The 43,767-nt window shown below is 73.8% G+C and carries 31 protein-coding genes; 22 read left to right on the forward strand and 9 right to left on the reverse strand.

The window, feature by feature from the left end; translation table 11 throughout:
- Nucleotides 1-151 precede the first annotated feature (151 nt).
- Nucleotides 152-733, forward strand: a complete 582-nt coding sequence (locus tag ACH4TG_RS38605) for a hypothetical protein (RefSeq protein ID WP_398247582.1) — start codon at nt 152-154, stop codon at nt 731-733.
- 46 nt (nt 734-779) lie between these two features.
- Here the strand turns inward: ACH4TG_RS38605 and ACH4TG_RS38610 are convergent, their stop codons facing one another.
- Complete coding sequence (locus ACH4TG_RS38610) at nt 780-1,085, reverse strand: ferredoxin (protein WP_398247584.1); 306 nt, start codon at nt 1,083-1,085, stop codon at nt 780-782.
- Between the two features lie 251 nt (nt 1,086-1,336).
- Here ACH4TG_RS38610 and arc point away from each other — a divergent pair, with 251 nt between their 5' ends.
- From arc to prcA, 5 genes are all read left to right on the forward strand, one after another.
- Nucleotides 1,337-3,103, forward strand: coding sequence for a proteasome ATPase (gene arc / locus ACH4TG_RS38615; RefSeq protein ID WP_398247586.1), 1,767 nt, complete (start codon nt 1,337-1,339; stop codon nt 3,101-3,103).
- 95 nt (nt 3,104-3,198) lie between these two features.
- The gene (dop, locus tag ACH4TG_RS38620) at nt 3,199-4,710 is read left to right on the forward strand and encodes a depupylase/deamidase Dop (protein WP_398247588.1); all 1,512 of its coding nucleotides are present in this window, start codon (nt 3,199-3,201) and stop codon (nt 4,708-4,710) included.
- 177 nt (nt 4,711-4,887) lie between these two features.
- Nucleotides 4,888-5,106, forward strand: coding sequence for a ubiquitin-like protein Pup (locus tag ACH4TG_RS38625; RefSeq protein ID WP_398247590.1), 219 nt, complete (start codon nt 4,888-4,890; stop codon nt 5,104-5,106).
- A gap of 108 nt (nt 5,107-5,214) precedes the next feature.
- The gene (gene prcB, locus ACH4TG_RS38630) at nt 5,215-6,063 is read left to right on the forward strand and encodes a proteasome subunit beta (protein WP_398247592.1); all 849 of its coding nucleotides are present in this window, start codon (nt 5,215-5,217) and stop codon (nt 6,061-6,063) included.
- Nucleotides 6,064-6,149: 86 nt separating this feature from the next.
- Entirely contained in the window at nt 6,150-6,950 is an 801-nt protein-coding gene (prcA, locus tag ACH4TG_RS38635) for a proteasome subunit alpha (protein ID WP_398247594.1), read from the forward strand.
- Between the two features lie 56 nt (nt 6,951-7,006).
- On the opposite strand, the gene ACH4TG_RS38640 is transcribed toward prcA, so the two are convergent.
- A complete protein-coding gene (locus tag ACH4TG_RS38640; protein ID WP_398247596.1) occupies nt 7,007-8,038 on the reverse strand; it encodes a LacI family DNA-binding transcriptional regulator in 1,032 nt (343 codons plus the stop codon).
- A gap of 299 nt (nt 8,039-8,337) precedes the next feature.
- Here ACH4TG_RS38640 and ACH4TG_RS38645 point away from each other — a divergent pair, with 299 nt between their 5' ends.
- The 12 genes from ACH4TG_RS38645 to ACH4TG_RS38700 all read left to right on the forward strand — a co-directional run bounded on the left by ACH4TG_RS38645 (nt 8,338) and on the right by ACH4TG_RS38700 (nt 20,627).
- Nucleotides 8,338-9,585 carry an MFS transporter gene (locus ACH4TG_RS38645; RefSeq protein ID WP_398247598.1) on the forward strand — a complete coding sequence of 416 codons (1,248 nt, stop codon included), beginning with the start codon at nt 8,338-8,340 and terminating at the stop codon, nt 9,583-9,585.
- A 9-nt stretch (nt 9,586-9,594) separates the two neighbouring features.
- On the forward strand, nt 9,595-10,956 hold the full coding sequence (pafA, locus tag ACH4TG_RS38650) for a Pup--protein ligase (protein WP_398247600.1): 1,362 nt from the start codon (nt 9,595-9,597) through the stop codon (nt 10,954-10,956).
- Between the two features lie 90 nt (nt 10,957-11,046).
- Complete coding sequence (locus ACH4TG_RS38655) at nt 11,047-12,039, forward strand: FKBP-type peptidyl-prolyl cis-trans isomerase (protein ID WP_398247602.1); 993 nt, start codon at nt 11,047-11,049, stop codon at nt 12,037-12,039.
- 39 nt (nt 12,040-12,078) lie between these two features.
- Nucleotides 12,079-12,450, forward strand: coding sequence for an FKBP-type peptidyl-prolyl cis-trans isomerase (locus tag ACH4TG_RS38660; protein WP_398247603.1), 372 nt, complete (start codon nt 12,079-12,081; stop codon nt 12,448-12,450).
- 115 nt (nt 12,451-12,565) lie between these two features.
- Complete coding sequence (locus ACH4TG_RS38665; protein ID WP_398247605.1) at nt 12,566-13,507, forward strand: helix-turn-helix transcriptional regulator; 942 nt, start codon at nt 12,566-12,568, stop codon at nt 13,505-13,507.
- 29 nt (nt 13,508-13,536) lie between these two features.
- Nucleotides 13,537-14,493 (forward strand): helix-turn-helix transcriptional regulator, encoded by a 957-nt coding sequence (locus tag ACH4TG_RS38670; protein WP_398247607.1) that lies wholly within the window; start codon nt 13,537-13,539, stop codon nt 14,491-14,493.
- 10 nt (nt 14,494-14,503) lie between these two features.
- On the forward strand, nt 14,504-14,755 hold the full coding sequence (locus tag ACH4TG_RS38675) for a hypothetical protein (RefSeq protein WP_398247609.1): 252 nt from the start codon (nt 14,504-14,506) through the stop codon (nt 14,753-14,755).
- 205 nt (nt 14,756-14,960) lie between these two features.
- Nucleotides 14,961-15,164, forward strand: a complete 204-nt coding sequence (locus tag ACH4TG_RS38680) for a hypothetical protein (protein ID WP_398247611.1) — start codon at nt 14,961-14,963, stop codon at nt 15,162-15,164.
- A gap of 272 nt (nt 15,165-15,436) precedes the next feature.
- Nucleotides 15,437-15,715 carry a Sec-independent protein translocase subunit TatA gene (tatA, locus tag ACH4TG_RS38685; RefSeq protein WP_398247613.1) on the forward strand — a complete coding sequence of 93 codons (279 nt, stop codon included), beginning with the start codon at nt 15,437-15,439 and terminating at the stop codon, nt 15,713-15,715.
- Nucleotides 15,716-15,818: 103 nt separating this feature from the next.
- Entirely contained in the window at nt 15,819-16,760 is a 942-nt protein-coding gene (gene tatC / locus ACH4TG_RS38690; protein WP_398247615.1) for a twin-arginine translocase subunit TatC, read from the forward strand.
- Nucleotides 16,761-16,861: 101 nt separating this feature from the next.
- Nucleotides 16,862-17,749 carry a diacylglycerol kinase gene (locus ACH4TG_RS38695; protein ID WP_398247617.1) on the forward strand — a complete coding sequence of 296 codons (888 nt, stop codon included), beginning with the start codon at nt 16,862-16,864 and terminating at the stop codon, nt 17,747-17,749.
- A gap of 52 nt (nt 17,750-17,801) precedes the next feature.
- Complete coding sequence (locus ACH4TG_RS38700) at nt 17,802-20,627, forward strand: DEAD/DEAH box helicase (protein ID WP_398247619.1); 2,826 nt, start codon at nt 17,802-17,804, stop codon at nt 20,625-20,627.
- A 95-nt stretch (nt 20,628-20,722) separates the two neighbouring features.
- On the opposite strand, the gene ACH4TG_RS38705 is transcribed toward ACH4TG_RS38700, so the two are convergent.
- Both ACH4TG_RS38705 and ACH4TG_RS38710 read right to left on the reverse strand, forming a co-directional pair.
- Nucleotides 20,723-21,253: a hypothetical protein gene (locus ACH4TG_RS38705; RefSeq protein ID WP_398247621.1), complete on the reverse strand. Its 531-nt coding sequence runs from the start codon at nt 21,251-21,253 to the stop codon at nt 20,723-20,725.
- 146 nt (nt 21,254-21,399) lie between these two features.
- On the reverse strand, nt 21,400-22,251 hold the full coding sequence (locus ACH4TG_RS38710; protein WP_398247623.1) for an isocitrate lyase/phosphoenolpyruvate mutase family protein: 852 nt from the start codon (nt 22,249-22,251) through the stop codon (nt 21,400-21,402).
- A 933-nt stretch (nt 22,252-23,184) separates the two neighbouring features.
- On the opposite strand from ACH4TG_RS38710, the gene ACH4TG_RS38715 reads away from it, so the two are divergent.
- The 4 genes from ACH4TG_RS38715 to ACH4TG_RS38730 all read left to right on the forward strand — a co-directional run bounded on the left by ACH4TG_RS38715 (nt 23,185) and on the right by ACH4TG_RS38730 (nt 26,492).
- Nucleotides 23,185-23,547: a hypothetical protein gene (locus ACH4TG_RS38715; RefSeq protein WP_398247625.1), complete on the forward strand. Its 363-nt coding sequence runs from the start codon at nt 23,185-23,187 to the stop codon at nt 23,545-23,547.
- 149 nt (nt 23,548-23,696) lie between these two features.
- On the forward strand, nt 23,697-24,479 hold the full coding sequence (locus ACH4TG_RS38720) for a PadR family transcriptional regulator (protein WP_398247627.1): 783 nt from the start codon (nt 23,697-23,699) through the stop codon (nt 24,477-24,479).
- Between the two features lie 202 nt (nt 24,480-24,681).
- Entirely contained in the window at nt 24,682-25,719 is a 1,038-nt protein-coding gene (locus ACH4TG_RS38725; protein WP_398247629.1) for an ATP-binding cassette domain-containing protein, read from the forward strand.
- A complete protein-coding gene (locus ACH4TG_RS38730) occupies nt 25,716-26,492 on the forward strand; it encodes an ABC transporter permease (protein ID WP_398247631.1) in 777 nt (258 codons plus the stop codon). The genes ACH4TG_RS38725 and ACH4TG_RS38730 overlap by 4 nt, the downstream gene beginning before the upstream one ends.
- Before the next feature lie 98 nt (nt 26,493-26,590).
- Here ACH4TG_RS38730 and ACH4TG_RS38735 read toward each other — a convergent pair whose 3' ends face one another.
- The 5 genes from ACH4TG_RS38735 to ACH4TG_RS38755 form a co-directional block, all read right to left on the reverse strand.
- Nucleotides 26,591-27,148 (reverse strand): Clp protease N-terminal domain-containing protein, encoded by a 558-nt coding sequence (locus tag ACH4TG_RS38735; RefSeq protein WP_398247633.1) that lies wholly within the window; start codon nt 27,146-27,148, stop codon nt 26,591-26,593.
- On the reverse strand, nt 27,148-27,357 hold the full coding sequence (locus ACH4TG_RS38740; protein WP_398247635.1) for a helix-turn-helix domain-containing protein: 210 nt from the start codon (nt 27,355-27,357) through the stop codon (nt 27,148-27,150). The genes ACH4TG_RS38735 and ACH4TG_RS38740 overlap by 1 nt, the downstream gene beginning before the upstream one ends.
- Nucleotides 27,358-27,400: 43 nt before the next feature.
- Nucleotides 27,401-28,894: an FAD-dependent monooxygenase gene (locus tag ACH4TG_RS38745; RefSeq protein ID WP_398247637.1), complete on the reverse strand. Its 1,494-nt coding sequence runs from the start codon at nt 28,892-28,894 to the stop codon at nt 27,401-27,403.
- 13 nt (nt 28,895-28,907) lie between these two features.
- Complete coding sequence (locus ACH4TG_RS38750; RefSeq protein WP_398247638.1) at nt 28,908-34,046, reverse strand: type I polyketide synthase; 5,139 nt, start codon at nt 34,044-34,046, stop codon at nt 28,908-28,910.
- Between the two features lie 49 nt (nt 34,047-34,095).
- Nucleotides 34,096-43,767 (reverse strand): SDR family NAD(P)-dependent oxidoreductase (locus tag ACH4TG_RS38755; RefSeq protein WP_398247640.1); only part of this gene is annotated, 9,672 nt, incomplete at its 5' end.

A 43,767-nucleotide genomic window follows, 5' to 3' on the forward strand; every position in this document is an offset into this window, starting at 1 on the left:
GGGGCGGCGCGGGGGGCGGGGGGGGGCCGGGGGGGCCGCGGGGGGGGGGCCCCGGCCCCCCCCCCCCCCCCCCCCCCGCCGTTCCGGCCCGGTGTGATGTATGGCACCATGCTGGCCACCCCCGCAGATCGACTCCTCAGGAGACAGGCGCGTGCAGCCCTCCGCAGGCCCGGCCCTCCCGCACACCCGCAGCCGCACCGTGCACTGGCTGACCACCGCCGCCGGCCTCGGGGCCGTCGTGGCCGCGGTGGCCCTGGTCCAGCCGGCCGACGCCTCGGTCACCGGCGCGACCGGCTCCGGCAAGGCGCCCGCGCACCCCGTCGCCGCCCCTGATCCGAAGGCCGCCGCCTATCCGCTCGACTGCCCGCCCGGCGCGGGCGTGGACGTGATAGCGCACGTCTCCGGGGACCTGGACGGGGACGGCCGTCCGGAGACGGTGGCCGTGGTCCGCTGCCACGCCGACACCGGCACCCCGCCGAGCGGCGTCTACATCCTGTCCGCGCCGGCCGCCGCCGGTGCGGCGCCCAAGATCGCGCAGATGCTGGTCAATCCGGCCGACGACCGCGAGATCAGCGACTTCCGGCTGGAGGGGCGCACCGTCAGGGCGACCGTCCTCGGCTTCTCCGGTCCCACCGTCCCGCGGTGCTGCCCCGACCTGAAGCGCACCTACTCCTGGGAGTGGCGGGGCGGCCGCTACGTGGCACTGCCCGGGCCGCTGGCCAACAGCATCTGACCGGCCCGCCGCGGGCGCCGCGGGGGCGCCGCCGGGCGCGGTCCGGCTACTCCGCGTCGGGGCCGTACACCTCGACGTGGTCGGCCGCCCGCCGCACGTGGATGCAGTCGCCGGGGCACTCCTTGGCGGAGTCCACCACATCCCGCAGCAGGGCGACCGGTACGGGTACCGTTGCACCAGGGGTCTGCAGGAGTTCGGCCTCCTCGCCCTCGGGCGCGGGCCCCTTCACATAGGCGAGCCCGTCGATGTCCAGCTCGAAGACCTCGGGCGCGTACTGGACACAGATCCCGTCGCCGGTGCACAGGTCCTGGTCGATCCAGACTTCGAGCGCCTCGGCCGTCTCGTTGCTCACGGAACCCCATCCCTGCTGTTCGTCGTTCGGGAAGTATCGGGAAGCAACAGCCCCCGACGGCTGTTGACGCAAACGACGATACAACCGGCGGCTTTCGGATGGAGATCGGCGGGTATCTCAGTGGCGGAGGGACGTGCGCAAGGGTGAAGATCGGACACACCGCGATCGTCTTTGTGATCTAGGGGTTTCAACCCCCACCGGCCCAGGTAGGGTCTGGAAACGTCCAGCTCCCCTTGGAGGAGGTGAGGACCGTGGCGGCCCACGACGACGACATCAACCGTGGCGGCCGACCCGCTCGTGGATCGGACGATCCCATGAGCCAGGTCGCCTTTCTTGAGCAGGAGATCGCCGTCCTGCGACGCAAGCTCGCCGACTCTCCGCGGCACACGAGGATTCTCGAGGAGCGGATCGTCGAGCTGCAGACCAATCTGGCAGGCGTGTCCACGCAGAACGAACGGCTGGCGAACACGCTCCGCGAGGCCCGCGACCAGATCGTGGCCCTCAAGGAGGAGGTCGACCGGCTCGCCCAGCCGCCCGCCGGCTTCGGCGTGTTCCTGCAGGCCAACGAGGACGGGACGGCGGACATCTTCACCGGCGGGCGCAAGCTCCGGGTGAACGTCAGCCCGTCCGTCGAGCTCGACGAGCTGCGGCGCGGCCAGGAGCTGATGCTCAACGAAGCGCTCAACGTGGTCGAGGCCATGGAGTTCGAGCTCGTCGGCGACATCGTCACCCTCAAGGAGATCCTGGAGGACGGCGAGCGCGCCCTGGTGATCGGGCACACCGACGAGGAGCGGGTGGTCCGGCTCGCCGAGCCGCTGCACAGCATCCCGCTGCGCGCCGGTGACGCCCTGCTGCTCGAACCCCGCTCGGGCTACGTGTACGAGCGGGTGCCCAAGAGCGAGGTCGAGGAGCTCGTCCTCGAAGAGGTGCCGGACATCGACTACCGGCAGATCGGCGGCCTGGGCAACCAGATCGAGCAGATCCGGGACGCGGTGGAACTCCCGTACCTGCACGCCGATCTCTTCCGGGAGTACGAACTGCGGCCGCCCAAGGGCGTGCTGCTGTACGGCCCGCCCGGATGCGGCAAGACGCTCATCGCCAAGGCGGTCGCCAACTCCCTGGCCAAGAAGGTCGCGGAGGTCACCGGGCAGCCCCAGGGCAAGAGCTACTTCCTCAACATCAAGGGCCCGGAGCTGCTGAACAAGTACGTCGGCGAGACCGAGCGCCAGATCCGCCTGGTGTTCCAGCGGGCCCGTGAGAAGGCCAGCGAGGGCACCCCGGTCATCGTCTTCTTCGACGAGATGGAGTCGCTGTTCCGCACCCGCGGCAGCGGTGTCAGCTCGGACGTGGAGAACACCATCGTCCCGCAGCTGCTCGCCGAGATCGACGGCGTCGAGGGCCTGGAGAACGTCATCGTCATCGGCGCCTCCAACCGCGAGGACATGATCGACCCCGCGATCCTGCGGCCCGGCCGCCTGGACGTGAAGATCAAGATCGAGCGGCCGGACGCCGAGGCGGCCAAGGACATCTTCTCGAAGTACCTGGTCGAGAGCCTTCCGCTGCACGGCGAGGACCTCGCCGAGCACGGCGGGTCGGAGGCGGCCACCGTGGACGCCATGATCCAGTCCGTGGTCGAGCGGATGTACTCCGAGACCGAGGAGAACCGCTTCCTGGAGGTCACCTATGCCAACGGTGACAAGGAGGTCCTGTACTTCAAGGACTTCAACTCCGGAGCGATGATCCAGAACATCGTGGACCGGGCCAAGAAGATGGCGATCAAGGCCTTCCTCGACCACGGACAGCGCGGTATGCGCGTCTCCCACCTGCTCGCGGCATGCGTCGACGAGTTCAAGGAGAACGAGGACCTGCCGAACACGACCAACCCCGACGACTGGGCGCGGATCTCCGGGAAGAAGGGCGAGCGGATCGTGTTCATCCGCACCCTGGTGACCGGAAAGCAGGGGGCGGACACGGGGCGCTCCATCGACACCGTGGCGAACACCGGACAGTATCTGTAAGCACTACCCTCCGGCTGCGGGGCCCCGACAGACGGGTACCCGCAGCCGGTGTGTTTTCCGGCCCGATCGGGCCGGAGCCGGGCAAGGAGGGCCGCATGACCGTACGGCGAGTAATGGGCATCGAGACGGAGTACGGGATCTCCGTCCCCGGCCACCCCAACGCCAATGCCATGCTCACCTCGTCCCAGATCGTCAACGCCTACGCCGCGGCGATGCACCGGGCCCGCAGGGCCCGCTGGGACTTCGAGGAGGAGAACCCGCTGCGGGACGCCCGCGGCTTCGACCTGGCCCGGGAGGCGGCGGACTCCACCCAGCTCACCGACGAGGACATCGGCCTGGCCAACGTGATCCTCACCAACGGCGCCCGGCTCTACGTGGACCACGCCCACCCCGAGTACTCCTCGCCGGAGATCACCAATCCGCGCGACGCGGTGCTCTGGGACAAGGCCGGCGAGCGGATCATGGCCGAGGCGGCGCTGCGGGCCGCCCAGCTGCCCGGCGCCCAGCCCATCCACCTGTACAAGAACAACACCGACAACAAGGGCGCGTCCTACGGCACGCACGAGAACTACCTGATGAAGCGGGAGACCCCGTTCTCGGACATCGTGCGGCACCTGACGCCGTTCTTCGTGTCCCGGCAGGTGGTGACCGGCGCCGGCCGGGTCGGCATCGGCCAGGACGGCCGCGAGGACGGCTTCCAGCTCAGCCAGCGGGCGGACTACTTCGAGGTCGAGGTGGGCCTGGAGACCACCCTCAAGCGCCCCATCATCAACACCCGCGACGAGCCCCACTCGGACGCCGAGAAGTACCGCAGGCTGCATGTGATCATCGGGGACGCCAACCTCTCCGAGATCTCCACGTACCTCAAGCTCGGCACGACCGCGCTGGTGCTTTCCATGATCGAGGACGGCTTCATCAAGGTCGACCTGGCCGTCGACCAGCCGGTCCGCACCCTGCACGAGGTCTCCCACGACCCCACGCTGCAACAGCTCATCACGCTGCGCAACGGCCGCACCCTGACCGCGGTGCAGCTCCAGATGGAGTACTTCGAGCTGGCCCGCAAGTACACCGAGGAGCGGTACGGCGCGGACGCCGACCCGCAGACCAGGGACGTGCTGGCCCGCTGGGAGGACGTGCTCAACCGGCTGGAGAACGACCCGATGAGCCTGTCCGGCGAGCTGGACTGGGTCGCCAAGCGGGAGGTGCTGGAGGGCTACCGCCGGCGGGACGGCCTGGGCTGGGACGCGGCGCGGCTGCACCTGGTGGACCTGCAGTACGCCGACGTGCGGCCCGACAAGGGCCTCTACAACCGCCTGGTGGCCCGCGGGCGCATCCAGCGCCTGCTGGACGAGGAGGACGTCCTGCGGGCCGCCCAGCAGCCACCGGAGGACACCAGGGCCTACTTCCGCGGCCGCTGCCTGGAGCAGTACGCGGACGACGTGGCCGCCGCCTCCTGGGACTCGGTCATCTTCGACCTGCCCGGCCGTGACTCGCTGCAGCGGGTCCCCACCCTGGAGCCGCTGCGGGGCACCCGCAACCACGTCAAGGAGCTGCTCGACCGCTGCCGCACCGCCGAGGAGCTGGTCCGGATCCTGTCCGGGGGCTGACCGGCGGCTGAAACGGTCCCGAATCGGGAAACAACCCAGTGGCAGTCGTACGTTGAGGTAATCGAGCGCCGATGTCGGACGGTGCTTGTAGGGTCTGATCTTGTACCGCGGACACACCGAGGACATGACTCATGTACGGCAGGTAACCGAGCGCACGAGACGAGCGGGGTGAGGGACATGGCCACGAAGGACACCGACGGCGGACAGCAGAAGGCGACGCGTTCCACCGATGAGGTAGACGAGGTCGAGCAGGACGCCCAGGCGGCCGGCGACCTCAAGGAACGCCACGAGAAGCTCTCGGACGACGTGGACTCCGTCCTCGACGAGATCGACGACGTCCTCGAGGAGAACGCCGAGGACTTCGTGCGGTCGTTCGTCCAGAAGGGCGGCGAGTAGCCGCTCACCCCTCCATCCGCCCCGCGCCTCACGGACCGCGGGGCGGATGGATTTCCGGGCCGCGGGTAGGGTCCGTACCGACTCCCAAGATCGTGTGGAAGGAATCGCGTGGAAGCCAACCCTCGCAGCACCACCGGGCGTCTGCCGGCCGCCTTCCTGACGCCCGGCTCGTCCTCGTTCCTCGACTTCCTGGGCGATCACGCGCCCGAGCTGCTGCCGGGGAACCGCACACTGCCGCCCCTGAAGGGCGCGGTGGAACTCCCGCACGGCACGACCATCGTCGCCGCCACCTTCGCGGGCGGCGTCATCCTCGCCGGTGACCGCCGCGCCACGATGGGCAACATCATCGCCCAGCGCGACATCGAGAAGGTCTTCCCGGCCGACGAGTACTCCGCCGTGGGCATCGCCGGCACCGCCGGCCTCGCGGTGGAGATGGTCAAGCTGTTCCAGCTGGAGCTGGAGCACTACGAGAAGATCGAAGGGGCCGTGCTCTCCCTGGAGGGCAAGGCCAACCGGCTGTCCACGATGATCCGCGGCAACCTCGGCATGGCCCTGCAGGGCCTGGCCGTCGTGCCGCTGTTCGCCGGCTTCGACACCGAGCGCGGCAAGGGCCGGATCTTCTCCTACGACGTGACCGGCGGCCGGACCGAGGAGTCCGGTTTCGCGGCCACCGGCTCGGGCTCCGTCTACGCGCGCGGCGCCCTGAAGAAGCTCTACCGGCACGACCTCGCCGAGGGCGAGATGGTCACCGCCGTGGTCCAGGCGCTCTACGACGCCGCGGACGACGACTCGGCCACCGGCGGCCCCGACCTGACCCGGAAGATCTTCCCGATCGTCACGGTGATCACCGAGGACGGCTTCCGCAGGCTCAGCGGGACCGAGGTCGCCGACATCGCCCGCGCGGTGCTCGACGAGCGCATGCAGCGGCCCGACGGCCCCCAGGCGCAGGTGCTGTGACGTCCCGCCAGTCGTCAGCCCGCAGCGGCCACGGACCGCACCTCCCGTCTCCCTCAGCGCCGACAGCAGAAAGGCACGGTTAGCCGGTGTCCACGCCCTTTTACGTTTCGCCTCAGCAGGCCATGGCCGACCGTGCCGAGTACGCCCGCAAGGGCATCGCGCGCGGCCGCAGCGTCGTCGTCCTGCAGTACGCGGACGGCATCGTCTTCGTCGCCGAGAACCCCTCCCGTGCGCTCCACAAGGTCAGCGAGATCTACGACCGGATCGCGTTCGCCGCGGTCGGCAAGTACAACGAGTTCGAGAACCTGCGGATCGGTGGTGTCCGCTACGCCGACCTGCGCGGCTTCACCTACGACCGCGAGGACGTCACCGCGCGCGGCCTGGCCAACGTCTACGCCCAGACCCTCGGCACCATCTTCTCCAGCGTCGGCGAGAAGCCGTACGAGGTGGAGCTGATCGTCGCCGAGGTGGGGGCCGCCCCCGAGGACGACCAGATCTACCGGCTGCCGCACGACGGCTCCATCGTCGACGAGCACGGCGCGGTCGCCGTCGGCGGCAACTCCGACCAGATCGGCAGCTACCTGGACCAGCGCCACCGGGACGGCATGACGCTGGCCGAGGCGCTGGCGCTGGCCGTCGAGTCCCTGGCCCGCGACAGCAACGGCAACAGCGACCGGCAGCTGACCGCCGAGCAGCTCGAGGTCGCGGTCCTGGACCGGACCCGGCCGCAGCAGCGGAAGTTCAAGCGCATCCTGGGCCGCCAGCTGGCCCGCCTGCTGGAGTCGGACGCGGACGCCGCCGCCACGACGGCGACGGACGACACCGACGTCCTGGACGACGTGGACGACGTGCTGGACTCGACGGAGGACGGGGACGAGGACGAGTAGTCCCTCCGGCTTCCGTTCCGCGCCCCTGAAGGGGCTGCTCCGGCGAGCAGCCTCCTTCAGGGGCGCGGGCGTACCGGGGGAGCGGTGCTGCCGCGGACGACCAGCTCCACGGGCAGCTCGGAGGCGCTCGGCGTCCCGCCGTCCAGCAGGGTCAGCAGCGCCCGCATGCCCTCCGCGCCGACCTCCTCGGCGGGCAGCCGCACCGAGGTGAGCTCCGGGTCCACCGCGACGGCCAGCGACAGGTCGTCGAAGCCGGTCACCGACAGGTCGTCCGGGACGCGCAGTCCCAGGCCGCGCGCCGCCTTGCAGGCGCCGGCCGCGAGCACGTCGCCGTCGCACAGCAGCGCGGTGGGCCGCGGGCCCGGGCCGCCCAGCGCCCGCTCGGCCGCCGCCCGGGCCGCGCCGATGTCCAGCGCGCAGCGCTCGGTGGCCAGCGTCGCCCCGGGCACGCCCGCCAGCTCCGCGGCCACCGCCTCGCCCCTGACCCGGAAGGTCCAGGTGTCGATGTCCGCGGCCAGGTGCGTGATCCGCCGGTGGCCCAGTGCGAGCAGGTGCCGGGTCACCTGGCGGAAGCCGTCCGCGACCGCCAGGTTGACGGTGGGCGGCTCGCCGGGCGCCGACGGGTCGCTGTCGAGCATCACCAGGGGCAGGCCGCCGTCCCGCCCGCCGTCGCCGATGCCGGCCAGCGCGTCCGCGGCCATGGACGAGGCGATCACACCGTCGATCGCGGCGCGCGCCGAGCCGAACGGGTCGCGGGCCGGCCCGATGCCCTCGGGCGAGGGGTAGAGCACCACCCCGAAGCCGCGTTCCGCCGCCACCCGGGCGGTGCCGGCGTAGACCCGGGCGAAGTACTCGTGAGTGAGCGCCGGGACCACCAGCAGCGCGGTCCTGGTCCGGCCCAGGCGCAGGCTGCGCGCCGCGAGGTTGGGCCGGTAGCCCAGCTCGTCCGCGGTGGCCCGCACGGTCCGCGCGGTGGGCTCCGAGACGCGCCCGCGCCACTTGCCGCCGAGGACCAGCGACACGGTCGCCTGGGACACCCCGGCCGCCCGCGCCACGTCGCGCGAGGTGGGCCGCGCCGCGCCGCTCACGCCGCCTCCGAGGCGGCCCCGACGGCACCCCGCTCGTGCACGCTCTCCGCCTCCCGCTCCACGCCCTGCGCCGCCTGCCGGACGGCCCGCTGCAGGCGACCGGCACGGCTGCCGTGCGCCCGCGCCCGTACCCGCACCGTCCGCCCCGCCCTGTCCCGGCCCCACGGGGCTCCCGGCCCTCTGCCGGAAGCCGCCCGCAGGTGGACCCGCGGGCTGCCGCCATGGTACGTATGACGCCACGACGTTATACGTAACACGCCCGGCTCGGCGAACACCGGGCGGCGAACAGCGGAGGGGACATGGCGAGCGGGTACGGGGATCTGCTGCGCGCGCCGTACGCGGCGCGGCTGCTCGGCGGCACCCTGCTGGGCCGGCTGCCCAACGCGATGGCCGCGCTGGCCATCGTGCTCTTCCTGCGCTCCCAGCACGCCGGCTACGGCCTGGCCGGCACCCTGTCGGCGCTGTACGGCCTGGCCGTCGCCGTGGGCCAGCCGCTGCTGGGCCGGGCCGTCGACAGACGCGGGCAGCCGCGCGTGATGACCGCCGCCGCCCTGCTGTCCGCCGCCGGCTTCGCCCTGCTGGCCGTCACCGGCCCCTCACCGCTGCCGCTGGCCGTCCTCGCGGTCGTCCTGGCCGGAGTGGCCACCCCGCCCCTGGAAGGCGGTCTGCGGGCGCTGTGGCCGGCCGTGCTGGGGGAGGGCGACCGGGTGCAGAAGGCGTACGCCCTGGACGCCGCCGCCCAGGAGGTGATGTTCTCGCTGGGCCCGCTGCTGGTGACCGTCGTGATCGCGGCCGTCTCGCAGGCCGCCGCGGTCGTGCTGACCGGCGTGCTGGGCGTGGCCGGAACCCTGGTGGTGGTCACCGCCCGGCCGTCACGCGAATGGCGGGCCGAGGAGCGCGAGCCGCACTGGCTCGGCGCGCTGCGGTCCCGCGGCCTGGGGGTGCTGCTCGGCGCCTGCTTCTTCGTCGGCATCGCGCTGGGCGCCGTGTCGCTGGCCGCCGTCGCCTACGGCGACGCGCACGGCGGCGGGCCGGTCGCCGCCTACGTGCTGGCCGCCAACGGGGCCGGCGCGCTGGCCGGCGGCCTCGGCTACGGCGCCCGCACGTGGTCCGGAGTCCCCGAACGGCGGCTGCGCCTCCTGTCGATCGGCCTGGCCCTGTGCTACCCGCCGCTGGTGCTGGTGCCAGGACCGGCCGCGATGCTGCCGCTGGCGGCCCTGTCCGGCGTGTTCCTGGCGCCGGCCCTCGCCTGCGCGTTCCTGGTGGTGGACCGGCACGCCCCGGCCGGCACGGTCACCGAGGCGTTCTCCTGGGTGGTGACCGCCATCGGCGTGGGCGCGTCGCTCGGCACCGCGGCCGCCGGGGTGGCCGCCCAGCACGCGGGAGATGCCGCGGCCTTCGGCGTGGCGGCGGGCGGGGGCGCCGTCGCCATGCTGGTACTGCTGTGCACCGGGCGAATCCTGACGGACCCAAACCTGGGATCCGGTAGGGAAAAAGATCGAAACCGTGTGGTCGAACCCCGTTTCAGTACCACGCATCAGGCGTAATGTTCAGACATGGACCGCCGCATTTTCGGGCTGGAGAACGAGTACGGCGTCACATGCACGTTCAGGGGACAGCGGCGTCTGTCCCCTGACGAGGTGGCGCGGTACCTCTTCCGCCGTGTCGTGTCATGGGGCCGCAGCAGCAACGTGTTCCTGCGCAATGGGGCCCGCCTCTACCTCGACGTGGGCTCGCACCCGGAGTACGCCACTCCCGAGTGCGACAACGTCACCGAACTCGTCACGCACGACAAGGCCGGGGAACGCATCCTCGAAGGCCTTCTGGTGGACGCCGAACGGCGGCTGCACGAAGAAGGCATCGCCGGCGACGTCTACCTGTTCAAGAACAACACCGACTCCGCGGGCAACTCGTACGGATGCCACGAGAATTACCTCGTGGCCCGGCACGGGGAATTCTCCCGGCTGGCCGACATCCTCATTCCCTTCCTCGTCACCCGGCAACTGCTGTGCGGTGCGGGCAAGGTCCTGCAGACCCCGCGCGGCGCCGTCTACTGCGTGAGCCAGCGGGCCGAGCACATCTGGGAGGGCGTCAGCTCCGCCACCACCCGGTCCCGGCCGATCATCAACACCCGCGACGAGCCGCACGCCGACGCCGAGCGCTACCGCCGGCTGCACGTCATCGTCGGCGACTCCAACATGTCCGAGACCACCATGCTGCTCAAGGTCGGCGCCACCGACCTGGTGCTGCGGATGATCGAGGCCGGCACCGTGATGCGCGACCTCACCCTGGAGAACCCGATCCGGGCCATCCGCGAGGTCAGCCACGACATCACCGGACGGCGCAAGGTCCGGCTGGCCTCCGGCCGCGAGGCGTCCGCCCTGGAGATCCAGGAGGAGTACTACTCCAAGGCCGTGGAGTTCTGCGAGCGCCGCGGCATCCGCAACGGGGTCGTCGAGCAGGTGCTGGAGCTGTGGGGCCGCACCCTGGAGGCCATCGGCAGCGGCGACCTGTCGAAGATCGGCACCGAGATCGACTGGGTGATGAAGTACCAGCTCATCGAGCGCTACCGCAGCCGCGACAACATCACCATGTCGCACCCGCGGGTCGCCCAGATCGACCTCGCCTACCACGACATCCACCGCCGCCGCGGGCTGTACTACCTGCTGGAGCGCAAGGGCCAGGCCAAGCGGGTCTGCAGCGACCTGAAGATCTTCGAGGCCAAGTCCGTGCCGCCGCAGACCACCCGCGCTCGGCTGCGCGGCGACTTCATCCGGCGCGCCCAGGAGCAGCGCCGCGACTTCACCGTCGACTGGGTGCACCTCAAGCTCAACGACCAGGCGCAGCGCACGGTGCTGTGCAAGGACCCGTTCCGTTCGGTGGACGACCGGGTGGAGAAGCTGATCGCCGGGATGTGACGGCCCGGAGGACGGCACACCGTAGGGTGTGGGGCGGCATCGCAGACCCGACCGCCAGCCCCACACCCGACGACCCCATCGAGGAACCCCGTGCGCCGACGCTCCGTACTGCTCGCCGTGCCCGCGCTCATGCTCACCGCCGCAGGCTGCGGCAGTGACGACAAGAAGAGCGACTCGGCCTCGTCATCCTCCCCGTCAGCCTCGGCCACCCCGTCCGCCACGCCCAAGCCCAGCATCGTCAGCGGGCCGGTCCCGGACATCACCGCGGGCACCGCGTTCGGCGAGAAGCCCACCGTGGCCAAGGGCACCGTCACTCCTTCGAAGGATCTCGCCGTCAAGACGGTCATCCAGGGTGACGGCCCGGTCATCGCGGCCGGCGACTACATCGAGGTGAACTACCTCGGCCAGATCTGGGACACCGCCAAGGTCTTCGACACCTCCTGGGGCCGCGGCCCGTACACCAACGTCATCGGCCAGGGGAAGGTCATCCCCGGCTGGGACCAGGGCCTGGTCGGCCAGAAGGTGAAGAGCCGGGTCGAGCTGGCCATCCCGCCGTCCCTCGGCTACGGCACGTCCGGCAACGCGCAGGCCGGCATCAAGGGCACCGACACCCTGGTGTTCGTGGTGGACGTGCTGAACCGCTACAACATCAAGAGCTCCGCGAACGGCAAGGCCGTCCCGCAGACCGACGCCAACCTGCCCAAGGTCGGCACCAACACCGACGGCGCCGCGCCCTCGGTCGCCGTGCCCAAGGCCAAGGCCCCCACCAAGCTCGTCTCCAGCTACGTGCTGGAGGGCGACGGCGCCGCGGTCAAGGCCACCGACACCCTGCTGCTGCAGTACAAGGGCGTCCTGTGGGACGGCGGCAAGGAGTTCGACTCCACCTACAAGAACGGCCAGCTCGCCGCGTTCCCGCTCGCGCAGCTGATCAAGGGCTGGCAGCAGGGCCTGGCCGGCAAGAAGGTCGGCAGCCGCGTGATGCTGGTGACCCCGCCCGACCTCGCCTACGGCAGCCAGGCCCAGGGCGGTATCCCCGCCAACTCCACGCTGGTGTTCACCTTGGACATCCTCGCGATTCTGTAAGACTGTGCAGGTTGCCCGCACCAGCACAAGGAGCATCACGTGAGCATCGAGAAGCCCGAGATCGACTTCCCGGGCGGCGAGCCGCCGGCCGACCTGGAGATCAAGGACCTCTGGGAGGGTGACGGCCCGGTCGCCAAGGCCGGGGACACCGTCTCCGTGCACTACGTCGGCGTGGCCTTCTCCACCGGCGAGGAGTTCGACGCGAGCTGGAACCGCGGCGCCCCGCTGCAGTTCCAGCTGGGTGTCGGCCAGGTCATCGCCGGCTGGGACCGGGGCGTGCAGGGCATGAAGGTCGGCGGCCGCCGCCAGCTGACCATCCCCGCGCACCTCGCCTACGGCGACCGCGGCGCCGGGAACGCGATCAAGCCCGGCGAGACGCTGATCTTCGTCTGCGACCTGGTCGCCGTCTGAGGTTCATCCGTCCTTGCACTCCAGGGGCCCCGGCCGCAAGGCCGGGGCCCTCGGGTTTTGGGTCCGGCGCCGGGAGCGGTACGGTCTGCGAGCGAGGGCGGAAGAAGGGTGCGGGATGGCGATCGCCAAGGCCGAGCGGCTGATGAACCTGGCCCTGTGCCTGATGAACACCCGGCGTCCGGTCAGCAAGCGCGAGCTGCGCGCCTCGATCGAGGCCTACCACGAGGTCACCTCGGACGACGCGTTCAACCGGATGTTCGAGCGCGACAAGGACGACCTGCGCGAACTCGGACTGGTCATCGACACGGTGGAGAGCCTCGACGGCGAGTTCGGCTACCTCGCGCGCAGCGACCGCAACCGGCTGCCCGACATCGCGCTGGACCCCGAGGAGGCCGCCGCGCTGAGCCTGGCCGCCAAGGTCTGGCAGCAGGCCAGGCTGGCCGAGGCGGCCAGCGGCGCGCTGCAGAAGCTCCGGGCGGCCGGCGTGCCGTACGAGGACGCCAGCAGCGCGCTGGAACCGCGCATCCCCGCGCCGGAACCGGCCTTCGAGGCGCTGATGGTCGCCACCCGCGAGCGCCGGACGGTCGCCTTCGACTACCGCAAGGCCAACGCCGTGCGGCCGGAGCCCCGGCTGGTCGAGCCGTGGGCCCTGGAGTGCTGGCGCGGCCACTGGTACCTCGCCGGCTACGACCGCGACCGCTCCGACGTGCGGGTCTTCCGGCTGTCGCGGATCAGCGGCAAGGTCCGCTCCCGCGGCGCCGCCACCGCCGAGGTCCCCGACCACGTCGACGTCCGCGACGCGGTCGCCCGCTGGGCCGGCGAGGGCGCCACCGCGGCGACCGCCCGCATCCGGCTGCGCCGCGACAGCGGCTACCCGCTGCGGGCCCGCGCGCTGAGCGCCAGCAGCGTCGACGCGGACTGGGACGAGCTGGAGATCCCCTACGGCCACGGGCTGGACGCCTGGCTCGCCGAGTTCGGGCCGGACGTCGTGGTGGTCGCGCCGGACGAGCTGCGCGCCGAGGTCGTGGACCGGCTGCGCGCGGTGGCGAAGGGCTGAGGGAAGCAGAGGGAAGGGGGACGGGGCGGATGAGCAACGCGATCGACCAGACGCGGCGGATGCTGTCGCTGGTCACATATCTGCGCGAGCGGCCCGGCGCGCGGGTCAGCGAGGTGGCGCGCGCCTTCGGGGTGACCGAGGCCGAGCTGATCGGCGACCTGAACGTGCTGCCGCTGTGCGGCACCAGCTTCCGCGGTGGCGACCTGCTGGACATCGACACCGACGGCGAGCGGATCTGGTGGCACAACCCCGGCACCGCCGACGACGTCGCCCAGCCGCTGCGGCTGGCCGCCGACGAGGCCACCGCGCTGCTGGTGGCCGCCCGCGCGGTCGCCAACCTGCCGGGCCTGCGGGACAGCGACCGGCAGGCGCTGCTGCGGGCCGGCACCAAGCTGGAGGCGGCCGCGGGCGAGGCTGCCGGGGCCAGCGCCCACCTGTCGGTCACCTTCGAGTCCGAGGGCAGCGTCTTCGCCACCGTGGACCGGGCCATCACCGAGCGGCGCCGGTTGTGGATGCGCTACTACTCGCCGGCCCGCGACGCCCTCACCGAGCGCGAGGTCGACCCGATCCGGCTGTTCGCCGTGGGCCACACCTACGTCGAGGGCTGGTGCCGGCTCTCCGAGGACCGCAGGACCTTCCGGCTCGACCGGGTCGCGGAGATCCGGCTGCTCGACGAGCCGTCGGACCCGCCGCGGGTGGAGCCGCGCGACCTGTCCCAGGGACTGGTCCAGCCGGCCGGCGACGACCCCGAGGTGGTCATCGAGGTGGGGCCCGGCGGGCGCTGGGTCGCCGAGTACTACCCGCACGACAGCGCGGAGGAGCTGCCCGACGGCGGCATGCGGATCACCCTGCGCACCCCCGACCCGGGCTCGCTGCGCCGGCTGGCGCTGCGGCTCGGCCGCGACGGGCGGATCGTGGCGCCGCCGGCGCTGGCCGCCGGCGCGCGGGACGCCGCGGTGCAGGCCCTGGCCGCGTACGGGGAGTGAGGGACCGCCCGTGACGGCCGCTGCGGCCTGCCCGCCCCCCGCCACCGGCCCGGTCGTCTTCCGGGCCGGCTGCCCGCACTGCCGGTCCAGCTTCGAACTGGCCGCGGCCGCCCTGCGGCTGGCGATCGGCGCCTCGGCCCGCACCACGTTCTACAGCTTCACCTGCCCCGAGTGCGGGGAGGCGGTCCGCAAGCCGGCCGGCGAGCGGATCGTCGAGCTGCTCACCGGCGGCGGCGTCCGCACCATGCGGCTGCACGGCTGACGGGCACCCCGGCCCGGGGGGCCACGCGCCTGACGAGCGGTCCGGAACGGCGTCGCACGGCCGGAACCGGGCCGGACGGACTGTCCGCCGCACGATCGGACCGGCACGCCGGGGTCCGCCGGACGGCGCGCGCCCGCCCGGCTGACCGGCACGCCGCCGCAGGGGCGGGCGGCAGCGGCCCTGGCGACCGGTAGGCTCGCGGCCCATGTGGTGGCTCTTCGCAGTTGTCGGACTGTCGACCGCGGGACTGCTGGTACTGGGCGTCCTGGCGGTCCGCGTCCACCTGGCCGTGCAGGACCTGGCCCGGCAGGTGGCGGAGAGCAGCCGCGTGCTGACCGCCGCCGGAGACCGCCTGCAGCGGGCCGCGGACCGGCTCGGCAGCCGGGCCGGGGAGGCCTCCCGGAACTGAGATCCGGGTACGGCGCGGCCCGCGGAAGTGGGGGGGGCAAGAAGATCTCCCGGCCTCGGGCCCTGCCCCCTCGCGGCACGGGAGGGTAATCTGACCCCACGGTCCGCACGGAGCGCGGCTCGGGCCGGACCGGCGTACTCCGGGAGCTTTCCCGCAGTTCACCGGTGCACGCTACGATCTCAGCCAGTGCTCGGTGTTTCGGACAGGTGTCCGGCGCCGGCGCGACCAGCAGTCGCAAGGACACGCCGCCCCGGTGAGAAGGTAGACCTTTTATGCTCGGCAATCTCAAGCCCCTGGAGATCGTCCTCATCCTTCTCGTGATCGTCGTGCTCTTCGGTGCCAAGAAGCTGCCCGACGTCGCCAGGTCCATCGGCAAGTCGGCCCGCATCCTCAAGAGCGAGGCCAAGGCGATGAAGAACGACGGTGCGGGGTCCACCGACACCGCCGCCACCCCGCAGGAGACGACCGCGAAGCGGACCATCCAGGCCGCCCCCGGTGACTCCGCCAGCGCCCGCCCGGTCGCTGAGCCGGACCGCACGACGCAGGGCTGAGCCCGGCCCGACCGCCGGGACCGGACGGCGACATCCGCCCGGCCCCCAGGTGAAGGACGAAGCCGACACGCGCTGACGGCTGCCGCACGAGACGAGGACGTGGGTGCTCAAGACTGCCCGCAAGCAGGACAAGGACCCCGAGGGGCGGATGCCCCTCGCCGACCACCTGCGTGAACTGCGCAACCGGCTGTTCAAGTCGGTGCTGGCGATCATCGTTGTCACGATCGTGGCGGCGTTCTTCTACAAGCACATCATCGAGCTGCTGCAGCACCGCATCCCCGGCAACGTCCGCTGTGTGAACGGCGCCACGCACCAGCACGACAGCGCGCCCTGCGCGCAGATGACCGTCAACGGCCTGCTCGGTGGTTTCTCCATCGCGCTGAAGGTCTCGCTGATGGCCGGCATCGTCGTGTCCTCGCCGGTCTGGCTGTACCAGCTGTGGGCGTTCCTCGCGCCCGGCCTGCACCGCAACGAGAAGCGCTACACCCTGGGCTTCGTCAGCGCGGGCGTGCCGCTGTTCCTCGCGGGTGGCGCGCTGGCGTACGAGATCCTGCCGCAGACCGCCCGGATCATGATCGGCTTCGTGCCGAACGACACCACCAACCTGCTGGCCCTGGACGACTTCCTGGACCTGGTGGTCCGGATGATCGTCGTCTTCGGCCTCGCCTTCGAGCTGCCCCTGGTGCTGGTGCTGCTCAACTTCACCGGCGTGGTCACCGGCCGCCGGATGCTCGGCTGGTGGCGCGGCATGGTCATAGGGATCACCGTGTTCTCCGCGGTCGCCACCCCCACCGGCGACCCGCTGACGATGTGCCTGCTGGCCGCGCCGATCGTGGCGCTGTACTTCATGGCGATGGGCATCTGCTTCTTCAACGACTCCCGCCGGGCCCGCCGCCGTGCCGCCGACCCGGACTTCGGTCTCGACCCGGACGAGGCGTCGAGCCTCCACCACATCCCGGAGCAGGTCCAGTCCGAGCCGGTCGACGACGACGAGGACGGCAGCGGCAGCCGCCGCGGCGGCGACGGCTACGACGACGCCACCTGATCCAGCGCCGGGCGGCCGGACCGGCCGTTCCCGGCCCTGAACCCGGTGATCGGGCCCGTCGAGGACTCCTCGGCGGGCCCGATCCGGGATAGGGTCCGCCCGTGACCAGCAAGATCACCCTCTTCGTCAATCCCCGCGCGGGCCGCGGCCGCGGTGCGCAGGCCGCCCGCCCGGCCGCCCAGGCCCTGCGCGACGCCGGATACGCCGTGCAGACCGTCGTCGGCGACGACGCGGCGGACGCCCTGGACCGCGCCAGGAAGGCCGTCGACGGCGGCACCGGCGCGCTGGTGGCGGTCGGCGGTGACGGGATGGTGTCGCTGGCCCTGCAGGCGGTGGCCGGTACCGGCACCCCGCTGGGCGTGGTCGCCGCGGGCACCGGCAACGACTTCGCTCGGGTCGCGGGACTCCCGGTGCGCGCCCCCGCCGCGGCCGGCGCCGTGATCGCCGAGGCGCTGCAAGCCGGCCGCACCCGGGACCTGGACCTCGGCAGGCTCGGGGACCGCTGGTTCGGCACCGTGCTCGCCTCGGGCTTCGACTCCCGGGTCAACGACCGCGGCAACCGCATGAAGTGGCCGACCGGCCGGTTCAAGTACGACCTCGCGATGCTCGCCGAGCTGGCCGCGCTGCGCCCGATCCGCTACCGCGTGCAGTTCGACGACGCGCCCGAGCGGGAGATCGAGGCGACGCTGATAGCCGTCGGCAACGGCTCCTCCTACGGCGGCGGCATGCGGATCTGCGCCGACGCGGTGATGGACGACGGGCTCTTCGACGTGTGCGTCGTCGGGCCGTGCAGCCGCAGCACGCTGCTCCGGGTCTTCCCGCGGGTCTACCGCGGCACCCACCCCAGCCACCCGGTGGTCACCGTGCACCGCGCCGCGCGGGTGCGGCTCGCTGCCGAGGGCATCACCGGGTACGCCGACGGTGAGCCGGTCGGGCCGCTGCCGCTGGTCGCCGAGACGGTGCCCGCGGCCGTCCGCCTGCTGATCTGAGCAGATAAGATCACGCGCCGTGTCGGTGCCGCCGGGTAGGCTCGTGGACGAGATGACCGAAGAGATGTCGCCCGCCGAGCGTTTCGCGGCCAGCCGCCGCCGCGCCGCCGAGAACGCCACCGCGCTCGCCCGGTTCCGCGAGCTGTACGAGTTCGAACTCGACCCGTTCCAGATAGAGGCCTGCCAGGCGCTGGAGGGCGGCAGCGGCGTCCTGGTCGCCGCGCCCACCGGCTCCGGCAAGACCATCGTGGGGGAGTTCGCCGTCCACCTCGCGCTTGCCGAAGGCCGCAAGTGCTTCTACACCACGCCGATCAAGGCTCTGTCCAACCAGAAGTACAACGACCTCGCCAAGCGCTACGGCGCCGACAAGGTCGGCCTGCTCACCGGTGACAACAGCGTCAACGGCGACGCACCGGTGATCGTGATGACCACCGAGGTGCTGCGGAACATGCTCTACGCGGGTTCCGCCGCCCTCGACGGCCTGGGCTACGTGGTCATGGACGAGGTGCACTACCTGTCCGACCGGTTCCGCGGTGCCGTGTGGGAAGAGGTGATCATCCACCTCCCGCAGTCCGTGACGCTGGTGTCGCTCTCCGCGACCGTGTCCAACGCGGAGGAGTTCGGCGACTGGCTGGACACCGTCCGCGGCGACACCCAGGTGATCGTCTCCGAGCACCGGCCCGTCCCGCTGTGGCAGCACGTCCTGGCCGGGCGGCGGATGTACGACCTGTTCGAGGAGAAGTCCGGGCCCGGCGGCGCCCGGGGCCGCCGCGAGGTCAACGCCGACCTCGAACGGCTGGCCCGGATGGAGAACCAGCGGCCGTTCACCGGGCGCGGCCGCCGCGGCCGCGAGGCCGACCGGGAACGCGAGCGCCGCGCCCGCAGCCGGGTGTGGACGCCCAGCAGGGCCGAGGTGATCGACCGGCTCGACGCCGAGGGCCTGCTGCCCGCGATCACCTTCATCTTCAGCCGGGCCGGCTGCGAGGCGGCCGTCCAGCAGTGCCTGCACGCCGGCCTGCGGCTGAACAACGACGAGGCCCGCGCCCGGGTGCGCGCCCTGGTCGAGGAGCGCACCCGCGCCATCCCCGACGAGGACCTGCACGTCCTGGGCTACTTCGAGTTCCTGGAGGGCCTGGAGCGCGGCGTCGCCGCCCACCACGCCGGGATGCTGCCGACGTTCAAGGAGATCGTCGAGGAGCTGTTCACCAAGGGACTGGTCAAGGCGGTCTTCGCCACCGAGACGCTGGCGCTGGGCATCAACATGCCCGCCCGGTCGGTGGTGCTGGAGAAGCTCGTCAAGTGGAACGGCGAGATGCACGCCGACATCACCCCCGGCGAGTACACCCAGCTCACCGGGCGGGCCGGACGCCGCGGTATCGACGTCGAGGGCCACGCGGTGGTGCTGTGGCAGCGCGGCTTCGACCCGGCGGCCGTCGCGGGCCTGGCCGGCACCCGCACCTATCCGCTGCGGTCGTCGTTCAAGCCGTCGTACAACATGGCGGTGAACCTGGTCGGCCAGTTCGGGCGGCACCGCTCGCGCGAGCTGCTGGAGACCTCCTTCGCGCAGTTCCAGGCCGACCGCTCGGTGGTCGGCATCTCCAAGCAGGTGCAGCGCAACGAGGAGGGACTCGAGGGCTACCGGGAGGCGATGACCTGCCACCTCGGCGACTTCCTCGAATACATGCGGCTGCGCCGCGACTTGAAGGACCGTGAGGCGGACCTCGCCCGCCAGGGCGCGGCGCAGCGCCGCGCGGCGGCCTCGGACGCGCTGGAGAAGCTCAAGCCGGGCGACATCATCCATGTGCCCGCGGGCAAGTACGCGGGGCTCGCGCTGGTGCTGGAGCCGGGCATCCCCGGCCGGGCGACCGGCGGGCACCACCCGCGCGGCGGCGAGTTCCACGACGGGCCGCGGCCCCTGGTGCTCACCGCCGAACGCCAGGTCAAGCGGCTCGCCCAGATCGACTTCCCGGTGCCGGTGGAGGCGCTGGACCGGATGCGCATCCCCAAGTCGTTCAACCCGCGCAGCCCGCAGTCCCGCCGGGACCTGGCGTCGGCGATGCGGTCCAAGGCCGGCACCGCCGGCTGGTCCGCGCCGTCCCGGCACCGCAAGCAGCGGTCCGCGGCCGCCGACGACACCGAGATCGCCCGGCTGCGCAGCGAGATCCGCGCGCACCCCTGCCACGGCTGCGAGGACCGCGAGGACCACGCCCGGTGGGCCGAGCGATACCAGCGGCTGCGCCGCGACACCCAGGGCCTGGAGCGCCGGATCGAGGGCCGCACCAACACCATCGCCCGCACCTTCGACCGGGTGTGCGCGGTCCTCACCGAACTCGGCTACCTGGAGGGCGACGTGGTCACCCCCGAGGGACGCCGGCTGGCCCGGCTCTACGGCGAACTCGACCTGCTGGCAAGCGAATGCCTGCGCGACGGCGTCTGGGACGCCCTCGGCCCGGCCGAACTCGCCGGCTGCGCCTCGGCGCTGGTGTACGAGTCGCGGCAGTCCGACGACGCGGTCGCGCCCAAACTGCCGTCCGGCAACGCCCGTACGGCACTCGGCGAGATGGTGCGGATCTGGGGCCGGCTGGACGCCCTGGAGGAGGACCACCGGATCAACCAGACCGAGGGTGTCGGCCAGCGCGAGCCGGACCTGGGCTTCGCCTGGGCCGCCTACCGCTGGGCGTCGGGGCACACGCTGGACGCGGTGCTCTCCGACGCCGACATGCCCGCGGGCGACTTCGTGCGGTGGTGCAAGCAACTCATCGACGTCCTCGGCCAGATCGGCAACGCGGCACCGGACAACAGCCCGGTGCGGCGCAATGCCCGCAAGGCGGTGGACGGGCTGCTGCGCGGCGTGGTGGCGTACTCCTCCGTCGGCTGACCGCCGGCTGCCCGGTGCTGACCGCCGCCTGCCGACCACTGAGCCGGGCGGCCGGCGGCGCGTCGGCGCTGCCGGCCGGGCCCGGGATCCGCGCGCTACTTGGTGGTGATCTTCGTGCAGGTCAGCGAGCCGTTCACGGTGACGCCGGGATCACCGGTGAGCGTGCCGATCTTGAGGTTCTGCACCGTCACCGTCCAGGTGCCGCCGCTCTTGTGGGCGTCCAGGCCCTGCACGTTGCCGTTCTGCGAGTAGGACTTGCGGTCCGCGGTGACCAGCGCGGCGAGCTTGTACGGCGCGGGGGCGGCGATGAAGGACGGCGCGGCCTTCCTCATGCCCGCGGGATCCAGGTCGGGGGCGGTGATCCCCATGAACCGGCCGCCGACCACCTCGCACCGGACGCCGCCGGTGAAGTCGGCGCTGCCGGTGGTGGCGCCCGTGTAGTCCAGGTGCCCGTCGACGTGCTTGGCCGGGGCGGTCGTCGTCGGCGCCGCCGACGGCGTGGCGGGCGGCGTGGTGGTCGCCTTGGCATCGCTGCTGCTCTTGTCCGACGACGAGCAGCCGCCGAGCGCGACGGCGACGGCGGCGGTGAGCACTGCGGTGGTGAACGTGGTGGTGGTGCGGCGCATGAGGGCCGTGTTCCTTTCCCCGTGGGTCGGCAACCCGCGACAGTCTACGGACCGCTCACGCACGGTCCGCAGCCGGTCACAACCACGCGGGTCTTTGGGGGAGTTGGCGGCCGTCTGGCCGGGCCCGTCCGGATCGCTCCGCGCGGTCAGGAGGAGACGAGGCCGTTGAGGGTGCCGAAGTCCAGGGCGTCGGTGAGGGTGGTGAACGTGCCCTGCTGCAGGATCTCCGCGGCGGCACGGTGGGCCGCGGTGTACGCGGACTGGGCCAGCGCGGTGCCGACGCTGACGCGGCGCACGCCGGCGGCGGCGAGTTCGGCGACCGTGGGGCCGCCGGGACCTGCCATCGCGTTGACCGGCAGCGGGGAGGCGGCGCACAGCGCCCGCAGGGCGTCGAGGTCCAGCAGTCCGGGCACGAACAGGCTGTCGGCCCCCGCTTCGGCGTAGGCGCGGGCCCGGGCGAGCACCGCGTCCATGCGGCCCTCGGGCTCGCCGATGCCGAAGAGGAACACGTCCGTGCGGGCGTTCACCACGAGGTCCGGCAGTCCCGCGGCAGCCGCCGCCTCGCGGGCCGCGGCGAGCCGGGCGGCCTGCTCGGCGACGTCGAACAGCGGCCCGCCCGGCGCCCGGGAGTCCTCCAGGTTGACGCCGACCGCGCCGACCGCCACCAGCGCGCGCACGGTCGCGGCCACGTCCTGAGGCGCCGGCCCGTAGCCGCCCTCCGCGTCGACGGTCACCGGCACGGGGACGGCGGCCACCACGCGCCCGGCCGCCGCGACCATCTCGTCGCGGCTGAGCTGCTGGCCGTCGCCGCGTCCTGCCGCCCACGAGACGCCGCCGCTCGTCGTGGCGATCGCGGACGCGCCGGCCGCCGCGATCACGGCGGCGCTTGCGGCGTCCCACGCGTTGGGCAGCAGGAGGACGCCTGCGCTGGTCAACTTCCGGAGCAGGCGGGCTTTTTCGAGAGTGGAGGTGGAGGGTTCTGCTTCGGTGGCAGGCATGGAACCGCTTTCGTTCAGGCCGCGGGGCTGTGGTGCCGTGGGGCGGGTACCGGGTGGGGCGGGCGCCCCGCCGTCCCCCGTGCCGGGGTCCTTCCCGGACGCGGCGGGTTGCCCGCGGCACCCATGCTTTCGGGATGGCGCGCGCCTCGGAATGGATTCAGCCCAGCTCGAATCCTCCCTCCCCGCACCTTCCCCTCCACCCGTCTCCAGGGGCACCCCTGGCCCTTGCGGGGCTTGTCCTGCCCCCTGGGCTGCGTCCCCGTCCAACGGTTCGCTGTGGCTGGTCGCGCAGTTCCCCGCGCCCCTTCGGGGTTCGGGCTGCCCGGGGGTGCTTTGCCGTCTGCGACGTGCATGGGTGGCTGGTCGCGGAGTTCCCCGCGCTCCTGGTGCATCGCCCCTGCGGGGCGGGGGTCGGGGGTGCCCCCGGGGGTGCTTTGCCGTCTGCGACGCGCATGGGTGGCTGGGCGCGCAGTTCCCCGCGCCCCTATGGGTGGACGCCGTCCGCATTCTTCCCGCAGACCGGGGGGCGGGCTGGGAGGGGACGGTGCGGGAGTGTCCCCGCAGGAACTGTGCATCCGCCCGGGCAACTTCGCGGAAAAAGGTGCACGCACAGTTCCGAGGAGATACTCCCGTGGCGGCCCCGACCCCACCCACCGAAGGTGCACCGCCAGGGGCGCGAGGTCCCCCAGCGCTTCGCCTGGGAGGTGCCCCCAGCGCGACCAGGCGGGACGAGACCCGCACACGGCAGAGCACACCCGGGGGCAGCCCGGACTCCGCAGGGGCGCGGGGAACTGCGCGAGCAGCCACGACGAGACCAGCACACGGCCGCGCGCAGCGCGAGGCAGCCCGGACGCCGGACACACGCCCACCCCGGAGGGGGGAGGCGGCCGTGGCGGACAGGGCCCCCGGAGCCGACCCCGTAGTCTCCGAAGCATGAGAGACAGCGATTTCGTGCGACGGGTCATCGGCATCCTCACCGAAGCCAAAGAGCTCCGGTCGCGCCTCGAGGAGGATCCGGACCGCGAGGACCTGTCGGCCCAGAACATGCGCGTGCTGCTCAACGAACTGGTGCCGGATCTCGCGCTGCCGGCCGAACTCACCCCGGCCCAGCTCTCCGAAGCACTGAGCGAGCAGCTCGGCCCGGTCTTCGAACGCATCGCGGGCGTCTTCTCGCTGCTCTTCCTGGCCCTCGCCGACGTCCACGACGCCGGCCGCACGGACGTGTCCTCCGCGGACGTCCTCCAGGACCTCGCCCTGCGCGCGGACGAGCTCTGGCCCGAAGACGAGGACGAGTGACGGGATGACGGGAGCCCGCTGAGCCCTCCGCCCCGCCACGCGGGAGCCGAGCCGCGAGAAACGCGATACATCGTGGTTGCCCACTCGCGTCATTCGCGATATGTTCGGTTACGGATATACGGCACCGAGTGTTCGAGGAGGCGAAGCCCGTGGCCCAGCGCCGCAAGCTCAGCAATCCCCTGGCCCTGGCGGTCATGGTGTTCCTCAACGAGCACCCGATGCACCCGTACGAGATCGCCCGGTTGCTGCGCCAGCGCGGCAAGGAGAACAGCATCAAGATCAACTACGGCTCCCTCTACACCGTCGTGCAGAACCTCGAGAAGCACGGCTTCGTCGAGGTCGCCGGCGTCCAGCGGCAGGGCAACCGGCCCGAGCGCACGCTGTACGGGCTGACCGGGTCCGGCCGGGTGGAGATGCACGACTGGCTCGCCGACCTGGTGGCCGTACCGGCCCGCGAGTACCCGTCGTTCGAGGCAGCGCTCTCGCTGATCGGCGCGCTGCACCCGGACGAGGTGACCGGGCTGCTGGAGGAGCGCGTGCGGGCCCTGGAGGTCCAGGCCGCAGCGCTGCGTGGCGTCCTGGAGCGCCTGGACACCGAGCTGCCCCGGCTGTTCGTGGTCGAGACCGAGTACCAGCTGCACATGATCGAGGCCGAGGCCGGCTGGGTGCGCTCGCTCCATCAGGAACTGGTCGACGGCACCCTGCCCGGCACCCCGGAGTGGCGCAGCTGGCACGAGACCGGCGAAGTCCCCGAGCGGTGGGCGAAGTTCGAGGACGAGTTCCGGGACGTCGACGCGTCGGAACTGCTGCAGGAGCAGGTCGACAAGGCCCAGGCCGAGGCCGGGGGACCGGTCAGGGGCTCCGGCAAGGACGGCGCGGACCGGTCCGCCTCGCACACCGACGGAGGGCGGGCGCGGCACGACAAGCACTGAACCGGGCCCGGGAAGGGGCCGGACGACACAACACCGGCGTCCGCTGCGGCAACAGCGGACGCCGGGACACCAACCAGCGACCGGGACACCCAAGGGTGGCGGGCGTCGGGCGATCGAGGTGCGGCACACCCACGATAACCCGGCTCCTCCCGCCGGCCTCTCCGGCCGGCCCGGCACGACCTCTCCACGGAGGAACGGGACCATGACCACATCAGCGCCCGCCGTCCAGGCGCGCGACCTGACCAAGACCTATCCCGGCGGTGTCCGGGCCCTCGCCGGCATGGAGATCACCGTCGCCCCCGGCACCGTCTTCGGCCTTCTCGGCCCGAACGGTGCCGGCAAGTCCACCACCGTCAAGATCCTCACCACCCTGGCCCGCCCGGACTCCGGCACCGCCCTGGTCGCCGGCCACGACGCGCTGCGCCACCCGGACCGGGTGCGCCGGGCCATCGGCGTCGTCGCCCAGCGCTCGGGCGCGGACCCGGTCGCCACCGGCCGGGAGAACCTGCTGCTGCAGGGCCGGCTCTACGGGCTGCGCGGCGCCGACCTGGCGCGGCGGGCCGACCAGCTGCTGGAGCGGTTCGACCTCGCCGAGGCCGGCGCCCGGCAGGTGAAGACGTACTCCGGCGGCATGCAGCGGCGCCTCGACGTCGCCCTCGGCCTGGTGCACCGCCCCCAGGTGCTGTTCCTGGACGAGCCGACCACCGGACTCGACCCCGAGGCGCGCACCGCCATGTGGGAGGAGATCGGCCGGCTGGCCGGCGACGAGGGACTGACCATCCTGCTCACCACCCACTACCTGGAGGAGGCCGACCGGCTGGCCGAGCGGATCGCGATCGTCGACCGCGGCCGGGTGGTCGCCGAGGGCACGCCCGACGAGCTGAAGGGCGAACTGCACGGCGACGCCGTGCACGTGGAGCTGCGCGAGGCGCCCGACGCCGTCGACGGCACCCTCATCCGCACCGCGCTCGGCGAGTTCGCCGGCGTCCGCGACGTGGTCCTGGACGGGCGGCGGCTGAGCGCCCGCGCCGACGACGGCCCGGCGGCCGTCCCGCACGTGCTCACCGCGCTGGAGCGGCAGGGTGCGGCGGTGGCGTCGGTCACCGTGGCCCGGCCCTCCCTCGACGACGTGTATCTGCGGTACGCGGGACGCCGGTTCGCCGAGGCGGACGCCGCCCCCGGCGGCACCGCCGCCGTCCCCGCCCCCGTCCCCGCGAGCACGTCCGGAGGTGCGCGATGAGCACGACCCTCAACCAGACCTGGTTCATGACGCAGCGTCAGCTGACCGCCATCCTGCGCCAGCCGGCGTACCTCGTGATCACCCTGATCCAGCCGGTGATCTGGCTGTTCCTGTTCGGCTCGCTGTTCCGGAAGGTGGTCGAGCTGCCGGGCTTCGGCGCCGGCTCCTACCTGGACTACCTGGTGCCCGGAGTGGTCGTGATGAGCGCGGTGTCGTCCAACATGTGGGCCGGCATGGGCACGTTGGAGGAGATCGAACGCGGCACCCTCAACCGCTTCCTCACCACGCCGGTGAGCCGGGCCGCGCTGATGAACGCCAACGTGGTGCAGCAGGGCATCAGTACCGCGATCCAGTCCGTGGTGATCGTGCTGCTCGGCAAGATCGGCGGGGCGGACTACCCGGGCGGGATCGGCGGGTTGCTGATCCTGGTCGTGGCCTCGATCGTGCTGGGCACCGTGTTCGGCGCCTGCTCCAACGCGCTCGGCATGCTCGTCAGGCAGCGGGAGAGCATCATCGGCATCAACACCTTCCTGCTCCTCCCGCTGACGTTCCTGTCCTCGGCGTTCATGGCGCCGGCCCTGATGCCGTCCTGGATGCGGCACATCGCCGACTTCAACCCGATCAACTGGGCCCTGGTGGCCGGCCGTTCGGCGATGTCCGCGGACCCGGACTGGGGTGACGTGCTCAGCCGCGGCGGTGCGCTGCTCGCCCTCGCGGCCGCCGCCGTCTGGCTGTCCACCCGCACCTTCCGCTCCTACCAGAAGTCCGTCTGACCGTCCGGCCCCCGCGTCCGGTCCCGCACCGCGACGCGCCGCCGGCCTCCGGGGCGATCCCGGTGGTCCGGCGGCGCGTCGGTGCGGGGACGGGGGTCTCAGGCGGCGGGGCGCCGGGCCAGGGCCCGGCGGATCTCGGTGTAGCCGGCGCCGTGCTCCGCGAGCACGTCGGCGACCACGCCCGGCGGGGTGGCCAGCGCCAGCAGCAGGTGCTGGTCCCCGATCTGCTTGTCCCCGTTCTCCGCGGCCTCGCGCAGCGCCCGCTCCAGCACCTTCTTGGCACCGTCGGAGAAGGCCCGGTACTCCGGTCGCCAGCGGTCCTTGGTGATGTCGCCCGCGGCCAGCGCGCCCTCGCCGTGCGCCCGTTCGGTGCGCTCCAGCACCTCCGAGACGTCGATGCCGAATCCGGCCAGCGCCTCCGCGTCGGTCTGCGACAGGCCGCCGCGCCGGGCCGCGTCGGCGAGCGCCTGCTCCACCGAGCCGCGGCGCTCGGTGAGCCCGAGTGTCGCCAGCGCGGCGCCGGCCGCGAGGTCCGGCCGGTCGAAGAGGGGGACAAGCAGGTCCTCGGCCCTGATGCCGGGGGCGCCGGCCTCCTCCGAGCGTTCCATGGCGGCCCGCAGCACGGAACGCGCGCTCCTGGTGAGCTTCTGGACCATCAATGCCTCCCGTGCTTCTTGTGCACTGCCTGCCTGCTGACTCCGAGGTCGTCGGCGATTTCCTGCCACGACCAGTTCTGGTTGCGTGCGTTGCGCACCTGCACGGACTCCAACTGGTCCAGGAGTCGCCGCAGTGCGGCCACGGCCCGCAGGCCGACCCGGGGATCGTTGTCGCCCGCCCGTGCGGCGAGATCGGTCGCTTCAGTCACATCTGTCAACTTACATTGACAGATGGAATCTGTCAACCAAGGTTTACATCGGCGCGCCGAACCAGGCACGCAGCGCCGCGCCCAGCCCCGTCGCGGCGTCCTCGCCCGCCGCCTCGCCGGCGGCCCAGGCCACCCGGCCGTCGGGGCGCAGCAGCAGCGCGGCCGCCTCGATCTGCGGCACCGGAGCGGACGCGGTCACCGCGACCCGCTCCGCCCACCCGGCTGCTTGCCCCGCGTACGCCCGCGACGGCGTGAAGTCCACCAGGACCCCCTTGCCGTCGTGCAGCAGCCCGGCCAGCGAGACCCCCTCCGCGGACAGCGGGACGTCGCCGAGCCGGCTGCCCTGGAGCGGGTGCACCGCCGCGTCGTCCTCCTGCTCCGGGTAGCGGATCGGGTAGGTCACGTCGAGACCGCCGGCCATGCGCACGAAGTACGCGTTGACCTCCTCGATCGTGAACAGCTCGGCGAGGATCTCGCGCAGCGGCTCCACCTTCGCCATCGGGTGCAGCAGGGCGAGCTGCGCCTGCGTGGTGCGGCAGGCCCGCTCGCCCACCGGGTGGCGCTCGGCGTGGTACGTGTCGAGCAGGCCCTCCGGCGCCCAGCCGCCCACGTGCGCGGCGAGCTTCCAGCCGAGGTTCACCGCGTCCTCGATGCCGGTGCTCAACGCCTGCCCGCCGAGCGGGAAGTGCACGTGCGCCGCGTCGCCGGCCAGGAACACCCGGCCGCTGCGGTACGCCGCCGCCTGGCGGGTCGGCGGGTTCCACCGGCCCAGCCAGCGGGCGGTGCCGCCGCCCAGCCCGGTACCGGAGATCCGTATCGCCGCCTCCTCCAGCTCGGCGGCGTCCACCGGCACGTCGTCGGCGACCGGCTCGACGCCGAACTCGCCGGTGGACACCCGCAGGACGTCCGGGCCGACCGGGGCGATGGTCAGAAAGCCGACGTCGGTCTGGTTGACGCCCAGCCGCCCGAAGATCGGGTCGCCCGGCTGCACCGCCCAGTCGCCGACGATGCCGCGGAAGTCGTTGTCGGTACCGGGGAAGTCGATGCCGGCCAGGGTGCGGACGGTGCTGTCGGCGCCGTCGCAGCCGACGACGAAGGACGCGGTGAGCGTCTCGGTGCCGTCCGCGGTGCGGATGACGACGCGCACGCCCGCGTCGTCCTGGTCCAGGGCCACCACCTCGGCGCCCCGCCGGATCCGCACGCCCAGCTTGGTGACCCGCTCCTCGAGCCGCCGTTCGAGCTGGGAGTGCGCGATCGCGAACGCGAACGCCCGGGTCTCCTTCAGCCGTGTCGGGTCGAGCCACATGTGCGCGAAGTGCGCCTGTGGGAAGGTGAACCCGTCGTCCTGGATCGCCTCCGTCAGGCCGCGCTGGCCGAGGAGTTCGACGACGGTCGCGTTGATGGCCATGCCGCGGGACTGGGTGCTCGGCTGGTCGCGCCGCTCGACCACGACGGTGTCCACCCCGGCGAGGCCGAGTTCGTGGGCGAGCATCAGCCCGACCGGGCCGCCGCCTGCGATGACTACGGGGTTGTTCATGAAAGTGCTCCTTCTACTGGGCTGTGGGGACGGCCTGGACGGCCTGAATCGCGGCGCTGACGCCGGCTGCCGGACGGTGCCGCGCGGCCGGGGGCGCGGCGGGCGCCGCGACCGGTGGGTCGGTCCGGGGGGTGGGAACGGGGGGCGCCGCCGGGGCGTCGCCCGGTGCGCTCGGCCCGCCCAGCTGCTCGTGCAGGTGCTGGGCGAGTGAGGCGGCGGTCGGATGGTCGAAGACGGCGGTCGGGGCCATGGGCAGCCCCGCCTGGCGGATGCGGGTGGTCAGTTCGAGCGCGGTGAACGAGGAGAACCCCAGGGCCGCGAACTCGCTCTCCGGGCGCACCTCCTGCCCGGTCGCGAGGCCCAGCACCGCCGCGGTGTGGCCGCGGACCAGGTCGAGCAGCACGTCCAGGCGCTCGGCTTCGGGGACGTCGCCGAGGCGCGGCGCGCCGTCCGCGGCCGCGCCCGGGGCCGGCGCCAGCGCCGCCCGTGCGGCCGGGACACCGCGCAGCAGCGCGCCGCCCGCCCCGCCGAGCACCGGGGCCAGCCGCGGCCAGTCCACGTCGGCCACGACCAGCGGGTACGCGGGCGCGGCGGCGCCCAGCCGCCCGAGGAGCCTGCCGAGTGCGGCGTCCGGCGCGGCCCGCAGCCCCGGCACGCCCGCGTCGGCGGACGGCGGTACCACGTCCAGGCACAGCACCGGCCGCCCCTGCGCCCTGCGTGCCTGCGCGAACGCGGCCAGCGCGCCCTGCGCCGGTGCGGCGTTCCCCGACCCGGGTACCGCGAGGGCGCCGCCGAGTCCCGAGACGAGGACGAACAGCGGTGCGGGTGCGGGGAGTTCGCCCTCCCCATTGGAGGCGGCCCCTGCTGCGGGTGCTGCGGTGCCGGACGCCGCGCCGCCGCCGGGCCCGGTGAAGGCGTCGGCGAGGGCGGCCAGGGTGCGGGCGGCGACCAGGTCACCGAACGGCCCGGCGAGCCGGGCGGGGTCGAGCGGCGCGGCGTCGTCGTCGGCCGCCGAGGCCGTGACGTGCAGGACGGCGGTGACCGGCCGGTCGGCGGGGGTCGCAGTACGCAGGAGGTCGGCCGCGTCCGGCGCGGCGAGATCGACATCCACCGCGGTGACCCGGTCGGCCAGTTCGGCGAGCAGGCCCGCAACGTCCGCCGCCGTGCGGTCCGTCGCGGTCAGCGGGAGCAGGACGTGCACGCCGTCGTGGGCGGCCGCCCACCGGGCCAGCGCGCGGCCCGCGGTGGTGTGTACCCCCGAGACGACGGCAGTCGACTCCGGCCGCCACACGTCCTGTTCGGGGTCCGCGTCCGGCAACTCCACGGGCAGCAGCCGCCGTACGAGCGCGGCGCCGGCGCGCAGCGCCACCTGCGTCTCCTCCCGGTCCGCGCCCATCACCCGGCTCAGCAGCCGCGCACCGCGCTCGTCGAGGACGTCCGGCAGGTCGACCAGTCCGTACGACCCCTCGGGCCGCTCCCCGGCGAGCGCCAGGCCGAGGCCCCACACCTGGGCCTGCCCGGCGTCGACCGCGCCGTCGGCGTCGACGGCGGCCACGCCGCCGCGCGTGGCGATCCACAGCGGCACGCCGCCGGCGGCCTCCTCCAGGGCGCGCGCGAGTTCCAGGGTCGCGGTGAGTGCGGGAACCGGGCCGGTGACCGGCGCGCGCCCGGGCGGCTCGCTGTCGGGTGCGTCACGTCCGGAGGCCTTGGGCCCGGACGTGTGGGGCTCGGACGTCCTGGCGCCGGGCGAGTCGGGTCCGGGCGTCCGGTGTCCGGGCGTCTCCGGCCGGGACGTGCCGCGTCCCGGCGTCCCCCGCCCGGCTGCCGGGGCGTCGGGCGGGCACGCCGCCAGCAGGGACAGCACGGCGTCCACCGCGGGGGACGCGGCGAGTTCGGCGCTCAGCCGGCCGGGCAGCGCGGTGACGTCGGCGGGGGAGGGGCCCGCGGGCAGCACGCCGACCTCGACGCCCTGCTCGGAGAGGGCGGCGATCACGCCGTCCGCGGCCTCGCCGCCGGGCGTGACCACCAGGACGCTCTTGGCCGCGGCGGCCTCGCCCAGGGCGCCGGCCTGCTCCCAGCCGATCCGGTAGTGCCGGGTGCGGCTGCGCCGCCACTCGGCCAGCACCGGCAGCGCAACGTCCAGGGCGGCCCGGTCCAAGCCCTCCGCGCCGACCGCGGACGCCAGCGCCTGCGCGTCGTCCTGGTCGACGGCCGCCCAGAAGCGGTCCTCGACCGTGCCGGCGTCCTCGGCCGGGCGGGTGCCCTGCGCGGGCGCGTCGATCCAGTAGCGGCGGTGCTGGAAGGCGTAGGTGGGCAACTCGACGGGAACGGCCGGGGCTGCCTGCGCGGTCTGCGGTCCCCGCGCCGCCTGCGTCCGGTCGCCCCGGTCGTCCTGGAAGCCGTGCCCGTCCCCGGGCTCCGCGGTCGGCCGTCCGAAGAAGCCCGGCCAGTCCACAGCGGCGCCGCGGATGTGCGCGTGCGCGAGCGCGGACAGGAACGTGTGGGTCTCGGGGCGCCGCGAGCGCAGCACCGGCACCGGCATCAGCCGCCCGGCACTGGACGTGCCGGCCATCGCGGTCAGCACCGCGTCGGGGCCCAGCTCCAGGCATGTGGTGACTCCGGCCTTCTCCAGCGCGGCGACGCCGTCGGCGAACCGCACGCAGCCGCGGGCCTGTGCCACCCAGTACGCGGGGTCGGTGACCTCGCCCGGACCCGCCACCTCGCCCGTGCGGTTGAGTACCAGCGGGATGCGCGGCGCGGCGTACGCCAGGCCGCGCGCGACCGCGCCGAACTCCGCGAGCATCGGGTCGAGCCGGTGCGAGTGGAAGGCATGGCTGACGGTCAGCCGGGACACCTTCCGGCCGCGCTCGCGGAACGTGGCGGCGACCGCGAGCACCGCGTCCTCGTCGCCCGAGACGACCGTGGCGTCGGGGCCGTTGACGGCGGCGACCGCCACCCGGTCCGCGCAGTCCCTCAGCGCTGCCACGACCTCGGCCTCGCCGGCCTGGAGGGCCACCATCGCCCCGCCGTCGGGGAGCGCGTCCATCAGCCGGCCTCGGGCCGCGACCAGCGCGCAGGCGTCGGCGAGGCCGAACACCCCGGCCGCATGGGCGGCGGCGATCTCGCCGATGGAGTGCCCGAGCAGGAACTGCGGCCGCACGCCGTGGTGTTCGAGCAGCCGGAACAGCGCAGTCTCGACGGCGAACAGCGCCGCCTGCGTGTAGAGCGTGCGGTCCAGCAGCGCGGCGCGCTCGCCACCGCGCGGCGCCCACATCACCTCCCGCAGCGGATGCGGCAGATGGCGGTCCAGCTCGCCGCACACCGCGTCGAGCGCGGCGGCGAAGACCGGCGAGGACGCGTACAACCCCTGCCCCATGCCGAGGCGTTGGGAACCCTGGCCGGAGAACAGGAAGGCGAGGCGGCCGTGCGAGACCTCACCCTGCACGACGTTGCCCGCGGGCTGGTCCTCGGCCAGGAAGCCCAGGCGGTTGAGCAGGTCCGCGTGGTCGGTGGCGACGACCGCGGCGCGGTGGTCGAAGTGCGTGCGGGTGGTGGCCAACGCGTGGGCCAGCGCCTCGGGTTCGGTACCGGGCCGGGCCGCGAGATGGCGGTGCAGCCGCCGTGCCTGAGCACGCAGCGCGGGCTCCGTCCTGCCGGACAGCAGGTACGGCAGCGGACTTCCGTCCCCCGCGGTCCCCGCCGCCGCGACGGCCACTGTGCCGTCCGCGGGCTCGTCGCCTTCGGCGGTCGCGGCGGGTCCGCCGGCCGGCGGGGCTTCCAGGATGACGTGGGCGTTGGTGCCGCTGATGCCGAAGGAGGAGACGGCGGCGCGGCGCGGTCGTCCCGTCTCGGGCCAGTCGACGGCTTCGGTGAGGAGGGAGACGGCGCCGGTCTTCCAGTCGACGTGCGGGCTCGGGGCGTCCACGTGCAGGGTGCGGGGCAGGACGCCGTGGTGCATCGCCTGGACCATCTTGATGACGCCGGCGACGCCGGCGGCGGCTTGGGTGTGGCCGATGTTGGACTTGATGGAGCCGAGCCACAACGGCTGTTCGGCGGGCCGGTCCTGGCCGTAGGTGGCGAGGAGGGCCTGGGCCTCGATGGGGTCGCCGAGTGTCGTCCCGGTGCCGTGGGCCTCGACGGCGTCCACGTCGCCTGGTTCCAGGCGGGCGTTGGCGAGGGCCTGGCGGATGACGCGTTGCTGGGAGGGGCCGTTGGGGGCGGTGAGGCCGTTGCTCGCGCCGTCCTGGTTGACGGCTGAGCCGCGGATCACCGCCAGCACGCGATGGCCGTTGCGCTGCGCGTCGGAGAGCTTCTCGAGCAGGACCAGGCCGACGCCCTCGCCCCAGCCGGTGCCGTCGGCCGCGGCCGCGAACGGCTTGCAGCGGCCGTCCGCGGCGAGCCCGCGCTGGCGGCTGAACTCCACGAAGATGCCCGGCGTGGACATCACCGTGACACCGCCGGCCAGCGCGAGCGTGCACTCGCCCGAACGCAGCGCGTGTACCGCGAGATGCATCGCGACCAGCGACGACGAGCAGGCCGTGTCCACGGTGATGGCCGGGCCCTCAAGACCGAGGGTGTAGGCGACCCGGCCCGAAGCGACGCTGCCCGCGCTGCCGTTGCCCAGCAGCCCCTCGAACTCGGCGCCGCCCGCGTCCATCAGCCGCGCGCCGTAGTCGCCGTACATGACGCCGGCGAACACGCCGGTCCTGCTGCCGCGCAGCGTGGTGGGGTCGAGTCCGGCGCGTTCCAGGGTCTCCCAGGCGGTCTCCAGCAGCAGCCGCTGCTGCGGGTCGGTGGCCAGCGCCTCGCGCGGGCTCATCCCGAAGAACTCCGCGTCGAACCGGCCCGCGTCGTGCAGGAACGCGCCCTCGCGGGCGTACGACGTGCCCCGGCGGTCGGGGTCGGGGTCGTACAGCGCCTCGGCGTCCCAGCCGCGGTCCGACGGGAAGGCCGACACGGCCTCCTCGCCGTCACGGACCAGCCGCCACAGATCGGCGGGTTCGCGGACGCCGCCGGCGTAGCGGCAGCCCATCGACACGATCGCGATCGGCTCCCGCAGGTCCGATTCCAGCCGCGCGAGGCGCTCGCGCGTCTCGTGCAGGTCGGTCGTCACCCACTTCAGGTAGTCGACGAGCTTCTCTTCGTTCGTCATGTCCCCTCGGCCCTCACGTGCTGCTGGTTGCTGCGGTCTCGGACGGCGTTCAACTCCGCTTCAGCTCCTGGTCGATGAAGGCGAGAACCTCCTCGGCGGAGGCCGCCTGGATCCGCTCGGCGACGGCCGCGCCGCCGCCCTGCCCGGCGTGCGTCCACTGCGCGGCCAGCGACTGCAGGCGGCGGCCGATCTCGGCGCGCTCCCCGTCGTCCGGGGCGAGTTCGCCCAGCGCGGTGACGATCCGGTCGAACGCGTCGAGCGCGGACGCCGTCGCGGCGGGCTGGGGCGCGACCAGCTCCCTGAGCCGTTCGGCGAGCCCCGCGGCGGTCGGGTAGTCGAAGACGAGGGTCGCCGGCAGCCGCAGGCCGGTGAGCGCGTTGAGCCGGTTGCGCAGCTCCACGGCGGTCAGCGAGTCGAACCCGAAGTCCTGGAAGGCGCGCCCGGGATCGACCGCCTCCGCGCCCTCGTGCCCGAGCACCGCCGCGACCTGCCCGCACACCACGTCGAGCAGCAGCGTGCGCTGCTCCGCGTCGTCCAGACCGGTCAGCCGCTCGGCCAGCGACGGCCCGGCCGCGTCCGTCCTGCGGGCCGGCGCGCGCACCACGCCCCGCAGCACCGGCGGCAGCATTCCCGCCGCGGCCTGCGCCGCCAGTGCCGCGGTGTCCAGCTGCACGGGTACCAGGAGCGGCCCGGCATCCGCGAGCGCCTCGTCGAGCAGGGCCAGACCGTCCGCGGTCGGCAGCGGAGCGAGGCCGCCCCGGTTCATCCGCACCCGGTCGGTGCGCTCCAGATGGGCGGTCATGCCGCTGCCCTCCTCCCACAGGCCCCAGGCGAGCGACGTCGCGGGCAGGCCCTGCGCGTGCCGGTGGGCGGCGAGCGCGTCCAGGAAGCTGTTGGCGGCCGCGTAGCTCCCCTGTCCCGGGCTGCCCAGCACGCCGGCCGCGGAGGAGAACAGGACGAAGGCCGCGAGATCCTGATGCCGCGTCAGCTCGTGCAGATGCCAGGCCCCGTGCGCCTTGGGCCGCAGCACCGTCTCCACGCGCGCGCCGGTCAGCGAGCCGACCGTCGCGTCGTCGATGACGCCCGCGGCGTGGAACACGCCGGTCAGCGGATGGCGTCCGGGCACCGCCGCCAGCACCTGGCGCAGTCCCTCGCGATCGGCCGTGTCCACCGCGGCGACGTTCACCTCGGCACCCAGCGCGGCCAGTTCGGCCCGCAGGTCCTCCGCGCCGTCGGCGGTGGCGCCGCGCCTGCCGGTCAGCAGCAGATGCCGGACGCCGTGCTCGGCGACGAGGTGGCGGGCCACCAGCCGGCCGAGGGTGCCGAGGCCGCCGGTGATCAGGACCGTTCCGTCGGCGTCCAGGGGCCGCGCCGCCGGTCGTGGCGCGGCCCCGGGCGCCGCCGCCCGGGCGAGCCGCGGCACGTACACGGCGTCGCCGCGCACGGCCACCTGCGGCTCGCCCGTCGTCGTTGCCAGCTCCACGGCGGCGGCCAGGGCGTCCGCGGGGACGTCCCACGTGTCGACGTCGAGCAGTACGAACCGGTCCGGGTTCTCCGCCTGCGCGCTGCGGACCAGGCCGCCCACCGCGGCGGCCGCCAGGTCCGGCGCGTCCTGCCCGCCGCCCGCGGCGAGCGCGCCGCGCGAGACGAGGACGAGCCGCGCGCCCGCGGGCGCGGCGTCGGCGAGCCACTCCTGGAGCAGCCCCAGGACGCGCCGCACCGCCGCGAGCGCGCGGTCGGGGGCCGCGGCCTTCGGGCCGCCGTGACCGCCGTCACCGCTGTCCGGGCCGTGCGCGCCGTTCAGGCCGCCCGCGCCCCCCGCGCCGTCCGCGCCGTCGGCGCCGTCGGCCAGTGGCACGAGGATCACGTCCGGGGCGGGCGCGCCCTCGGCGAGAGCGGTGCGCAGCGCGTCGAGACCGGCGAAGCGCCGAGGGAATCCGGGGTGCGGGTCACCGGACGAAACGCCCTCGCCGGCCGGACCGTTGAGGGCGGTCAGCGTGCCGCCCAGCACGGCCCACGTGCCGGCCGGCACGTCCGCGTCCCGGCCGAGCGGCCTGAGCGCGTCCGCGGCGCGGTTCCAGCCCACCTCGTACAGGGCGGCCCGGCGTGTCGTACGGACCGCGGCGAGCTGGGCGGGCGTGATCGGCCGCAGCACGAGGGACGCGACGGAGGCCAGGGGCCGGCCGGTGGCGTCGGCCAGTGCGAGGGCGGTGCCGCCGTCGGGCGACGGGCACAGCCGGACACGCAGCGCCCGCACGCCGGCCGGACCCTCGGGGTGGAGGGACACGCCCGACCACGAGAAGGGAAGCCGCAGATCGGGACCGGTGGCATCGGTCGCGCCCGCCGGCACCGACGGGTCCGTGCCGGTCACCGCCAGCGCGTGCAGCGCGCTGTCCAGCAGCGCCGGATGGACGCCGAAGCCCGCGACCGCGGTGCTCTCCGGCACGTCGACTTCGGCGTACACCGCGCCGTCGCCGGTCCACACCGCGCGCAGTCCCTGGAACGCCGGGCCGTACGCGAGGCCCGCCGCGGCGAACTGCTGGTAGACGTCGCCCAGTTCGACTGGCTCAGCGCCAGCGGGAGGCCACTGCGCGAGGGAGAACGCCTCGGACCCGGCGGCCGGCGAGAGCTGGCCGTGGGCGTGCCGTGTCCACGGCTCGTCGGGGCCGGCCGTACCGGACTGGCCGTGCACGGACACCGGGCGGCGCCCCCCGTCGCCGGCCGGGCCGACGACGACCTGCATCCGGACGTCGCCCTGCTCGGCGAGCACCAGCGGCGCCTCCAGCGTCAGGTCCTCGACGCCGCCGCAGCCGACCGCCGCGGCCGCGTGCGCCGCCAACTCGACGAACGCCGTGCCGGGCAGCAGCACCGTGTCCAGCACGGCGTGGTCGGCGAGCCACGGATGCGTCCGCAGGCTCAGCCGGCCGGTCAGCACCTGCCCGCCGTCGGGGAGTTCGAGGGCCGCGCCCAGCAGCGGATGCCCGCTGCCGGTCAGGCCCGCGGCCGTCACGTCGCCCGCGCCGCCGGCCGCCTCGACCCAGTGCCGGGCGCGCTGGAACGCGTACGTCGGCAGTGCCACCGCGGTCCCGTGGGCCTTGCCGAGGCGGGCCGCGGGCCAATCGACCGGCGCGCCGTGTGCGCAGGCCCTGGCCAGTGCCGCGACGAACTCGCGGCGGCCGTCCTTGGAGCGGCGCAGCGTGCCGATCACGGTGGCCTCGGCGTCCTCGCCGTCGACGGTCTGCTCGACACCCACGGTCAGCACCGGATGCGGGCTCGCCTCGACGAACAGGGTGTGCCCCGAGTTCACCAGCGCCGCGGTGACCTGGGAGAACAGCACCCGCTGGCGGATGTTGCGGTACCAGTAGCCGGCATCCATCACGGCGGTGTCGATGACGCCGCCGGTGACCGTCGAGTGGAACGGGATCCGTGAGGTGCGCGGCCGCAGCCCGGACAGGCAGGCGAGCAGCTCGTCGTGGATCCGCTCGACGTGGTGGGAGTGCGAGGCGTAGTCCACCGGGATCACCCGGGCCCTCGCCCCCTCCGTCACGCAGGCGTCGACCAGTTCCCGCACGGCCTGCGGATCGCCGGACACCACCGTCGCGGTGGGCCCGTTGACCGCGGCCACGCCGACCCTGCCGTCCCACGCGGGCAGCCGCCGCTCCACGTCGGCCACTGGCAGCGGCACCGACGCCATCGCGCCGGTGCCCGCCAGAGCGACGAGCAGCTTGCTGCGCAGCGCCACCACGGCGGCCGCGTCGTCCAGCGACAGCGCGCCCGCCACGTAGGCCGCGGCGATCTCGCCCTGGGAGTGCCCGACGACCGCGTCCGGCCGCACGCCCGCCGCCTGCCACAGCTCCGCCAGCGACACCATGACGGCGAAGAGCGCCGGCTGCACCACGTCCACCCGGTCCAGGTCGGGCGCGCCGGGCGCGCCACGCAGGACGTCGAGGAGCGACCAGCCGACATGCCGGCCGATCGCACGGTCGCACGCCGCCATCGACGCCGCGAAGGTGGGCGAGGAGTCCAGCAGGTCCAGCGCCATGCCGGCCCACTGCGAGCCCTGGCCGGGGAAGACGAAGACGGTACGGCCGGCGGCGGCCGTCCCGCGGACGACGTCCGCGCCGCCCTCCGCACCCCGCGCCGCACCGCTCTCCGGGCCGTCTGCGAGCGCGGCCAGGCCGGTCATCAACTCCTCGGCGCTGTCGCCGAGTACGACCGCCCGCCGCTCGAACGCCGAGCGCGTGGTGGCCAGCGCCCGGCCGACCGCGGCCGGGGCGTGGCCGGGACGGGCCGCCAGATGGCGGTGCAGGCGCGTGGCCTGGTCCCGCAGCGCGGCCTCGCTCTTGGCGGACAGCACCCAGGGGACGGGCCCGGCCGCGACAGCGGGACCGTCCGCGCCCCGCTCGCCGTCGGCCGCGGCCTCGGGTCCGGCGGCCGGCGCGGGCAGGTCCGACGGCGGGGCTTCCAGGATCAGGTGCGCGTTGGTGCCGCTGATGCCGAAGGAGGACACGGCGGCGCGGCGGGGACGGCCGGTCTCCGGCCAGTCGACGGCTTCGGTGAGGAGGGAGACGGCGCCGGTCTCCCAGTCGACGTGCGGGCTCGGGGCGTCCACGTGCAGGGTGCGGGGCAGGACGCCGTGGTGCATCGCCTGCACCATCTTGATGACGCCGGCGACGCCGGCGGCGGCCTGGGTGTGGCCGATGTTGGACTTGACCGAGCCGAGCCACAACGGCCGTTCGGAGGAGCGGTTCTTGCCATAGGTGGCCAGCAGCGCCTGGGCCTCGATGGGGTCGCCGAGCGTCGTCCCGGTGCCGTGGGCCTCGACGGCGTCCACGTCGCCTGGTTCCAGGCGGGCGTTGGCGAGGGCCTGGCGGATGACGCGTTGCTGGGAGGGGCCGTTGGGGGCGGTGAGGCCGTTGCTCGCGCCGTCCTGGTTGACGGCTGAGCCGCGGATCACCGCCAGCACGCGATGCCCGTTGCGCCGGGCGTCCGACAGCCGCTCCAGCAGGACCAGGCCGACGCCCTCGCCCCAGCCGGTGCCGTCGGCTGCCGCGGCGAAGGGCTTGCAGCGGCCGTCCGCCGCGAGCCCGCGCTGGCGGCTGAACTCCACGAAGATGCCGGGGCTGGACATCACCGTCACGCCGCCGGCCAGCGCCAGATCGCACTCGCCGTCCCTCAGCGACGTCCCCGCCAGGTGCATCGCCACCAGCGACGACGAGCACGCGGTGTCCACCGTCAGCGCCGGGCCCTCAAGACCGAGCGTGTACGAGACCCGGCCGGACGCCACGCTGCTCGTGGTGCCGGTCAGCAGGTAGCCGTCCATCGCGTCGGGGGAGCGGTCGGCGCCGAGCCCGTAATGCTGGGCCGCCATGCCGACGAAGACACCGGTCCTGCTGCCGCGCAGCGCCTCGGGCCGCAGTTGCGCGTCCTCCAGCGTCTGCCACGCCGTCTCCAGCAGCAGCCGCTGCTGCGGGTCGACGGCCAGCGCCTCCCGCGGGTTGATGCCGAAGAAGTCCGCGTCGAAGCGGTCGGCGTCCGCGACGAATCCGCCCCGGTTCACGTACGACGTGCCCGCCTTCGCCGGGTCCGGGTCGTACAGCCGCTCCAGGTCCCAGCCGCGGTTGTCGGGGAAGCCCGACAGGCCGTCCCGGCCGGACGCCACCACCTCCCACAGGCCCTCGGGGGAGTCTGCGCCGCCGGGGAACCGGCACGCCATGCCGACGATCGCGATCGGCTCGTCCGCGTCCGCCGCACCGCCGGCCCGCACCGGGGCCGCGACCTGCGGTGCGGTCTCCGACTCGTCGCCGGCGCCCAGCAGTTCGGCGTGCAGCAGCGCGGCCAGCGCGTTCGCCGTCGGATGGTCGAAGACCAGCGTGGCGGGCAGCGGCAGCCCGGTGGCCGCCTTGAGCCGGTTGCGCAACTCGACCGCGGTCAGCGAATCGAACCCGAGGTCCTGGAACGTCCGTTCGGCGTCGATCGCCTCCGGCTTGCCGTGCCCCAGCACGGCCGCTACGTGTGCGCGTACCACGTCCAGCAGATGCCGCCGCCGCTCGGCCGCCGGAAGCCCGGCGAGCGTCCGCCGCAGCGACGACGCCCCCGCGCCGCGGGCCGCCGCGCGCGGTGGCGCGGTCCTCAGCAGGCCGCTGAGGATCCGCGGCAGGGCGTCGGCGTTCGCCGGGTCGCGCAGCACGGCCTGCTGGAACACCGCGGGGACGAAGGCCGCATGGGCTCCCGCCAGCGCGGCGTCGAGCAGCCCGAGCGCGTCCTGCGTGCGCATCGGCACCAGGCCGCCCCCGGTGATCCGGGAGTGCTGGTCCTCGGTGAGCGCGGCCGTGAGGGTGCTGGCCTGCTGCCAGAGTCCCCAGGCGAGGGATGTGGCGGGGAGTCCTTGGGTGTGGCGGCGGTGGGCGAGGGTGTCGAGGTAGGTGTTGGCGGCGGCGTAGTTGGCCTGCCCCGGATTGCCCAGCACGCCGGCCGCGGAGGAGAACAGGACGAAGTGGCTCAGGTCGAGGTGGCGGGTCGCTTCGTGGAGCAGGCGGGCGGCATTGGCCTTGGGCGGGAGGACGGCGGCCAGGTGGTCGGGGGTCTGGGCGGTGAGGACGGCGTCGTGGGTGGTGCCCGCGGTGTGGATGACGGCGGTGAGGGGATGCGCCTCGGGGATCGACGAGAAGAGGTCGGCGAGCCGGCCGGGGTCGGTGATGTCGCAGGCGGAGATGGTGGCATCGGTGCCCAACGCCGCGAGTTCGGCCAGGAGTTCGGAGGCTCCTGGGGCGCTTGGGCCCTGGCGGCTGGCGAGCAGGAGGTGCCGGGCGCCGTGGTGTTCGGCGAGGTGGCGGGCGACGAGGCTGCCGAGGGTGCCGGTGCCGCCGGTGACCAGGATCGTGCCGTCCGGGTCGATCGGCCGCGGCACCGTCAGCACCACCTTGCCGACATGCCGCGCCTGGCTCAGATAGCGGAACGCCGCCGGTGCCCGCCGCACGTCGAACGCCGTCACCGGCAGCGGCCGGAGTGCCCCGGCGTCGAACAGTTCCGCGAGCGCCCCCAGCATCTCCTGGATCCGGTCGGCGCCCGCCTCGATCATGTCGAACGCCCGGTACCGCACGCCGGGATGGGCCTGTGCGACCACCTCCGGGTCGCGGATGTCGGTCTTGCCCATCTCCAGGAAGTGGCCGCCGCGCGGCAGCAGCCGCAGCGAGGCGTCCACGAACTCGTGCGTCAGCGCGTCCAGGACCACGTCGAAGCCCTCGCCGCCGGTCGCCGCACGGAACGCGTCCTCGAAGTCCAGCGACCGTGAACTCGCCGTGTGGGCCTGGTCGAAGCCCTGCTCCCGCAGCACACCCCACTTCGGCGGGCTGGCCGTGCCGAACACCTCCGCACCCAGGTGCCGGGCCAGTTGGGTGGCCGCCATGCCGACGCCGCCCGTCGCCGCGTGCACCAGCAGACGCTGCCCCGCACGCAACCCGGCCAGGTCGGTCAGCGCGTAGTACGCGGTCAGGAACACCACGGGCGCGGCCGCCGCCTGCGCGAACGTCCAGCCCTCCGGTATCCGGACGACCAGCCGGTGATCGGTCACCGCGACCGGGCCCATGGCGCCGTCGATCAGCCCCATGACGCGGTCACCGACCGCGAACCCCGTCACGCCGGGCCCGACCTCGGTGACGACGCCCGCGGCCTCGCTGCCGATGACCGCCCGCCCCGGATACATGCCGAGCGCGATCATCACGTCGCGGAAGTTCATGCCCGCGGCGCGCACCGCGAGCCGCAGCTGGCCCTCGCCCGGCGCCGCGGCATGCTCGGGGCACTCCTCCAGCGTGAGGTTGTCCACCGTCCCGGACTCCGCCATCGCGACCCGCCACGCCGCGGCACCGGCCGGCGGCACCAGGTCCGCCCGCGGGTCGGCGCGCACCAGCCGCGGCACGTGCACGGTCCCGGAGCGCAGCGCGAACTGCGGCTCCCCGGACGCCAGCGCGGCCGCCAGGACCCCGGCGGAATCCGGCAGCCGGTCGGAGTCGGCCACCACGAACTGCCCCGGATGCTCGGCCTGCGCCACGCGCAGGAACCCCCACGCCGAGCCCGCCGCGGCGTCCACGACGCGGTCCCCGGCCGCGGCCGCCACCGCCTGGTGCGTCACCACCGCGAGCCGAGAGCCGGCCAGCCGGTCCTCGGCGAGCCAGCCCTGCACCAGGTCCAGCAGCCAGCACGTCACCGCGCCGACCCGCTCCGGCCCGTCCGCGAACGCCGGTGCCTCCGGGATCGCGTCCGGCACGTAGGCCACGACCGTCGCCGGTACGGGCGTGCCACCGTCGAGAGCCGCGATCAGCGCCGCCAGATCCGCGAACGCGCCCGGCGCGTCAGGCGTGCCGCCCGTGCCGGCCGCTTCGGTCGCAGGGGTGGTCCCCATGGCGGCCGGTGCGGCGCTGAGAACCGCGAACGGTTCGGTGACCGGACCGTCGGACGCGACGTCCACCGTCGGCCAGTCGACCCGGTGGAAACCGTCGAGCCTCGTCGAACGCGCCGCGTCCAGCTGCTCGGCGCTGACCGAACGCACCGCCAGCGCCCCGACCGTGGCGACCGGACGCCCGGTGTGATCGGACAGTGCGACGGCGAGCGTGTCGCCGTCGCCCTTCGTCAACCGCGCGCGCAGCGCCGTGGCGCCGACCGCGTGCACCGACACCGCACCCCAGGAGAAGGGCAGTTGGACCCGGCCCCGGCTCCCCTCCGCACCGCCCGCGTCGTCTGCCCCGGACAGACCGGCGAGCACCGAGGTGTGCAATGCCGCGTCCAGCAGCGCGGGATGGACGGCGAAGCCCTCCGCGTCCGCGCCCTCGGGCAACTCCACCTCGGCGTACAGGTCCGCACCGCGCCTCCACGCCGCCCGCAGACCGCGGAAGGTCGGCCCGTACCCCAGGCCCAGCTCCGCGAAGCGCTCGTAGGCGTCGCCCGCGGCGAGCGGCTCGGCGCCCGCGGGCGGCCACGCCGCGTCGGCATCCGCCTCGGGCTCCGGCCCGGCGGCCGCTTGGCGGGCCGCGAGCGTGCCCTCGGCGTGGAGGGACCACGGGGGACCGTCGATGCCGGGCCCGCCGTCCGGCCGTGAATAGACCGCGACGGGCCGGCGGCCCTCCTCCCCCGAGGGCCCGACGACCACCTGCAGGCGCACCGCCTGGTCCTCGGCGAACACCAGCGGAGCCTGGATCGTCAGCTCCTCCAGGTGGTTGCACCCGGTCTGCTGGGCCGCGTGCAGCGCCAGATCCACGAACGCCGTTCCGGCCAGCAGCACTTGGCCCATCACCGCGTGATCCGCCAGCCACGGATGCGTCCGCACGGAGAGCCGCCCGGTGAGCAACAGCCCCTCGCCGTTGGCGAACTCGGCTGCCGCGCCCAGCAACGGGTGATCCGCGGCGGCCAGTCCCACGGACGGCATGTCGCCCGGCGGGTCCGTCCGCTCCGGCCAGTACCGCACCGAGCCGAAGGCGTAGGTGGGGAGCGGGACGTAGGGGGCCGGGGGGAGGACGGCGTCCCAGTCGGTGGTGGCCGCGCTGAGCAGGGCGGTGGTGAGGGTGTGGGTGGGGGTGTGTTTGGGGTGGAGGGTGTGGGTGAGGGTGGGGGTGGGTTCGGTGTTGGTGAGTGTGTGGGTGTTGAGGGTGGTGAGGGTGGTGTCGGGTCCGATTTCGATGTAGTGGGTGGTGCCTTGGGTGTGGAGGTGGGTGATGGCTTGGTGGTA

Origin of the sequence: Streptomyces sp. NPDC020917 (assembly GCF_044333795.1) — a bacterium.
Lineage (GTDB): Bacteria > Actinomycetota > Actinomycetes > Streptomycetales > Streptomycetaceae > Actinacidiphila.

Bases quoted from the DNA above. Each gene is read 5' to 3' on its own strand.
- ACH4TG_RS38705 (WP_398247621.1), bottom strand. From the start codon at position 21,253: ATGCGCCGCACCACCACCACGTTCACCACCGCAGTGCTCACCGCCGCC.
- ACH4TG_RS38735 (WP_398247633.1), bottom strand. From the start codon at position 27,148: ATGGTCCAGAAGCTCACCAGGAGCGCGCGTTCCGTGCTGCGGGCCGCC.
- dop (WP_398247588.1), top strand. From the start codon at position 3,199: ATGACCGTACGGCGAGTAATGGGCATCGAGACGGAGTACGGGATCTCC.
- ACH4TG_RS38665 (WP_398247605.1), top strand. From the start codon at position 12,566: ATGGCGATCGCCAAGGCCGAGCGGCTGATGAACCTGGCCCTGTGCCTG.
- ACH4TG_RS38730 (WP_398247631.1), top strand. From the start codon at position 25,716: ATGAGCACGACCCTCAACCAGACCTGGTTCATGACGCAGCGTCAGCTG.
- ACH4TG_RS38745 (WP_398247637.1), bottom strand. From the start codon at position 28,894: ATGAACAACCCCGTAGTCATCGCAGGCGGCGGCCCGGTCGGGCTGATG.
- tatA (WP_398247613.1), top strand. From the start codon at position 15,437: ATGCTCGGCAATCTCAAGCCCCTGGAGATCGTCCTCATCCTTCTCGTG.
- ACH4TG_RS38710 (WP_398247623.1), bottom strand. From the start codon at position 22,251: ATGCCTGCCACCGAAGCAGAACCCTCCACCTCCACTCTCGAAAAAGCC.
- ACH4TG_RS38680 (WP_398247611.1), top strand. From the start codon at position 14,961: ATGTGGTGGCTCTTCGCAGTTGTCGGACTGTCGACCGCGGGACTGCTG.
- ACH4TG_RS38750 (WP_398247638.1), bottom strand. From the start codon at position 34,046: ATGACGAACGAAGAGAAGCTCGTCGACTACCTGAAGTGGGTGACGACC.
- ACH4TG_RS38715 (WP_398247625.1), top strand. From the start codon at position 23,185: ATGAGAGACAGCGATTTCGTGCGACGGGTCATCGGCATCCTCACCGAA.
- ACH4TG_RS38645 (WP_398247598.1), top strand. From the start codon at position 8,338: ATGGCGAGCGGGTACGGGGATCTGCTGCGCGCGCCGTACGCGGCGCGG.
- ACH4TG_RS38700 (WP_398247619.1), top strand. From the start codon at position 17,802: ATGACCGAAGAGATGTCGCCCGCCGAGCGTTTCGCGGCCAGCCGCCGC.
- pafA (WP_398247600.1), top strand. From the start codon at position 9,595: ATGGACCGCCGCATTTTCGGGCTGGAGAACGAGTACGGCGTCACATGC.
- ACH4TG_RS38625 (WP_398247590.1), top strand. From the start codon at position 4,888: ATGGCCACGAAGGACACCGACGGCGGACAGCAGAAGGCGACGCGTTCC.
- ACH4TG_RS38725 (WP_398247629.1), top strand. From the start codon at position 24,682: ATGACCACATCAGCGCCCGCCGTCCAGGCGCGCGACCTGACCAAGACC.
- ACH4TG_RS38670 (WP_398247607.1), top strand. From the start codon at position 13,537: ATGAGCAACGCGATCGACCAGACGCGGCGGATGCTGTCGCTGGTCACA.